Annotated in this window: 43 protein-coding genes and 1 tRNA gene (1 of these 44 running past the window's edge); 34 read left to right on the top strand and 10 right to left on the bottom strand. The window is 49.2% G+C overall.

Annotated elements, in window-relative coordinates; translation table 11 throughout:
* Window positions 1-1,379 carry the 5' portion of a tetratricopeptide repeat protein gene (locus tag DW947_RS12360; protein WP_005830367.1) on the bottom strand. Its footprint begins 472 nt before the window's first position, so 1,379 of the gene's 1,851 nt are visible here — the first part of the coding sequence; its start codon is at window positions 1,377-1,379; its stop codon lies beyond the left edge, outside the window.
* A gap of 46 nt (window positions 1,380-1,425) precedes the next feature.
* Window positions 1,426-1,860 carry a dUTP diphosphatase gene (gene dut, locus DW947_RS12355; RefSeq protein WP_025831605.1) on the bottom strand — a complete coding sequence of 145 codons (435 nt, stop codon included), beginning with the start codon at window positions 1,858-1,860 and terminating at the stop codon, window positions 1,426-1,428.
* 212 nt (window positions 1,861-2,072) lie between these two features.
* On the opposite strand from dut, the gene DW947_RS12350 reads away from it, so the two are divergent.
* Window positions 2,073-3,401 carry a deoxyguanosinetriphosphate triphosphohydrolase gene (locus DW947_RS12350; RefSeq protein WP_016272447.1) on the top strand — a complete coding sequence of 443 codons (1,329 nt, stop codon included), beginning with the start codon at window positions 2,073-2,075 and terminating at the stop codon, window positions 3,399-3,401.
* A gap of 28 nt (window positions 3,402-3,429) precedes the next feature.
* Here DW947_RS12350 and DW947_RS12345 read toward each other — a convergent pair whose 3' ends face one another.
* Window positions 3,430-4,407, bottom strand: a complete 978-nt coding sequence (locus tag DW947_RS12345; RefSeq protein ID WP_008662703.1) for a GNAT family N-acetyltransferase — start codon at window positions 4,405-4,407, stop codon at window positions 3,430-3,432.
* A gap of 43 nt (window positions 4,408-4,450) precedes the next feature.
* Complete coding sequence (locus tag DW947_RS12340) at window positions 4,451-5,269, bottom strand: 1-acyl-sn-glycerol-3-phosphate acyltransferase (RefSeq protein WP_034523012.1); 819 nt, start codon at window positions 5,267-5,269, stop codon at window positions 4,451-4,453.
* Between the two features lie 215 nt (window positions 5,270-5,484).
* Between DW947_RS12340 and DW947_RS12335 the strand changes: the two genes are divergently transcribed.
* The 17 genes from DW947_RS12335 (at window position 5,485) to DW947_RS12250 (ending at window position 25,521) form a co-directional block, all read left to right on the top strand.
* A complete protein-coding gene (locus tag DW947_RS12335; protein WP_008662699.1) occupies window positions 5,485-5,988 on the top strand; it encodes an RNA polymerase sigma factor in 504 nt (167 codons plus the stop codon).
* A gap of 376 nt (window positions 5,989-6,364) precedes the next feature.
* Window positions 6,365-6,868, top strand: a complete 504-nt coding sequence (locus DW947_RS12330) for an RNA polymerase sigma factor (protein WP_005830374.1) — start codon at window positions 6,365-6,367, stop codon at window positions 6,866-6,868.
* A 168-nt stretch (window positions 6,869-7,036) separates the two neighbouring features.
* Entirely contained in the window at window positions 7,037-8,458 is a 1,422-nt protein-coding gene (locus tag DW947_RS12325) for a glycoside hydrolase family 125 protein (RefSeq protein WP_085931532.1), read from the top strand.
* A gap of 520 nt (window positions 8,459-8,978) precedes the next feature.
* Window positions 8,979-9,455: a division/cell wall cluster transcriptional repressor MraZ gene (mraZ, locus tag DW947_RS12315; protein WP_005834563.1), complete on the top strand. Its 477-nt coding sequence runs from the start codon at window positions 8,979-8,981 to the stop codon at window positions 9,453-9,455.
* A gap of 10 nt (window positions 9,456-9,465) precedes the next feature.
* Window positions 9,466-10,386 (top strand): 16S rRNA (cytosine(1402)-N(4))-methyltransferase RsmH, encoded by a 921-nt coding sequence (rsmH, locus tag DW947_RS12310; protein ID WP_008662693.1) that lies wholly within the window; start codon window positions 9,466-9,468, stop codon window positions 10,384-10,386.
* 9 nt (window positions 10,387-10,395) lie between these two features.
* Window positions 10,396-10,746, top strand: a complete 351-nt coding sequence (locus tag DW947_RS12305; RefSeq protein ID WP_005830386.1) for an FtsL-like putative cell division protein — start codon at window positions 10,396-10,398, stop codon at window positions 10,744-10,746.
* An 87-nt stretch (window positions 10,747-10,833) separates the two neighbouring features.
* Window positions 10,834-12,972: a penicillin-binding protein gene (locus DW947_RS12300; RefSeq protein ID WP_016272446.1), complete on the top strand. Its 2,139-nt coding sequence runs from the start codon at window positions 10,834-10,836 to the stop codon at window positions 12,970-12,972.
* Window positions 12,973-13,017: 45 nt separating this feature from the next.
* Entirely contained in the window at window positions 13,018-14,466 is a 1,449-nt protein-coding gene (locus tag DW947_RS12295; protein ID WP_016272445.1) for a UDP-N-acetylmuramoyl-L-alanyl-D-glutamate--2,6-diaminopimelate ligase, read from the top strand.
* A gap of 122 nt (window positions 14,467-14,588) precedes the next feature.
* Window positions 14,589-15,857, top strand: coding sequence for a phospho-N-acetylmuramoyl-pentapeptide-transferase (gene mraY / locus DW947_RS12290; protein ID WP_005830392.1), 1,269 nt, complete (start codon window positions 14,589-14,591; stop codon window positions 15,855-15,857).
* 95 nt (window positions 15,858-15,952) lie between these two features.
* The gene (murD, locus tag DW947_RS12285) at window positions 15,953-17,287 is read left to right on the top strand and encodes a UDP-N-acetylmuramoyl-L-alanine--D-glutamate ligase (RefSeq protein ID WP_035457556.1); all 1,335 of its coding nucleotides are present in this window, start codon (window positions 15,953-15,955) and stop codon (window positions 17,285-17,287) included.
* A 91-nt stretch (window positions 17,288-17,378) separates the two neighbouring features.
* Window positions 17,379-18,695 carry an FtsW/RodA/SpoVE family cell cycle protein gene (locus DW947_RS12280; RefSeq protein ID WP_005834555.1) on the top strand — a complete coding sequence of 439 codons (1,317 nt, stop codon included), beginning with the start codon at window positions 17,379-17,381 and terminating at the stop codon, window positions 18,693-18,695.
* Between the two features lie 98 nt (window positions 18,696-18,793).
* Complete coding sequence (gene murG, locus DW947_RS12275) at window positions 18,794-19,996, top strand: undecaprenyldiphospho-muramoylpentapeptide beta-N-acetylglucosaminyltransferase (protein ID WP_117963391.1); 1,203 nt, start codon at window positions 18,794-18,796, stop codon at window positions 19,994-19,996.
* Window positions 19,997-20,022: 26 nt separating this feature from the next.
* Window positions 20,023-21,408 carry a UDP-N-acetylmuramate--L-alanine ligase gene (gene murC, locus DW947_RS12270; protein WP_117963389.1) on the top strand — a complete coding sequence of 462 codons (1,386 nt, stop codon included), beginning with the start codon at window positions 20,023-20,025 and terminating at the stop codon, window positions 21,406-21,408.
* The gene (locus DW947_RS12265) at window positions 21,401-22,138 is read left to right on the top strand and encodes a cell division protein FtsQ/DivIB (protein WP_005830403.1); all 738 of its coding nucleotides are present in this window, start codon (window positions 21,401-21,403) and stop codon (window positions 22,136-22,138) included. Before murC ends, DW947_RS12265 begins: the two co-directional genes overlap by 8 nt.
* 83 nt (window positions 22,139-22,221) lie before the next feature.
* Window positions 22,222-23,655 carry a cell division protein FtsA gene (gene ftsA / locus DW947_RS12260; RefSeq protein WP_117749206.1) on the top strand — a complete coding sequence of 478 codons (1,434 nt, stop codon included), beginning with the start codon at window positions 22,222-22,224 and terminating at the stop codon, window positions 23,653-23,655.
* Between the two features lie 33 nt (window positions 23,656-23,688).
* Window positions 23,689-25,002, top strand: coding sequence for a cell division protein FtsZ (ftsZ, locus tag DW947_RS12255; protein WP_005830408.1), 1,314 nt, complete (start codon window positions 23,689-23,691; stop codon window positions 25,000-25,002).
* Between the two features lie 69 nt (window positions 25,003-25,071).
* Entirely contained in the window at window positions 25,072-25,521 is a 450-nt protein-coding gene (locus DW947_RS12250; RefSeq protein WP_005830410.1) for a GatB/YqeY domain-containing protein, read from the top strand.
* Between the two features lie 337 nt (window positions 25,522-25,858).
* Here the strand turns inward: DW947_RS12250 and recO are convergent, their stop codons facing one another.
* Complete coding sequence (gene recO / locus DW947_RS12245; protein ID WP_005834546.1) at window positions 25,859-26,587, bottom strand: DNA repair protein RecO; 729 nt, start codon at window positions 26,585-26,587, stop codon at window positions 25,859-25,861.
* Between the two features lie 287 nt (window positions 26,588-26,874).
* On the opposite strand from recO, the gene DW947_RS12240 reads away from it, so the two are divergent.
* The 3 genes from DW947_RS12240 to gyrB all read left to right on the top strand — a co-directional run bounded on the left by DW947_RS12240 (window position 26,875) and on the right by gyrB (window position 29,408).
* Window positions 26,875-26,946, top strand: a tRNA-Glu gene (locus DW947_RS12240).
* 40 nt (window positions 26,947-26,986) lie between these two features.
* Window positions 26,987-27,241: a 30S ribosomal protein S20 gene (gene rpsT, locus DW947_RS12235; protein WP_005830420.1), complete on the top strand. Its 255-nt coding sequence runs from the start codon at window positions 26,987-26,989 to the stop codon at window positions 27,239-27,241.
* Window positions 27,242-27,446: 205 nt separating this feature from the next.
* Window positions 27,447-29,408 carry a DNA topoisomerase (ATP-hydrolyzing) subunit B gene (gene gyrB / locus DW947_RS12230; RefSeq protein WP_005830422.1) on the top strand — a complete coding sequence of 654 codons (1,962 nt, stop codon included), beginning with the start codon at window positions 27,447-27,449 and terminating at the stop codon, window positions 29,406-29,408.
* A gap of 131 nt (window positions 29,409-29,539) precedes the next feature.
* On the opposite strand, the gene DW947_RS12225 is transcribed toward gyrB, so the two are convergent.
* Window positions 29,540-30,121 (bottom strand): DUF3109 family protein, encoded by a 582-nt coding sequence (locus tag DW947_RS12225; RefSeq protein ID WP_008662683.1) that lies wholly within the window; start codon window positions 30,119-30,121, stop codon window positions 29,540-29,542.
* A 112-nt stretch (window positions 30,122-30,233) separates the two neighbouring features.
* Window positions 30,234-31,748, bottom strand: a complete 1,515-nt coding sequence (gene gpmI, locus DW947_RS12220) for a 2,3-bisphosphoglycerate-independent phosphoglycerate mutase (RefSeq protein ID WP_005830427.1) — start codon at window positions 31,746-31,748, stop codon at window positions 30,234-30,236.
* Between the two features lie 266 nt (window positions 31,749-32,014).
* On the opposite strand from gpmI, the gene DW947_RS12215 reads away from it, so the two are divergent.
* Window positions 32,015-32,941: a magnesium transporter CorA family protein gene (locus DW947_RS12215; RefSeq protein WP_005834540.1), complete on the top strand. Its 927-nt coding sequence runs from the start codon at window positions 32,015-32,017 to the stop codon at window positions 32,939-32,941.
* A gap of 6 nt (window positions 32,942-32,947) precedes the next feature.
* On the opposite strand, the gene DW947_RS12210 is transcribed toward DW947_RS12215, so the two are convergent.
* Window positions 32,948-33,556, bottom strand: coding sequence for a ribonuclease HII (locus tag DW947_RS12210; RefSeq protein ID WP_044468435.1), 609 nt, complete (start codon window positions 33,554-33,556; stop codon window positions 32,948-32,950).
* A 97-nt stretch (window positions 33,557-33,653) separates the two neighbouring features.
* On the opposite strand from DW947_RS12210, the gene DW947_RS12205 reads away from it, so the two are divergent.
* The 9 genes from DW947_RS12205 to DW947_RS12165 all read left to right on the top strand — a co-directional run bounded on the left by DW947_RS12205 (window position 33,654) and on the right by DW947_RS12165 (window position 52,540).
* Window positions 33,654-35,276 carry a tetratricopeptide repeat protein gene (locus DW947_RS12205; RefSeq protein WP_117963387.1) on the top strand — a complete coding sequence of 541 codons (1,623 nt, stop codon included), beginning with the start codon at window positions 33,654-33,656 and terminating at the stop codon, window positions 35,274-35,276.
* 1,036 nt (window positions 35,277-36,312) lie between these two features.
* The gene (locus DW947_RS12200) at window positions 36,313-39,390 is read left to right on the top strand and encodes a SusC/RagA family TonB-linked outer membrane protein (RefSeq protein WP_005830477.1); all 3,078 of its coding nucleotides are present in this window, start codon (window positions 36,313-36,315) and stop codon (window positions 39,388-39,390) included.
* A 28-nt stretch (window positions 39,391-39,418) separates the two neighbouring features.
* A complete protein-coding gene (locus tag DW947_RS12195) occupies window positions 39,419-40,954 on the top strand; it encodes a RagB/SusD family nutrient uptake outer membrane protein (protein ID WP_005834532.1) in 1,536 nt (511 codons plus the stop codon).
* A 126-nt stretch (window positions 40,955-41,080) separates the two neighbouring features.
* The gene (locus tag DW947_RS12190; RefSeq protein WP_044467897.1) at window positions 41,081-43,090 is read left to right on the top strand and encodes an MGH1-like glycoside hydrolase domain-containing protein; all 2,010 of its coding nucleotides are present in this window, start codon (window positions 41,081-41,083) and stop codon (window positions 43,088-43,090) included.
* A gap of 69 nt (window positions 43,091-43,159) precedes the next feature.
* Window positions 43,160-46,396, top strand: coding sequence for a glycoside hydrolase family 2 TIM barrel-domain containing protein (locus tag DW947_RS12185; RefSeq protein WP_117704098.1), 3,237 nt, complete (start codon window positions 43,160-43,162; stop codon window positions 46,394-46,396).
* Window positions 46,397-46,497: 101 nt separating this feature from the next.
* Window positions 46,498-46,776 carry a LysO family transporter gene (locus tag DW947_RS12180; RefSeq protein WP_005834527.1) on the top strand — a complete coding sequence of 93 codons (279 nt, stop codon included), beginning with the start codon at window positions 46,498-46,500 and terminating at the stop codon, window positions 46,774-46,776.
* Window positions 46,773-47,375 (top strand): lysine exporter LysO family protein, encoded by a 603-nt coding sequence (locus tag DW947_RS12175; protein ID WP_005830487.1) that lies wholly within the window; start codon window positions 46,773-46,775, stop codon window positions 47,373-47,375. The genes DW947_RS12180 and DW947_RS12175 overlap by 4 nt, the downstream gene beginning before the upstream one ends.
* A gap of 72 nt (window positions 47,376-47,447) precedes the next feature.
* Window positions 47,448-50,591, top strand: a complete 3,144-nt coding sequence (locus DW947_RS12170; protein WP_117963377.1) for a glycoside hydrolase family 2 TIM barrel-domain containing protein — start codon at window positions 47,448-47,450, stop codon at window positions 50,589-50,591.
* 20 nt (window positions 50,592-50,611) lie between these two features.
* Window positions 50,612-52,540 carry an MGH1-like glycoside hydrolase domain-containing protein gene (locus tag DW947_RS12165; protein WP_117963375.1) on the top strand — a complete coding sequence of 643 codons (1,929 nt, stop codon included), beginning with the start codon at window positions 50,612-50,614 and terminating at the stop codon, window positions 52,538-52,540.
* A gap of 154 nt (window positions 52,541-52,694) precedes the next feature.
* Here the strand turns inward: DW947_RS12165 and buk are convergent, their stop codons facing one another.
* Window positions 52,695-53,777 carry a butyrate kinase gene (gene buk / locus DW947_RS12160; protein ID WP_005830498.1) on the bottom strand — a complete coding sequence of 361 codons (1,083 nt, stop codon included), beginning with the start codon at window positions 53,775-53,777 and terminating at the stop codon, window positions 52,695-52,697.
* 44 nt (window positions 53,778-53,821) lie between these two features.
* Window positions 53,822-54,742: a phosphate acyltransferase gene (locus DW947_RS12155; protein ID WP_005834523.1), complete on the bottom strand. Its 921-nt coding sequence runs from the start codon at window positions 54,740-54,742 to the stop codon at window positions 53,822-53,824.
* Between the two features lie 258 nt (window positions 54,743-55,000).
* Here DW947_RS12155 and DW947_RS12150 point away from each other — a divergent pair, with 258 nt between their 5' ends.
* From DW947_RS12150 to DW947_RS12140, 3 genes are read left to right on the top strand one after another with little or no spacing between them, the layout of a single operon-like run.
* On the top strand, window positions 55,001-55,939 hold the full coding sequence (locus tag DW947_RS12150; protein ID WP_087332326.1) for an LD-carboxypeptidase: 939 nt from the start codon (window positions 55,001-55,003) through the stop codon (window positions 55,937-55,939).
* Complete coding sequence (locus DW947_RS12145; protein WP_005830510.1) at window positions 55,936-56,949, top strand: M20 family metallopeptidase; 1,014 nt, start codon at window positions 55,936-55,938, stop codon at window positions 56,947-56,949. The genes DW947_RS12150 and DW947_RS12145 overlap by 4 nt, the downstream gene beginning before the upstream one ends.
* Before the next feature lie 45 nt (window positions 56,950-56,994).
* Window positions 56,995-57,417 (top strand): SufE family protein, encoded by a 423-nt coding sequence (locus DW947_RS12140; protein ID WP_034523308.1) that lies wholly within the window; start codon window positions 56,995-56,997, stop codon window positions 57,415-57,417.
* Window positions 57,418-57,671 lie beyond the last annotated feature (254 nt).

The following is a 57,671-nucleotide window of genomic DNA, read 5'->3' as shown; positions in this document are numbered from 1 at the left end:
AAATCTGATACGACCTCCTTCTTGCTGTCGTCCTTGACGTGCGACAAAGCCTTTTGACAGATGGCAAGGGCATCATCCGTCCGTTCCGCCTGGTTGTAGGCAATGGCCAGATAGAAATAGAACTCCAACATATCGGGATTGGACTCCACACCGGCTTCGCACAAATTCATTATTTCCTTGTAATCCTCCTGGCGCACAGCTTCCCCCAGCAATGTCATACGAGCCGCTGTGTTGGTAGGGTCTATCGCCAGAACCTGGCGCAGAACCGGCCCTGCCTCCTTGTTCATTCCTTTGGAAAGAAGATATTGGGCATACAGCAAAGGTAATTGCGCCTCATCGGGCTCCTGCTCCATGATACGGTTGAAGAGCGTAATGACACGTGTGCTGTCCTTGCCTGCCTGCTCGTTCTGCACGATGAACTGCCGCATCACATTCAGTTTGGTGTCCGAAGCCACTTTCTTGTTCAGCAACAGCGTGTCCAATTGCTGTTCATACAGCTCCTTCTGTCCGGTCTCTTCGTAGTAAGAAGCCAATGAGTACATGGCCATTGCATTGTCCGGCTCTTCGGCCAGCACCTTCTTGTAAATCTCATAAGCTTCCTGCTTTTTCCCGTTCTGCATATAGACATCCCCCAGCACAACCTGATAGCGCATATCGTTGGGATACTCTTCTACCAGACTTTCTATTTCATGAAAGGCGCTCTTGTCGTCCTTCTTTTGCAGATAGATGCGGAACTTCTCCATACTGAGCTGTTCATTCTTGCCCATCCGTTCCTCGAGCTTGTTCAGTATACCGATAACTTTGTCATACTCTTCCTGGCGGTTGTAAATCTCCAGCAAGTTGTATAGCGGGTCCAGCTTATCCGAGAAACGTACCGCCATATTTTCCAACAAGGCAGCGGCTTTCTCCGTTTCGTTTTGCTGCATATACAGATTGGCAAGCCCCTGGGCATACCAGTAATTATCGGGAGCATTCTCCACCGCCTTTTCCAACGCGGCTTGTCCCAACGGCACCTGCTTGAGGTACATATAATACTGGGCCATCTCATACAAAGCCGATGATGCGTTCGGGTTTATCGTCAGGCAATGTTGCAGGACATCGAAAGCCGCATCATAGTCTTTCTGGACTTTCAGACGGGCGGCTTCAAGAAAGAAGTAGTCGTAACGGCGCTGCTGTTCGGGGGTAAGCTCCTTTACGGGCGAAACGTCGGCTTTCTTCGACTTCTTCCGTTTCTTCAATTCCTTCCGTGCCTTTTCAGACCGACCGTACCCGCTCATTTTCTCCTTAGAAGCTTGAACATTGGCAGCCTGCACTCCGTACGTAGTAAAGCAGAAGGTACCTATCAACAACGCAAGTATTATTTTTACTCTGATTCTCATCTATTTAATTATAAATTCTTAACCCGTAAAACGGAACAATATCCATTCATTTTTTACCCGTATGCCCGAAGCCACCGGCACCGCGCTCCGTCTCATCCAGCACTTCCACTTCCTGCCAAAGAGCTTGTTCGTGACGCGCTATCACCATTTGTGCAATCCTCTCCCCATCTTCGATGACGAAGGTTTCTGCAGAAAGGTTGACGAGAATAATACAAACCTCACCACGGTAATCGGCATCAATCGTTCCAGGGGAGTTCAGCACGGTAATCCCCTTCTTAATGGCCAATCCGCTACGCGGACGCACTTGCGCCTCAAATCCTTCAGGAAGAGCGATATAAAGGCCAGTAGGCACCAGACACCGCTGCATCGGAGCCAGCGAAATAGGTTCATTAAGGTTTGCACGGATATCCATTCCTGCAGACAGCTCAGTGGCATAAGCCGGAAGCGGATGCTTTGATTTATTGATGATTTGTACGTTCAACATGATGTTATTTACGATTTGACGATTTACTATTTACGATTGGGGCTACTTCTATTCTTACAATTCGAGTAATTCAAGTTTCGCAATTCATCTTCCTTTTACTATAAACTTGGGCGAAAATACGGCTTTTTATACAAAATAGTGATACATTTGCAGTTAAATAATAGTAACTTCAATCGTAAATAGTAAATCGTCAAATCTCAAATAACATCATGATGAATTGGAATACGCTCATATCTGCCAAACGCTTCGGACTGGAAGAGTTTCACCAGGAACGCCATGAAAACCGCTCGGAATTCCAACGTGACTATGACCGCCTTGTCTTCTCTGCCCCCTTCCGCCGTCTGCAGAACAAAACCCAGGTATTCCCTCTTCCCGGTAGTGTATTCGTCCACAACCGATTGACACACAGCTTGGAAGTATCATGCGTAGGCCGCTCATTAGGCAACGATGTATCGAAAGTTCTCATTGCCCGCCACCCGGAACTGCAAGGCAGCTACCTCACCGAAATAGGCTCCATCGTTTCCGCCGCCTGCCTGGCACACGACTTGGGAAATCCTCCTTTCGGACATTCGGGAGAACGAGCTATTTCCACCTTTTTTTCCGAGGGAAAAGGAATGTCCCTGAAGGGCCAACTGACACCTGCCCAATGGGAGGACCTTACTCACTTTGAAGGGAATGCAAATGCGTTCCGTCTGCTTACCCACCAGTTTGAGGGAAGGCGGCAGGGAGGATTTGTACTCACCTACTCCACCCTGGCAAGCATCGTGAAATATCCCTTTTCATCGAGTCTCGCAGGCAAGAAGTCAAAATTTGGTTTCTTCATTACAGAGGAAGAAAGTTTTCGCCGCATAGCAGAAGAACTGGGTATGGAGAAGCAGAACAATGCCCCGTTGAAATATGCCCGCCACCCGCTGGTCTACCTGGTGGAAGCCGCCGATGACATCTGCTACCAGATGATGGATATCGAGGATGCCCATAAACTGAAAATTCTGACTACACAAGAAACCAAAGAGTTACTTCTCTCTTATTTCTCGAAAGAGCGCCAAGCACACCGACTCAAAACCATGGAGATAGTAAGCGACACCAACGAGCAAATAGCCTATCTGCGTTCCAGCGTTATCGGACTGCTTATCGGCGAGTGCGTGCAAGCCTTTGTAGACAATGAAGAAAAGATTCTGAAAGGAGAATTTGAAGGAAGCCTCATCAACCATATATCCGAAGTACCAGCCAATGCCTACAAGCACTGTGCAGACATCTCCCTGAAGAAGATTTACCGCTCACGCGACGTGCTGGACATTGAACTTGCCGGTTTCCGCATCATCAGTACCCTGCTCGAACTGATGATTGACGCCGTGCGTTCTCCGGAAAAGGCATATTCGCAACTGCTCATCAATCGCGTATCGGGCCAGTACAACATAAAAGCGCCTGCACTCTATGAAAGAATACAGGCGGTATTGGATTACATCTCCGGAATGACGGATGTATTTGCACTTGATTTATACAGGAAAATAAACGGGAATAGCTTGCCAGCGGTATAACAGACGACAAGCATTCTTCCGGATAGTCCTATGACACAACCTTATTTGCTCCCGACGTAAGCTTGCACGACTCCGGTTCGCTCGCTATGAACGACTCGATGTGGCGGATGCGCTTTTCTGCCAGAATCTCGTCCACGGCAATCAGGATACCCGTTTCCTCCACATCTCCGAAACCGTAATTGATGGCTGTACCGAACATACGCATGGTAGGGCTAAGACTCATATAGGCATTCACCAACGGGGGAATATTGTACCCCGCCTTACGGATTTCACAATTCAAAATCTTATAGTCTTCCTTAAAAGAGTCTTTACAGAATAGAGCATCCAATTCATTCTCGTCCGACTCCAGAAGCAACGGTTTCATCGGAGTAATCAGGTTGTCCTTATCCGCAAAATGTTTCCGAAGGAAATAAAGAATCTTATCACGGCTCTGACGATGATAGCTGGGATACATAGTCACCTTTCCGAAGAAATACTTCACATTGGGCATGACTACGGTCAGTGCGCCCAAACCATCCCACAGATTATCCAACGCGAACAGCCCCTTGCTGTCAGCACGCGTAGACTGATACTCCAACGTAACGAACGAACGTCCTAACTCGATGGTCGTAGGAAGATAGTCCTTCAAAAATTTATCCGAAAAGTTAAACATATGGGCAGTTGCCAGAATAGGGGCACCATGTTCATCAAAACGCACATCCGTACCTAAGATATAACGGTATCCACCCAAAATTTCTTCTGCTTCCGGATTCCAGACAATCAACTGCTTGTACGGGTTGTCCATGATGTCATATTCATCAATATCCATAGACTTGCCCGTTCCTCCTCCCGCAGCACGGAATGCAATCTCGCGCAAACGGCCGATCTCCTTCATGGTATTCGGAGAGTCTTGGGCAGTAATGATATATATCTGATTATGACTTCTATTGGTCATGCGCAGACGCTTTTCCTCAGTCAACTCCGCTTTCAACAGCTCCTTGCTTATCGGTGCAATAACATCTTCCATATTTTTCTGTTAGTAGTTCTTCTTTAATATAAATACGGTCTCTCTACAATTTATATACAATATCCTTCACATATTGCGCCCATCCGGCCGGGCTTTTCGATTTGTCGAAAGTTTGCCAGGGGATAGGCTTCCCTATGGTGATGGTAAATGTTTTATGACGATTCTTCAGCATTTCATCTGCCAGGTAAAGCATGGCGATATTGAACTTGATACCCAATATCTTACAAAGATTGGCAAGATTATAAAAGAAGTTGGAATTCCGCCCCTCGAAGTGGATGGGAACTACATCCCGGTGGGCTTCGACACTCTTCACGATAAAGGTCTTTTTCCAATCCAAGTCACGGATGACCCCATTTTGCCTACGCGAACAAAGCCCTGCGGGAAACATGATGAGCTGATTGTCCGAAGCAAATCCCGCCTCCACCATTCTCGGGAAGTCTTTGGCCTGCTTTCCCGTCTTGTTGATGGGGATGCAAAGCGGCGCCAGTCCGTGCAGGTTCATCAGCAGGTCGTTGACCATATATTTCACCTTGCCGCCATAAAAGGAGCCCAGGACATAACCCAACGCCACTCCGTCCTGCCCACCCAGGGGATGGTTGGATACAAAAGTATAAAGCCCTTCTTTAGGCAGATTCTCCTCCCCCTTTACCACAATATTGGCATCAAGGAACTCCAGACAAGCTTTCAGAAAATCCACACCGACTTTATCTTTCGACTCCCGCAAAAAGACATTCAATTCCTCTTGATGAACGATATGCTTCAAATAAGAAACCACGAACTTGGGGATATACTTAGACTGCTTCGGAGCCTTTTCCCGAAGTATCTTGTCTATGTCAATCAAAAATAAAGAGTCGTCAGCCATTCTTCTTTTGATGAAATGAATGCGCAAAATTAACTCATCTTTTTAATTAATCGCAAAAAAATGACAGAAAACTGCACCCGAAATCTATCAAATAGCACCTAAAAACTGTCAATTGATAGTTTTTCCCCTAAAGTGTGTTTGAAATCCGTCTGCCTGAAAGAGAAAACTTCCGTAAACTTGCAATATCAAGATTAACGAAAAAAAACATAGCACATATGAACAATATAACATTTAAAAAAGACCTGCTCGGAGTTCAAGACGATTTATTGCGTTTTGCATACAAACTTACTTCCGACCGTGAAGAAGCCAACGACCTCTTGCAGGAAACATCCCTGAAAGCTCTGGATAACGAAGAGAAGTATACGCCCGATACTAATTTCAAAGGATGGATATACACCATCATGCGCAATATCTTCATCAACAATTACCGCAAAGTGGTGCGTGACCAGACTTTCGTGGATACCACGGACAATCTCTATCACCTGAACCTGCCGCGCGACGCCGCTTTTGAAAGCACAGAAAGCGCATATGACCTGAAAGAGATGCACCGCATTGTCAACGCCCTTCCACGGGAGTACAAGATTCCCTTCTCCATGCATGTCTCCGGCTTCAAATACCGCGAAATTGCAGAGAAGCTAGGGTTGCCCTTAGGCACGGTAAAGAGCCGCATTTACTTCACCCGCCAAAAACTACAACAAGACTTGAAGGATTTTGTTTAAGCACTCAGCATATAAAACCAGTGATTTCCATAAATTAAGAAGAGTACAGATTTTAGTTGTATCAAAAGAGAAAAAGGCAGGCCGGGACAATCCCGCGTCTGCCTTTCATGGTCTCGCCCCTTGTATTTCGTACACAAACTCATTCAAGCCGTTACGCTTTGCGACAATATTATTTACAAAAATCAGGATAGCAATCTCTGGCTACATCCCACTTTTCCACCTATCCGAGGCACTGAAAGCTAACCAAAGCCACCCGAAAACTGCCAATTGTTAGATTTTACCCCAAAGAGAGTTTGATTTCCGTCTATCAAAAAGAGAAATCATCCGTAGCTTTGCATCATCAATAAAACGAACAATAATTTAAAAAACATCCATTATGAATAATAGAACATTTACCCAAGACCTACTCGGAGTTCAAAACGACTTATTACGCTTTGCATATAAATTAACCTCCGACCGCGAAGAGGCCAACGACCTGCTTCAAGAGACATCCCTGAAAGCTCTGGACAATGAAGAGAAGTACACACCTGATACCAACTTTAAAGGATGGATATATACCATCATGCGTAATATTTTCATCAACAATTACCGTAAAGTGGTACGTGACCAGACATTTGTAGATACCACAGACAATCTCTATCATCTGAACACGCCGCACGACCTCACACTCGACAGCACAGAAGGCGCCTACGACCTGAAGGAAATGCACCGCATTGTCAATGCCTTGCCACGTGAGTACAAGATACCTTTCTCCATGCATGTCTCCGGTTTCAAGTACCGTGAAATCGCAGAAAAGCTGAACCTCCCACTTGGAACAGTAAAGAGCCGCATCTTCTTTACCCGCCAGAAACTGCAACAGGAACTGAAAGATTTCAGATAAGAGAATACGGCAACCTAAGAATTGTTTATTAATTGGCCGGATAAAAAAGTAAATATGCTTATCTTTGGGCAATCATGGGACACAAACCAAGATACCTAAAGAAAAACCGAGTAATTAATAAACAACATGAAGAAACAGACAATCATTACAGCCTGCACATTTGCAGCAATGACAATGGCTACTCCTGCCGTTTTTGCCGTACAGCCGGCCATGAGTAACCACGTATGCGCCTCCGACGCTATCAAGAAAGACAACCGACCGGTAGAATCAAAACGACTGTTCCGTTCCAAAGCCGTAGAAGAACAAATTCAACGGATACAGCAGCTGCTGAAAAATCAGAAGCTGTCATGGATGTTCACTAACTGCTTTCCCAACACGCTGGACACCACCGTCCATTTCCGCAAGGACAAGAAAGACGGGAAGCCCGACACATTTGTCTACACCGGAGATATCCATGCCATGTGGCTCCGCGACTCAGGTGCGCAGGTGTGGCCCTACGTACAGCTGGCCAATGAAGACAAGGAACTGAAGACGATGCTTGCAGGAGTCATCAACCGCCAATTCAAGCTGATTAATGTAGACCCGTTTGCCAACGCCTTCAACGACGGCCCCATCCCCGACGGACACTGGAAAACCGACCTTACCGACATGAACGACGAGGTGCACGAGCGTAAATGGGAAATCGATTCACTGTGTTATCCGCTACGCCTTGCCTACCATTACTGGAAAACGACCGGTGATACAAGCATCTTCGATGCCGAGTGGATAAAAGCAATCCAAAACATCCTGACCACCTTCCGCGACCAACAGCGCCGTGACGGACGCGGTTCCTACCATTTCCAGCGGGTAACTGAACGCGCACTGGACACGATGACCAACGACGGCTGGGGCAATCCGGTGAAACCGGTCGGACTGATTGCATCTTCTTTCCGCCCTTCCGATGACGCCACCACCTTCCAATTCCTGATACCCTCCAACTTCTTCGCCGTATCTTCGCTGCGTAAGGCAGCCGAGATTCTGACTGAAGTCAATAACCGCCCGGAGCTTGCAAAAGAATGTACCGACCTGGCCGGAGAAGTAGAAACCGCCCTACGAAAATACGCTACCTACAACCATCCCAAATACGGCACCATCTATGCCTTCGAGGTAGACGGTTTCGGCAACCACCTTCTGATGGACGACGCCAATGTACCGAGCCTTATCGCACTGCCCTATCTGGGCGATGTGGACATCAACGATCCTATTTACCAGAACACCCGTCGTTTCGTATGGAGCGAGGATAACCCATACTTCTTCAAAGGTACGGCAGGCGAAGGCATTGGAGGTCCGCACATCGGCTACGACATGATTTGGCCGATGAGCATCATGATGAAAGCCTTCACAAGCCAGAACGATGAAGAGATTAAAACTTGCGTGAAGATGTTGATGGATACAGAAGCCGGAACCGGCTTTATGCACGAGTCTTTCCACAAAGACAATCCCGCCAAGTTCACCCGCGCCTGGTTTGCATGGCAAAACACATTGTTTGGCGAACTCATTCTAAAACTGGTGAACGAGGGCAAGCTAGACTTGCTGAACAGCATACAGTAAAAAAACATTTATCCCCCTGGATTCTGTGGATGAATGTAATAATCAACCACTCCAGGGGGAATATTATCACTCCTCCCTCCCATCATCTTCCGGTAAGTAGTAACGTTCACAAAATAGACGGGAAGTTAACAAAAAAAGTTTCAGAAGTTAATACTAAAACAAGAAAGAGTTAAGAAAGAGCTTTATCCCAAACTTTGGTTTTTCCAAACCAAGCCTGGGGATAGAGAAACCAAGTCTTGGTTTAGATATCCGCAAAGCTGGGAAAGAAGTTTCCCACCCAAGACACCATTCCACCAACAAGCGACTTTCAAACCAAAGACCGTCATCCTCAACCGAATCTTTTCAAAAGAGACTACACGAATCCCCCACCAGCAAAGCGTTTCAAAAGCAGCTTCATTATCAAATGAATAAGCTATCAACAAGGTGTTGAAAACTTCTTCCTAAGATTTTAGTTAAAAGATTGTGGGGAATTGTGGGGAAATGTGTATTTTTACCGTCGCTTATTATAATAAGGTGAGAAATGATACAATTTTTAGGTAATATCGAGGCTAAGGCGGATGCAAAAGGAAGAGTTTTCATCCCGGCCACCTTCCGGAAACAGCTGCAAGCCGCTTCTGAAGAAAGACTCGTGTTGCGTAAGGACGTGTATCAGGATTGCCTGGTGCTCTACCCGGAAAGTGTATGGTTTGCCACTCAAAACCAACTTCGCTGCCGGCTGAATAAATGGAACGCCAAACAACAAATGATTTTCCGCCAGTTCGTAAGTGACGCGGAAGTCATGACCCCTGACGGGAACGGACGCATCCTGCTCCCAAAACGTTACCTGCAAATGGCGGGTATACAAAGTGATGTCCGCTTCATTGGTGTGGACAACACAATAGAAATCTGGGCTAAGGAACGTGCCGACCAACCATTCATGAACCCCGACGAGTTCAGCGAGGCTCTTGAAGAACTGCTGGGAGACGAAAATATTTGTTGTGACGAAAATAAGCTATAAACAACAGATGATGAAAGAAGAAACAACATATCACATCCCCGTATTGCTGATGCCGAGCGTAGATGCAATGAACATCCGTCCGGACGGCACGTATGTAGACGTAACGTTTGGTGGAGGAGGACATTCGCGCGAGATACTGTCCCGCCTGGAAGACGGCGGCCGGCTGCTGAGCTTCGACCAGGACGAGGATGCGGAACGTAACATTGTGAACAACCCGCATTTTACATTCGTACGCAGCAACTTCCGCTACCTGCACAACTTCCTACGCTATCACGGCATCGAAAAAGTGGATGCCATACTTGCCGACCTCGGCGTATCTTCCCATCACTTTGATGACAGCGAACGGGGATTCTCCTTCCGCTTCGACGGGGCACTGGATATGCGTATGAACAAGCGTGCCGGCCTAACCGCTGCCGACATCGTGAATACCTACGAAGAAGAAAAGCTGGCCGATATTTTTTATCTGTACGGCGAGCTGAAGAACAGCCGGAAACTGGCATCTGTCATCGTTAAGGCACGGGCTACGCAGAGAATTGCCACCATCGGCGAATTTCTGGAAATCGTCAAACCACTCTTCGGCCGCGAACGCGAGAAGAAAGAACTGGCAAAAGTATTCCAGGCATTGCGCATTGAGGTAAACCAGGAAATGGAAGCACTGAAAGAAATGCTGTATGCGGCAACAGAAGCGCTAAAGCCGGGAGGCCGCCTGGTGGTGATAACCTATCACTCCCTGGAAGACCGTATGGTGAAGAATATCATGAAAACCGGCAACGTGGAAGGCAAGGCCGAAAAAGATTTTTTCGGGAACGTATTGACCCCGTTCCGGCTAGTCAACAACAAAGTGATTGTACCGGACGAGGAAGAGATAGAGCGCAATCCGCGTTCGCGCAGCGCCAAGCTGAGAATTGCAGAAAGAGTAATGAATGATTAGTGACTAGCAATGGAAAAGAAGCAAGAAGAAAAGAATACGGAAAAGGTGAAAAAACGCACCTCACTGAAGAACATCATCGGAGGCGACATTCTGGCCACAGACTTCTTCCGCCGCCAAGCCGGATTGTTGTTCCTTATCATGGTGCTTATCATTATTTACATCAACAACCGTTACGAATGCCAACTGCAACTGATAGAGATAGACAATCTTAAAAAAGAGCTGATAGACATCAAGTACGATGCCCTGACACGCAGTTCGGAATTGATGGAGCGGAGCCGCCAATCGCGCATCGAGGAATACATCGCCACCAAAGAAAGCGATTTGCAGACTTCCACTAATCCACCGTACTTACTAAAATAATGGAGAATTGAGGATTAAAGTAATTTCAATAGTACATCGTAAATCGTTAAATCGTAAATAACATTGGCTGTAAATAAAAAAAACATAATGACCCGTTACTTCTTCGTCGTCCTACTCATGGGGTTGGTGGGGATAGCTATTGTTGTGAAAGGCGCCATGATTATGTTTGCCGAGCGACAGTACTGGCACGATGTAGCCGACCGCTTCGTAAAAGAGAATGTAACGGTGAAGCCCAACCGGGGAAATATCCTGTCCTCGGATGGCAAACTGATGGCAAGTTCGCTGCCGGAATATAAAATATATATGGACTTCATGTCCGGCGAAAGGGACGAGAAGCGCCGCAAAAAGGACCAGCAGCGCAAGGATTCTATCTGGAAAGCCAATTTCGATTCCATCTGTATCGGGCTTCATCAGATTTTTCCGGACATCAGTGCCGCCACCTTCAAAAGCCATCTGCGCAAGGGGCGGGAGATGAAGAGCCGGAACTACAACATTCTTCCCAACCGCAACCGGCGCATCTCTTACATTCAGTATAAGGAAGCCAAGCGGTTACCCGTATTCAAGATGAACAAGTACAGAGGCGGGTTCCACGAACAGATATACAACCAGCGTAAAAAGCCGTTCGGTTCTTTGGCAGCCCAAACCCTGGGCCGTCTCTATGCCGATACAGCCATGGGAGCCCGTAACGGCATTGAACTGGCCTTCGACACCCTGCTGAAAGGACGGAACGGTATTACCCACCGTCAGAAGGTGATGAATAAATACCTGAATATCGTAGACCTTCCCCCGGTAGACGGTTGTGACATCATATCCACCCTCGACGTAGGCATGCAGGACATCTGCGAAAAAGCCCTGGTGGACAAGTTGAAGGAAATCAATGCCAACGTCGGGGTAGCCGTACTGATGGAAGTGGCTACCGGAGAAGTAAAGGCCATTGTCAACATGATGAAAGCCGGAGACGGCAATTACTACGAAATGAACAGTAATGCCATCAGCGATATGTTGGAACCGGGCTCCACCTTCAAGACAGCCTCCATTATGGTGGCACTGGAAGATGGCAAGATAACCCCGGATACCGAGGTAGACACGGGCAACGGTATTATGAATATGTACGGCAGCAAGATGAGGGACCACAACTGGCACCGGGGAGGTTACGGAAAGATAGATGTGACACGTATTCTGGAAGTTTCTTCCAATGTGGGTGTCTCCTACCTCATCGACAAGCACTACAAGGATAATCCGCAGAAGTTCGTGGACGGTTTGAAGCGCATGAGCATCGACCAGCCGCTTCATCTGCAAATACCCGGTGAAGGGAAACCCAACATCAAAGGGCCTAAAGAGCGTTATTTTGCCAAAACGACTTTGCCGTGGATGAGTATCGGCTACGAGACTCAGGTACCTCCCATAAACATACTGACCTTCTACAATGCCATAGCCAACAACGGGGTCATGGTACGCCCCAAATTTGTGAAAGCAGCGGTAAAGGACGGTGAGGTAGTGAAAGAATATCCTACGGAAGTAATCAATCCCAAGATATGCTCCGACCATACCCTGACACAAATCCGCGAAATCCTTCGGAAAGTGGTATCGCAAGGATTGGCAAAACCTGCCGGCAGCAAACAGTTCTCCGTATCGGGCAAGACGGGTACGGCACAGATTTCACAAGGAGCCGCCGGATATAAGTCGGGACGGGTGAATTACCTTGTAAGTTTCTGCGGATATTTCCCCTCGGAAGCACCCAAATACAGTTGCATCGTTTCCATTCAGAAGCCTGGGTTACCAGCTTCAGGCGGTCTGATGGCAGGTAGTGTCTTCGGGAAAATAGCAGAAAGAGTTTATGCCAAAGACCTGCGTTTTGACATACGCAGTGCCATAGACAGTACCACCAATGTGATTCCTCCCGTGAAAGCCGGAGAGATGAACGAAGCACTCCTTGTACTGAATGATTTGAAAGTGCCCGTTCAGAAACAGTTCGCCGGACAAAAGAAAAAGGAACAGTGGGGGCATACACAAGCAGCTCCGTCGGCAGTCATCCTGCAAGACCAGGAACCGGCCTCGGGCACCGTGCCCAGCGTGGTAGGTATGGGAGCGAAAGATGCTGTCTACCTTTTAGAGAGTAAAGGACTGAAAGTAAGGCTAAACGGCGTAGGACGGGTGAGGAACCAGTCCATAGCAAGCGGTAGCCGGATAGTGAAAGGACAAACCATAACCCTGACACTACGTTAACATGAGAATAAACAAGATTTGGATATACACTATATATAATAAGGTATGAGATTAAGTGATTTGTTGCAAACAATACAGCCGGTCCGGATTACCGGAAGTACAAGCATGGAGATAACGGGGGTGAATATAGATTCCCGCCTGATAGGAACCGGACATCTGTTCATGGCCATGCGTGGTACGCAGACCGACGGGCATGCCTATATTCCGGCTGCCATCGATAAAGGGGCTGTTGCAGTATTGTGTGAAGAATTGCCGGAAGAGCTTAAGGCCGGCATCACCTACATTCAGGTGAAAGACAGTGAAGATGCCGTAGGGAAAGTGGCTACCACTTTCTATGGCGACCCTACATCCAAGATGGAACTCATCGGCGTGACCGGAACCAACGGAAAAACAACCGTTGCCACCTTATTATATAATACTTTCCGCTATTTCGGCTACAAGGTCGGACTGGTTTCCACTGTATGCAATTACATCGACGACCAGCCCGTACCGACCGAACACACCACCCCGGACCCGATAACCCTGAACCGCCTGCTCGGAGAAATGGCAGATTCCGGCTGCAAGTATGCCTTCATGGAAGTCAGTTCCCATTCCATTGCCCAAAAGCGCATCAGCGGTCTGAAGTTTGCCGGCGGTATTTTCACTAATCTGACCCGCGACCATCTGGATTATCATAAAACGGTGGAGAACTACCTCAAAGCCAAGAAAAAGTTCTTCGACGAACTGCCAAAAGGAGCTTTCAGCCTGACCAACCTGGATGACAAGAACGGACTTGTGATGACGCAGAATACCCGTTCGAAGGTATACACCTACTCTTTGCGTAGTCTTAGCGACTTCAAAGGCAAAGTCTTGGAGTCTCATTTCGAGGGAATGTTGCTCGACTTCAACAATCACGAACTGGCAGTACGTTTCATCGGAAAGTTCAATGCCTACAACCTGCTGGCGGTATTCGGTACTGCCGTATTGCTTGGCAAGAAAGAAGAGGATGTACTGGTTGCCCTCAGCACGCTGCATCCGGTAACCGGCCGCTTCGATGCCATCCGTTCACCGAAAGGCTACACCGCCATTGTGGACTATGCGCATACTCCAGACGCCCTGGTCAATGTATTGAACGCCATTCACGGAGTGCTGGAAGGAAAAGGGAAAGTGATTACCGTTGTGGGCGCCGGCGGCAACCGCGACAAAGGCAAGCGTCCCATCATGGCCAAAGAATCCGCCCGCTTGAGCGACCGGGTCATCATCACCTCCGATAACCCGCGCTTTGAAGAGCCGCAGGACATCATCAACGACATGCTGGCGGGACTGGATAAAGACGACATGCAGAAAACCATCAGCATCACCGACCGCCGCGAAGCCATCAAGACAGCCTGCATGCTGGCACAGCCGGGAGACGTGATTCTCGTTGCAGGCAAGGGGCATGAGAATTATCAGGAGATTAAAGGCGTGAAACACCATTTTGACGACAAAGAGATATTAAATGAGATAATGTGCTGATATGCCAATGTGCTAATTGCCATGCGTCATGTAGGATATTCATTCCTTTACCAGCAGATATACCAGACTATCAATTAGCATATTGGCACATTAGCACATTAAACAATTAAATAATTAACATCATGTTATACTATTTATTTCAATGGTTAGACAAATATGACTTCCCCGGTGCGGGCATGTTTGGCTATACATCCTTCCGTTCGTTGATGGCAATCATTCTGGCATTGCTCATTTCGAGTATCTGGGGAGATAAGTTCATCAATCTACTGAAACGCAAGCAGATTACTGAAACGCAACGTGATGCCAGCATCGACCCGTTCGGCGTAAACAAGGTGGGAGTACCCAGCATGGGCGGTGTCATCATTATTTTTGCCATACTCATTCCTTGCCTACTACTGGGCAAATTGAGCAATATTTATATGATATTGATGCTGATTACCACAATCTGGCTGGGGTCGCTGGGCTTTGCCGACGACTACATCAAGATATTCAAGAAGGACAAGGAAGGCCTGCACGGTAAGTTCAAAATCATCGGTCAGGTAGGCTTGGGACTTATCGTCGGACTGACTCTCTACCTCAGTCCGCAGGTGGTTATCCGCGAGAACATAGAAATAGAGAAACCAGACGGACAGATAGAAGTGGTGCATGCCGCCAAGGAAATCAAGGCAACACAGACCACCATCCCATTCTTCAAGAGCAACAACTTCGACTATGCCGACCTAGTGGGCTTCATGGGTGAACATGCCCAGACAGCAGGTTGGATACTGTTTGTGATTATCACGATTTTCGTAGTTACCGCCGTCAGCAACGGAGCCAACCTGAATGACGGAATGGACGGAATGGCGGCAGGGAACTCTGCCATTATCGGACTGACCTTGGGAATACTCGCCTACGTATCGAGCCACATTGAATATGCCGGCTACCTGAATATCATGTACATTCCCGGCTCGGAAGAACTGGTAATCTTTATCTGTGCCTTCATCGGTGCACTTATCGGCTTCTTGTGGTACAATGCCTATCCGGCCCAGGTATTCATGGGCGATACGGGCAGTCTGACCATTGGAGGAATCATCGCAGTATACGCCATCATTATTCACAAGGAACTGCTGATACCCATCCTTTGCGGTATCTTCCTGGTGGAGAACCTTTCGGTCATCCTGCAACGCCTCTATTACAAGGCAGGCAAGCGGAAAGGCGTGAAACAACGTCTCTTCAAAAGAACACCGATACACGACCACTTCCGCACTTCCATGAGCCTGATAGAGCCGGGATGCAGCGTAGTATTCACCAAACCGGACAAGCTGTTCCACGAATCCAAAATCACCATCCGCTTCTGGATTGTGACGATTGTATTGGCAGCGATAACGATTATAACATTAAAGATTAGATAATAATTATTCAATATGCTAATGTGCCAATGTGCTAATTGCCATGCGGCACGACAGCGCAGCTCATTAGCACATTGGCACATTAATCATATTAGTACATTATGAGAATTGTAGTATTAGGAGCTGGCGAAAGCGGCGCAGGCGCTGCCGTACTGGCCAAAGTGAAAGGATTCGACACGTTCGTCTCCGACATGTCCGCCATCAAAGACAAATACAAGGAACTGCTGGATAAATACGGCATTGCCTGGGAAGAGGGACACCACACAGAAGAGCTGATTCTGAATGCTGACGAAGTAGTGAAAAGCCCCGGTATTCCCAACGACGCTCCGCTCATTATGAAATTAAAGGAAAAAGGTACGCCCATCATCTCTGAGATAGAGTTTGCGGGACGGTACACTGACGCAAAGATGGTCTGTATCACCGGCTCGAACGGAAAGACTACAACCACCTCGCTCATTTATCACATCTTCAAGAGTGCAGGCCTGAACGTCGGCCTCGCCGGCAACATCGGCAACAGCCTGGCCTTGCAGGTAGCCACGGAGCAGCATGATTACTACGTCATTGAGCTGAGTTCCTTCCAGCTGGACAATATGTATAACTTCCGTGCCAACATTGCCGTACTGATGAACATCACACCAGACCACTTGGACCGTTACGACCACTGTATGCAGAAATATGTGGACGCCAAATTCCGCATCACCCAAAACCAGACACCGGAAGACGCTTTTATCTTCTGGAACGACGACCCCATCATCAAGCGCGAGCTGGACAAGCATGGCCTGCGCGCCCATCTCTACCCGTTCGCTGCCGTCAAGGAAGACGGGGCCATCGCATACGTGGAAGACGGTGAAGTGGAAATCAACGAACCGATAGCCTTCAATATGGAGCAAGAGGAGCTGGCGCTGCACGGCACACACAACCTATACAATTCGTTAGCCGCCGGCATCTCGGCCAATTTGGCCGGCATCCGGAAAGAATATATCCGCAAAGCCTTGTCCGACTTCAAGGGAGTGGAACACCGGTTGGAGAAAGTAGCCACCGTACGCGGCGTGAGCTTCATCAACGATTCCAAGGCTACGAACGTAAACTCCTGCTGGTATGCCCTGCAAAGCATGACCGGCAAAACCGTACTTATCCTCGGCGGTAAAGACAAAGGAAACGATTACACGGAAATCGAAGACCTCGTACGCGAAAAGTGCTCTGCCCTGGTCTATTTGGGATTGCACAACGAAAAGCTGCACGCCTTCTTCGACCGTCTGGGACTGCCCGTAGCCGACGTGCAGACCGGCATGCAGGATGCCGTAGAAGCAGCCTTCAAGCTGGCAAAGAAAGGTGAAACCGTGTTGCTCAGTCCTTGCTGTGCCTCCTTCGACCTCTTCAAGAGCTATGAGGACCGCGGCGATCAGTTCAAAGCATGTGTCAGAGCACTATAAGATACAGATGCCGTAACAGTCCTATTACGAATTCCGTAACAAGAACGGCAACTTTTAATTCTTTAATTATTAATTTTTAATTTGCGAAGCATTGGATTTATTAAAGAGCATATTCAAAGGTGACAAAGTGATTTGGATTATTTTCCTTTTCCTTTGCCTCATCTCCATCACAGAGGTATTCAGTGCTGCCAGTACGCTGACCTACAAGAGTGGCGACCACTGGGGACCGATTACGCAGCACAGCATCCTCCTGATGGTAGGCGCCGTCATTGTAGTACTGGTACACAACATCCCCTATAAATGGTTTCAGGTGTTCCCGGTATTCCTGCTTCCGATATCCATCGGACTGCTGGCTTTTGTGATGCTGATGGGATTCATTACCGGCGACCGCGTAAACGGCGCAGCCCGCTGGATGACCTTCATGGGCATTCAGTTCCAGCCGTCGGAAATAGCGAAGATGGCCGTCGTCATCGTTACCGCCTTTATCCTCTCGAAAGGGCAGGATGAAGACGGTGCAAGTCCGAAAGCCTTTAAGCGCATCATGATTATTACCTGCATTGTCTGTGGCCTTATCCTGCCGGAAAACTACTCGACGGGAATGCTGCTCTTCGGAACGGTCTACCTGATGATGTTCATCGGGCGGGTATCTGCCAGGAAACTGCTGATACTGGGAGGAGGAATTGTGGCATTCGTAACAGTCTTTGTCGCCTTCCTGCTGGCCACGCCAGACAAGACATTGGAAAATATACCGATGGGGCACCGCTTCACCACTGTAAAATCCCGTATTGCAGACTTTACCAACAAGGAGGAAGTTCCTGCCGCCAAATTCGACATCGACGGCGACGGGCAAGTGGCACATGCCCGTATTGCCGTAGCTACGAGCAACGTTGTAGGCAAGGGTCCGGGAAACTCCGTACAGCGTGACTTTCTGAGCCAGGCATTCTCCGATTTCATCTATGCCATCATCATCGAGGAACTGGGACTGGTAGGCGGAATAGTCGTTGTGTTCCTTTATGTCTGCCTATTGGTGCGAGTGGGCCGTATCGCCAAAAAATGCGACCGCACTTTCCCCGCTTTCCTCATTACCGGAATAGCCTTGCTGCTCGTCACGCAGGCGCTGTTCAACATGATGGTTGCCGTAGGTCTGGCACCCGTCACGGGACAACCGCTTCCACTCATCAGCAAGGGTGGTACATCCACTTTCATCAACTGTGCCTACATCGGCATGATACTGAGTGTCAGCCGCTATACAGCCAAGCTGGAGGAACAGCGGATGCATGATGCGCAAGTGCCGATGCTGATAGATGCCGGAAATGCCGAGAACCCGGAACAACCGGCCGATAGCGAAGCACAGACAGCCGCTGAGCCGACAGCAAAGGTACTGAACAGTGATGCGGAGTTTGAATAACAGCCTCTCCCCAACCCCTCCCCCGTAGGGAGGGGAGAAAAGAATGATTGAGCAATGGAAAGGATGCCAATAATACAAAAATAAAAAAGAACAAGAATATGAGTAAAGATATGAACAACTATACAACCAAAAGTAACTCTACCCCCCTCCCTACGGGGGAGGGGTCGGGGGTGAGGCTTATCATCAGCGGCGGCGGCACCGGAGGACATATCTTTCCGGCCATCTCCATCGCCAACGCCATAAAAGAGTTGTGTCCCGACGCAGAGATTCTCTTCGTAGGTGCCGAAGGAAGAATGGAAATGCAGCGTGTTCCCGATGCCGGTTACCGGATTATAGGCTTACCCGTTGCCGGATTCGACCGCAAACATCTGTGGAAGAACTTCTCCGTACTGCTGAAACTGATACGGAGTCAGTGGAAAGCACGGAACATCATCAAGGAGTTCCGCCCACAAGTGGCCGTCGGTGTAGGTGGCTATGCCAGTGGTCCTACGCTGAAAATGGCGGGCATGATGGGTATTCCCACACTGATACAGGAACAGAATTCCTACGCCGGTGTCACCAACAAGCTGCTGGCACAGAAGGCATGCAAGATTTGCGTGGCCTACGAAGGCATGGAAAAGTTCTTCCCGGCAGAAAAGATAATCATGACAGGTAATCCGGTGCGCCAGAACCTGCTCGGGCATTCCATCCTGCACGCAGACGCCGTAAAGTACTTCGGATTGAACCCGGAAAAGAAGACTATCCTCATTCTGGGCGGTAGTCTTGGAGCGCGTACCATCAACCAGACACTGACCGCCGGCCTGGATATCATTCGTACCCACCCCGACGTACAGTTTATCTGGCAGACTGGCAAGATATACATTGACCAAGTCAGAGAAGCCATTACAGCCACTACGGGAGAAGCCGTACGTAACCCGCATATCAGTGCCATTCCGAATCTGTATGTGACGGACTTCATTAAGGATATGGCAAACGCCTATGCCGCTGCCGATCTGGTGATTTCACGTGCCGGAGCCGGTTCCATCTCCGAGTTCTGCCTGCTGCACAAGCCGGTCATCCTGGTTCCCTCACCCAATGTGGCCGAGGACCATCAGACCAAGAATGCGCTGGCGCTGGTGGATAAGGATGCAGCTATCTATGTGAAGGATGTGGAAGCGAAAGAGAAGCTGCTGCCGGTGGCGTTGGAGACAATCGCTAACCCCGAGAAGCTGCAAGACTTGAGCAAGAATATCGCCAAGCTAGCGTTGCCGGACTCGGCGACAATTATTGCGAAGGAGGTATTGAAGTTAATTAAGAAATAAATTAGGAGAGTATCTTAATGAAAGATATGAATATAGAAACAATCAAATCCGTTTACTTCATCGGTGCCGGCGGCATCGGCATGAGCGCTCTGATACGCTATTTCCTCTCCAAAGGAAAGACAGTAGCGGGCTACGACCGTACGTCGAGCGAACTGACAGAACGTCTGATTACGGAAGGAGCACAGATACACTACGAAGAGGATATCAACCTTATTCCGGAGGAGTGCAAAGACAAGGCAAGCACGCTCGTGGTCTATACCCCCGCCGTGCCGCAAGGGCATGCAGAACTGACCTATTTCCGTGAAAACGGCTTCAACATACATAAGCGCTCCCAAGTATTGGGCATCATCACCCGCAGCAGTAAAGGCCTGTGCGTGGCAGGTACGCATGGCAAGACTACCACCAGCACCATGGCTGCCCACCTGCTGCACCAGTCACACGTGGGCTGCACCGCCTTCCTCGGAGGTATTTCGAAGAACTACGGTACGAATCTGCTGCTTTCCGCCACCAGCCCTTATACCGTTATCGAAGCGGATGAGTTCGACCGCTCCTTCCACTGGCTATCGCCCTGGATGAGTGTCATTACTGCCACCGACCCCGACCACCTGGATATATACGGCACCAAAGAAGCCTATCTCGAAAGCTTCCGCCACTACACCACGCTTATCCAGCCGGGCGGCGCCCTGATTCTGCACAAAGGACTGGAAATGCAAGCCGACGTACAACCGGGCGTCACCACCTATACCTACTCGCGCAACGAAGGCGACTTCCATGCCGAGAATATCCGCATCGGAAACGGTGAAATCTTCATCGACTTCGTGGCGCCTGACACCCGCATCAACGATATTCAGTTGGGGGTTCCCGTCAGTATCAACATCGAGAATGGTGTTGCCGCCATGGCACTCGCCCATCTCAGCGGTGCCACCGACGAAGAAATCAAGCAAGGCATGGCAAGCTTCCGCGGAGTGGACCGCCGCTTCGACTTCAAGCTAAAGAATGACCGGATTGTATTTCTCAGCGATTACGCCCACCACCCTGCCGAAATAGCCCAAAGCGTGAAGTCCGTCCGCGAGTTGTACCAAGACAAGAAGATAACCGTCATCTTCCAGCCCCACTTGTACACCCGTACTCGCGACTTCTATCGTGACTTTGCAGACAGCCTTTCCCTATCCGACGAGGTGATTCTGACAGAGATATACCCTGCCCGCGAGCAACCGATTCCCGGCGTGACAAGTCAGCTGATTTATGACAACCTCCGCCCCGGCATCGAGAAATGCATCTGTAGGAAAGAAGACGTCCTCAGCCTCCTCGCCCAAAAGCACACCGAAGTATTGGTAGTGCTGGGAGCCGGAGACCTGGACAACTATGCGCCCCAAATCACCCAACTATTATCAGAAAAATATCATGGTTAAAAGGATTCTACTTTCTATCGTTCTGTTGCTTGTCATTGCTTACCTGGTAGTGGCTGTCACAGCTTTCAACCGCAAGCCCACCTCGCAGGTGTGCCAAGACGTGGAACTGGTGATAAAAGACACGGTATATGCCGGCTTCATCACGAAGAAGGAAGTAGCTACCCTGCTGGAAAAGAAAGGCATCAGCCCCATTGGGAAAGACCTGGAACGCGTGCGTACCAAGACCTTGGAGCGCGAACTTGCCAAGCATCCCCTCATCGACCAGGTGGAGTGCTACAAAACCCCGAGCGGCAAGCTCTGCATCGAAGTGACCCAGCGCACCCCCATCCTGCGCGTGATGAGCGCCAACGGCGAAAACTACTATCTGGACAACAAAGGTACCGTGATGCCCCCCGATGCAAAGTGCGTTGCACACCTCGCCGTTGTAACCGGAAATGTAGAAAAGTCGTTTGCCATGAGGGATTTATATAAGTTTGGTGTATTTTTGCAAAAGAATTCTTTTTGGAATGCACAGATAGAGCAAATTCACGTATTGCCCGGCAAGAACATCGAGTTAGTGCCCCGTGTCGGCGACCATCTTATCTATTTAGGCAAGATTGCCGGATTCGAGAAGAAGCTGAAACGTGTAAAGGCATTCTACGAAAGAGGATTGAACCAGGTGGGTTGGAACAAATACTCCCGTATCAGCGTTGAATTTGATAATCAAATCATCTGCACAAAGAGAGAGTAGAGAAAGGGATTTACTAATAGTCCTTCTTTATCAAAGCGCAGCAAATAGTAAATTGTAAATAGTAAAATAGTAAATAAATAGATATGGCAACAACAGATTTCATCGCCGCTATCGAGTTGAGTTCTTCCAAGATTTCCGGTATCGCAGGAAAGAAGAGCAGTGACGGAAGTATCCAGGTGTTGGCTTATGCACGCGAAGATGCATCCCCGTTTATACACAAAGGGGCCATCTACAACATTGACAAGGCCGCACAAGCGCTGACTTCCATCATCAACAAGCTGGAAGGCCAGTTGAACAACTCCATCGCCAAAGTATATGTAGGCATCGGCGGACAATCATTGCGCACGGTGAGGAATGCGGTAAGCCGTACGCTGGAGGAAGAGAGCATCATTTCGCAAGAACTGGTAGACGAGATTTGCGACGAGAACCGTGATGTACCCTTGGTAGACATGAGTGTGCTGGATGTAGCCCCGCAAGAATACAAGATAGACAACACGCTGCATGTGGAGCCCGTAGGAGTTGCCGGAAGATACATCACCGGGCAGTTCCTCAACATCGTGGCGCGTGCCTCGCTGAAGAAGAACCTCGAACACAGTTTCGAGCAAGCCAAAGTGGAAATTGCCGACGACCTGCTCGTGGCTCCCACTGCGTTGGCCAAAGCCGTGCTGACCGAAAACGAGATGCGTTCGGGCTGTGCACTGGTGGACTTCGGTGCCGACACCACCACCGTGCTGGTCTATAAGAACAATATCCTGCGCTACCTCAGCGTACTGCCGCTGGGTGGAAACAACATTACCCACGACATCACTTCCCTGCAAATGGAAGAGGAAGATGCCGAGAAGCTGAAACTGCAATACGGTGATGCCCTCTACGAGGAGGAAGAAGACGCCGAGACCCCTGCCGTATGCACGTCGGAAGACGGCCGTACCTTTGAACTGGCCCTGCTGAACAATATTATCGGAGCACGTGCAGAAGAAATTCTTGCCAACGTATGGAACCAGTTGCAACTTTCCGGCTACGAGGACAAACTTTTCTCCGGTGTTGTATTCACCGGTGGAGGAGCCAATCTGAAGAATCTTGAGAAAGCCTTCCATAGAGTGAGCAAGATTGAAAAGGTAAAGACCGCCAAGTTCGTACAGACCACCGTCCACACACGCAGCGACGAGCCCAAGAAGGACGGCATGCACAACACACTGCTGGGCCTGCTGGCTGCCGGCAACGAGAATTGCTGCCTGCAAGAGGTGAAGCCGGTGCAGCAGCCTGCCTCCCATGTTCCTCCCAAACCGGTCGACATATTCGTTGACGACGAAGCGCTGAAAGAGCAGGAAGCCGCCGCACGCGCCGCCAAGGCACAGCGCGAGAAGGAAGAGAAAGAACGCAAGGAGCGTGAGCGCAAAGAAAGGGAGCTGCGCGAAAAGGAAGAAAAGAAGAAGAAAAAGAAAGAAGGCCCCAGCTGGTTCGAAAAGACTTTCAACAAGCTTTCCAACGAAATCTTCTCGGACGACGATATGAAGTAATAATGTGATAATGTGCCAGAAAATTAAGTTATTATGGAAGATATAGTACAATTCGATTTCCCGACCGATTCACCGAAAATCATTAAAGTAATCGGTGTAGGTGGAGGTGGCGGCAATGCCGTGAACCATATGTACCGGGAAGGTATACACGACGTGACGTTCGTACTGTGCAACACAGACAACCAAGCGTTGAAGGACTCTCCCGTGCCCGTGAAGTTACAGCTTGGAAAAGAAGGCCTGGGAGCCGGAAACCGCCCTGCCCGTGCCCGCAAGGCAGCAGAAGAGAGCATCGAAGACATCAAGAATATGCTGAACGACGGCACCAAGATGGTATTCATCACTGCCGGAATGGGCGGTGGTACCGGTACGGGTGCCGCACCCATCATTGCACAAACCGCCAAGGAAATGGACATCCTGACCATCGGCATCGTCACCATCCCTTTCCGCTGGGAGGGCGACAAGAAGATAGACCAGGCACTGGATGGCGTAGAGGAAATCAGCAAGCACGTAGATGCCCTGCTGGTCATCAACAATGAAAAGCTGAGCGAGATATACAGCGAGCTATCCGTAGACGACGCGTTTGACAAGGCCGACGACACCCTTTCGGTAGCCGCCAAGAGTATTGCCGAAATCATCACCCTGCATGGAAAGGTGAACCTCGACTTCAACGACGTGAAAACAGTGCTGAAGGACGGCGGCGTAGCCATCATGAGTACCGGCTACGGCGAAGGTGACAACCGTGTCAGCGAAGCCATCAAGAACGCGCAGCACTCGCCGTTGCTGAACAACAACGACATCTTCAACTCCAAGAAAGTACTCCTCAACATCTCTTACAGTGCACAATACAAGCTGATGATGAGCGAGATGGACGAGGTGAAGGAGTTCATGAACCGTTTCAGCCGCGACTTCGAAACCAAATTCGGTATGGCCATTGACGACAAGCTGGAACAGAAAGTGAAAATCACCCTGCTTGCCACCGGTTTCGGTATCCAGGACATCCACATGAAGGAAATGGACGACCGCATCACCCAGCGCACCGCCGAAGAACAGCAACGCCTTGCCGAGCTGGAGGAGGAAGAGGAACAGAGACGCAACCGCCGCGAAGTGTACTATGGCAAGGATGCCAATGCCCGTTCCCAGCGCAGCCGCCGTCGCCATATCTATCTCTTCAATCCCGAAGACATGGACAACGCCGACATCATCAGCATGGTAGAGAATTCTCCGACCTATCTGCGTGACAAAAGCACGCTGAACAGCATCAAGATGAAGGCAGAGCAGGAAGGGCAGCTCGCCACCGAAGCCGCGCAAGAGGCAGAAGGCGGTGCAGGGGGAGTCATCACCTTCTGATTTTTCCGTTCCCGATATGTAAAACCATCCTCCTCCCCTTCGGGGGAACAGGAGTAAACCTATAACAATATGGATTTATTTGAAAAAGTCAGCGAAGACATTAAAACAGCCATGAAAGCCAAAGACAAAGTGGCTCTCGAAACATTGAGAAACGTAAAGAAAGTATTCCTTGAAGCCAAAACCGCTCCCGGAGCCAACGATACCCTGAGCGATGCAGATGCTTTGAAGATTATCCAAAAACTGACCAAGCAAGGCAAAGACGCCGCTGAAATCTATGTACAGCAAGGTCGCCAGGACTTGGCAGACGATGAGCTGGCACAAGTAAAGGTGCTTGAAACCTATCTGCCCAAGCAGATGAGCGCCGAAGAACTGGAGGCAGCCTTGAAGGAAATCATAGCCGAAGTCGGCGCCACCAGCGGCAAGGACATGGGCAAGGTGATGGGTGTAGCCAGCAAGAAACTTGCCGGACTTGCCGAAGGCCGCGCCATCTCAGCCAAAGTAAAAGAGTTGCTGGGATAAAGAAATACACTTCCCCTATCATATAAGCCGTGCTTCAACAGAGGGACTCTGCGTCCAAAGTCTGTTGAACACGGCTTTTTACATACCAATCCATATCCTCCCCCACAAGAGATTATACGCTATCTATCAACGCATTATATTTACCGACCGTTTACCATAAGATGTAAAAGCCGTTACCTAATGATGTAACGACGGTTACCCTATATTGAAACGGTCGTTACCCTATATTGTAACGACCGTTACAGCTTATCGTAACGACCCTTACAGCAGTAAGTAAAACTCCCTACTCCTATAATAAAGGCAGCGCACACTTATTGGGCCGTTACATCGACGATAATCAATCAAAAAGCTCCTTCAATACCTCAAGTGATTTCAATACCGGGAAATCCGGCAGATGCAGACGATAATATTCATTCATAATGTTCAGGCAGCGGGTACGCTCCAACCGGTTCATGGTGAAAAGATGCATCGTTTCATAATTCATGCGCATCAGCTGTGTCAGGCGGGCCGCCTCCTCGGGAGCGATGTAATTGGAGTGGAGCTGCGGACGCAAGGGAGTGAAACAAGCATTCTGCAAATCGAAGTAATCTCCGGCATGATAATCCTCCAGGTTGGGATACAAACCGAGAAAACGGGAAAGGCGCATCAGGAAGACCAGATGGAAATTGGCAAACCCCTCCCTGCATTCATCCAGCCAGATGACGGAATGATACAGATAAGCAAACAGCGGACGGTTCTCTGCCTCCTCCCGGACGGCGCGATAAAGGAATTCCGAAAGAAACAAAGCGATGGCAGATTTGTAGGGATCGTAGGGAAGCGTGGCGAAAGGATAAAGAGACTTCGCCTCCTTCACCTTATATATAGTGGCATTAGGACGGAAATCGGCTTCAAGTTCCACCAATGCCAGCGGCTGGAAGAGTACCGGCTTCACCGCCGCCTTGCGCGAACGGGGTATGGACACCATGAAGGAAGCCCTGCCAGCCACCTCCGTATAGATGTCTGCAATGAGAGATGTATCCTTATATTTCAAGGTATGCAGCACAATTCCCAGTGTTTTCTGTAACATTCCCGATTTCTTTATCTGGTTTCAATCTGATAACAAAGCTACAAAAAAAGCCCGAAAGAAGAGAAACAAAAGGAGAAGAATAAAAAAACAAGGTAAGGAGTGCAAAAAGCAAAAGCACGTATTACACTGATTTTCAACAAACAAGACGCTAACCTATGACAAAAAGCAACAAAAAGCTATATTTTTTTCTTGCGAATGTTTTGGTAATTCAAAAATAGTTTCTACCTTTGCATCCGCAAACGAGAAATAAAGGCTCTTTGCAAGAGCGGAAACGCTCATCAAAGGATGGCCCGTTCGTCTATCGGTTAGGACGCAAGATTTTCATTCTTGAAAGGGGGGTTCGATTCCCCCACGGGCTACAAAATAAAAAAATAAACGAATTAAAAAAGATTAGTCGAGATGGCAAATCATAAATCATCACTGAAGAGAATCAGACAAGAAGAAACAAGAAGACTTCACAACAGATATTATGGCAAGACCATGAGAAACGCTGTTCGTAAGCTTCGTGCTACTACAGACAAAGCTGCAGCAACAGCAATGTATCCGGGTATCACAAAACTGTTGGATAAATTGGCTAAGACTAATGTAATCCACAAGAACAAGGCTAATAACCTGAAGTCAAAATTGGCTATCTATATCAACAAGCTGGCTTAAGTTGACTGTTACACAAAAGATATTACAAGGCTGGACTTTTTAGTCCGGCCTTTCTCATTTATACCTCTCTATTTACCTGCTTCCACACAAGTTTCTTTTCTGTGCTAAAAAGCTGTAAACTACCCGAATTTATCCGTTTGTTTAGCACCATATCCCGAGGATTTTCACTATATTTGCTCTGTTATTACAATAAGGAAAAAAGATTATGACTGAAGAACAGATTCACTCCAATAACGGGAGCTATTCTGCCGAAAACATCCAGGTACTGGAAGGTTTGGAAGCAGTGAGAAAGCGTCCCGCGATGTATATTGGCGACATTAGCAGCAAAGGACTTCACCACCTGGTGTACGAGGTTGTGGACAACTCCATCGACGAGGCACTTGCCGGCTATTGCGACCACATCGAAGTCACCATTAACGAGGACAACTCCATCACCGTACAAGACAACGGACGTGGTATCCCGGTAGACTATCACGAAAAGGAAAAGAAATCCGCACTGGAAGTTGTAATGACCGTACTGCATGCCGGAGGTAAGTTCGACAAAGGTTCCTACAAGGTATCGGGAGGTCTGCATGGTGTAGGTGTATCTTGCGTAAACGCCTTGTCTACACACATGACTACCCAGGTTTTCCGTAACGGAAAAATCTATCAGCAGGAATATTCCTGCGGACATCCGCTCTACTCCGTCAAGGAAGTGGGCACAACAGACATTACCGGTACACGCCAGCAGTTCTGGCCGGACGATACCATCTTTACGGAAACAGTCTACAACTATGATATTCTTGCCACCCGCATGCGCGAGTTGGCTTACCTGAACGCAGGCATCAAGATTTCACTGACCGACCTTCGCGTAAAGGACGAAGAGGGAAATGCCAAGAAGGAAATCTTCTACTCGGAAGAAGGCCTGAAGGAATTTGTGCGCTACGTGGACTCCTCACGCGAACACTTCATGAACGATGTAATCTACATCAACACCGAGAAGCAAGGCACACCGGTGGAAGTAGCCATCATGTACAACACTTCTTATAACGAAAATGTACACTCTTACGTAAACAACATCAATACCATTGAAGGGGGTACCCACTTGGCAGGTTTCCGCCGTGCACTGACCCGTACATTGAAAAAATACGCCGAAGACAACAAGATGCTGGAGAAAGCCAAGGTAGAGATTGCAGGCGACGACTTCCGCGAAGGATTAACTGCCGTTATCTCCATCAAGGTGGCAGAGCCTCAGTTCGAAGGACAGACCAAGACAAAGCTGGGTAACAACGAAGTGATGGGTGCCGTAGACCAGGCTGTGGGCGAGGCCCTCACCTACTACTTGGAGGAACACCCGAAAGAAGCCAAGCTGATTGTAGACAAGGTGATTCTTGCCGCCCAGGCACGTATCGCCGCACGTAAGGCACGCGAATCCGTACAACGCAAATCGCCGATGTCCGGCGGTGGCATGCCCGGTAAGTTGGCCGACTGCTCCAGCAAGGACCCGGAAGAATGCGAATTGTTCCTCGTCGAGGGTGACTCGGCAGGCGGTTCAGCAAAGCAAGGCCGTAACCGTGCGTTCCAAGCTATCCTGCCGCTTCGCGGTAAGATTCTGAATGTGGAAAAGGCCATGTGGCACAAGGCATTCGAGAGCGACGAAGTAAACAATATCATCCAGGCGCTGGGCATCCGTTTCGGCGTGGACGGTGAAGACAGCAAAGAAGCGAACATTGACAAGCTGCGCTACAAGAAGATTATCATCATGACCGATGCCGACGTCGATGGTTCTCACATTGACACGCTGATTATGACGCTTTTCTTCCGCTACTTCCCGCAAGTTATCCAGCAGGGTTGCTTGTACATCGCCACTCCTCCCCTTTACCTTTGCACCAAAGGCAAGGCGAAAGAGTATTGCTGGACAGACCAGCAGCGCCAGAAGTTCATCGACACTTACGGCGGCGGTTCGGAAAACGCAGTACACACCCAACGCTACAAAGGTTTGGGTGAAATGAACCCGGAACAGTTGTGGGAAACCACCATGAATCCGGAAAACCGCATGCTGAAGCAGGTGCATCTTGAAAATGCAGCCGAAGCCGACTATATCTTCTCCATGCTGATGGGTGAAGACGTGGGCCCGCGCCGCGATTTCATCGAAAAGAATGCAACGTATGCAAATATTGACGCTTAATAAATAATAAATAACCAACCTCACATCTTACAACGAGGAAGCCCCGGACGGGCAGGATAATCCTGCTGACCGGGGCTTTTCCTTTATCCCTCTTCTCCTCCAAAGAAGAGGCCCGTCTCCGCACGGAAGAACTATAGGATTCCTTGTTTTTTCATCTCTTCCACTACCAATTCCAGCTCTGCATACCAGTCCTCACCAAACTTACGGATAAGCGGCTCTTTCAGAAACTTGTACACGGGCAGATTTTCCTTTTGTCCCAACAGCATAGCGGCTTTGCAGACATCCCAACGATGATAGTTCACTGCCTTATAGAGTCCGTAGTTCCCCACCCTTATCGGATAGAGATGGCAGGATATAGGTTTGTAGAAGTTGGTCCTACCCTCACGGTAAGCCTTTTCGATGGCACAATAGCAACAGCCTTTATCATCATAGCAGGTAAAGACGCAATCCTTGTTGTTCACAATAGAAGTCACCAGGTCACCTTCACAATCGGTATAGACCACACCTTGCTCCTCTATCACGGTGCGGGCTTCGGGAGAAAGCTCGTCCCAAATCAGCGGAAGCACCTCTTCCAGTTTCTCCACCTCGTCCAGCTCTACGGGAGCACCGGCATCGCCCTCAATGCAGCAAATCCCCTGGCAGGCACCCAAGTCACACAAGAACTTCTCGCGCAAGACATCGAAAGAAACCACAACATCACCAATCTGTATCATAATCGTTCTATTGAAAAAAGACGCGGATTATCCGGATTGCACAGACTCAACTTTAAGAGCATCCGTGGAATCCGTATAATCCGCGTCTAAATATTGTTACGGCTTTGACGCCTTACTTAATCAAATCCTTACCAGTCATTTCGGCCGGCTGCTCCATACCCAAGATATGCAGGATAGAAGGAGCTACGTCAGCCAATACACCGTTCTCAACCTTGGCGTCCTTGTTTGCAGTAACGTAAACGAAAGGAACGGGGTTCAGAGAGTGGGCAGTATTCGGAGTACCATCCTCATTCAGAGCATGGTCGGCATTACCGTGGTCAGCGATGATGATTACTTCATAATCGTTTGCCTTGGCAGCCTCAACGGTGTCTTTCACACATTCGTCGATGGCTTTCACTGCCTTCTCGATAGCTTCGTAGATACCGGTATGTCCCACCATATCACCATTGGCGTAGTTCACCACGATGAAATCGAACTTCTGGGTCTTGATAGCTTCAACCAACTTGTCCTTCACCTCGTACGCACTCATTTCAGGCTTCAAGTCGTAAGTGGCAACCTTCGGAGAAGGAACCAGGATGCGCTCTTCAGCATCGTAGGGAGTCTCGCGGCCACCGTTGAAGAAGAAAGTCACGTGTGCATACTTCTCTGTTTCGGCAATGTGCAGCTGGGTCTTGCCATTGGCAGCAAGATATTCGCCCAATGTGTTCTGTACATTCTCCTTATCAAAAAGGATATGTACACCCTTGAAGCTGGCGTCATACGGAGTCATGCAGTAGAACTGCAGGCCCGGAATGGTTTGCATGCCTTGTTCGGGCATATCTTGCTGGGTGAGGACAACGGTCAATTCCTTGGCACGGTCGTTACGGTAGTTGAAGAAGATTACAACATCACCTTCCTTGATGGTACCGTCGAAGCCACCGTTCACAATCGGCTTGATGAATTCATCCGTAACGCCTTCGTCGTAGGACTCCTGCATAGCCTGGACCATATCCGTAGCAACCTTGCCTTCACCGTTTACCAACAAATCGTAGGCAACCTTCACACGCTCCCAACGTTTGTCACGGTCCATGGCATAGAAACGTCCCACGATGGAAGCAATCTTGCCGGCAGACTTCTCACAATGGGCAGTCAGCTGCTCAATGAAGCCTTTACCGCTCTTCGGGTCGGTATCACGACCGTCCATAAAGCAGTGGATGAAGGTATTCTCGATGCCGTATTCCTTGGAAATATCGCAGAGTTTGAACAAATGGTCAAAAGAGCTGTGCACGCCACCGTTGCTGGTCAGTCCCATAAAGTGGATATTCTTGCCGTTTTCCTTTGCATATGAGAAAGCAGAAACAATTTCCTTGTTCTTCAGGATGCTGCCATCGGCACAAGCACGGTTAATCTTCACCAAATCCTGGTAAACGATGCGTCCGGCACCGATATTGAGGTGACCTACTTCAGAGTTACCCATCTGTCCGTCGGGCAAACCAACGTTTTCACCGCTTGCCTGAAGCTCGGAATGCGGATAAGCTGCCAACAGACTGTCCCAATACGGAGTAGGTGTATTGAAAATCACATCATCTTTACCTTGATCGCCGATGCCCCAGCCATCAAGAATCATTAAAAGGGCTTTCTTACTCATAATATTAATCGAATTTAATTGTATAATCTTTTTGTATGATACAAACGTTCTTTATAGTAGGAACCTGTTTTTGCGCTGCAAAGGTACAAAAAACAGCTGTTAAAGCGTACTGTTTCAAATGATTTATGTACTTTTGCCACGCTTAAAAAATAAAAAACAAGAAATATGGACGATTCAAACCCACGAACGTGCAATAGTATTCACCAATAAAACGAACGGAGACGTTGACTGCAATGCCTCTGTTCCAACTAGAAAGGAGGCAAACAATGAGAAAGTATCTCTACAGTGAAAACGGCTTCACTGAAAAGGCCGAATGGCAACCCAACTGCTGGGTCAACGTAGAATGCCCGGACAACGATGATTTCAAATTCCTTACCGAAGAGCTGAAAGTTCCCGAATCATTCTTGGAAGACATAGCCGACGTGGACGAGCGCCCGCGTACGGAAACAGAAGACAACTGGCTGCTGACCATCCTCCGCATCCCGATGCAGAGCAACCAACGCGGCGTGCCGTTCATCACCGTGCCCATCGGCATTATCACCAATGACGGAATCATCGTTTCTGTCTGCTATCACCACACGGAGCTGATACCGGACTTCATCCAGCACACACGCCGGAAGAACATAGTCGTCAACAATAAACTGGATTTGATTCTGCGAATCATCTACTCTTCCGCCGTCTGGTTCCTGAAGTATCTGAAACAGATAAACAACGACGTGGCCACCGCCGAAAAAGAGCTGGAGAAAAGCATCCGCAACGAAGACCTCCTGCAACTGATGAAGCTGCAGAAGACGCTGGTCTACTTCAACACTTCCATCCGTGGCAATGAAGTGATGATAGGACGGCTGAAAAACATCTTTCAGGACACCAATTATCTGGATTTGGAATTATTGGAAGACGTGGTCATCGAGTTGAAGCAGGCATACAATACCGTGAACATCTACAGTGATATTCTGACGGGAACCATGGACGCCTTCGCCTCCATCATCTCCAACAATGTGAATGCCATCATGAAACGTATGACAAGCCTCAGCATTACACTGATGATTCCCACGTTGATAGCCAGTTTCTACGGCATGAATGTGGACATCCACCTGGAGAGTTTTCCGCACGCGTTTATTTTCATCATACTTTTGTCGGCAATATTATCAGCAGTGACATTCGTATGGTTCAGAAGGATTAAGTGGTTCTAAACAGCATCATTGTCCGAAGTTCAGCGACAACTGCCCATCCCCCAAGAGATTAAACGTCAAGCGATGATAGGGTGTAGTACCCCGCTCAGCAATGGCGGCACGATGTTTCTTGGTGGGATACCCCTTGTTACGATTCCAGTCATAATACGGATATTCCTCGTGAAGGCGGTTCATGTAGTCATCACGATAGGTCTTTGCCAAAATGGAGGCGGCAGCGATGGAAAGGTACTTCCCGTCTCCTTTCACTACGGTAGTATGCGGCAAGTCCCGATATTTTTTAAAGCGGTTGCCGTCTATCAGCAGATGTTGCGGACGGACATTCAGTTGGTCAACAGCACGGTGCATGGCAAGAAAGGAGGCATTAAGAATATTGATTTTGTCAATTTCTTCGGGAGAGACGACGCCCACCGCCCATGCCAGAGCCTCTTTCTCAATCACTTCACGCAAGGCATAGCGTTGTTTTTCCGTCAGCTGCTTGGAGTCGTTCAAAAGTTCATTCTTAAAGTCCGTTGGCAGAATAACGGCAGCGGCATAGACCGCACCGGCCAGACAGCCGCGACCGGCCTCATCGCATCCCGCCTCTATCAAGTCTTCATTCAAATAAGGTAATAACATATATATCGCTATCTTTGAGGCACAAAGATAAATCTTTTTGGAGGGAAACCGGACTTCTAAGAAGAATTAATTAAATTTGCAGAAACAAGACGATGCCATGAAGAAAAACCTATGTCTACTACTCGTATGTCTTCTGTCAGCAGCTGCCCCACTGCAAGCTCAAGACATGCAGCAAGCACAGAAATTGATTGACCAAGCACAGAAATACCTGTACAACAACCCCAAACAAGCTTCCTACTATGCAGCTCAGGCTTCTGCCTTGTTTCCCGAAGATGAGCCCAGTGAGGTCCGCGCACAAGCCATGATTCTCTACTGTCAAGCCGAACAATTGTTGGGGAACTTCGACCTAAGTATCAAGAATCTTTATGACACCCAAAAATATATCCATCCCACCAACAAAAAACAAATGGCACAACTCTGCTCCTTGATGGGGCGTGTATACAGCAAACTAGGCGATTACAACAAAGCCATTGAACTGAACGACAAAGCAACCTCCATCTTCAAATCCATCGGCGATTCCACCTCTGTGGCCGGATGCTATAACGAACGTGGAGTAATGCACCACTTCATGAGTGAATTTACCGTTGCCGAGCGTTTCTTCCAGCGTGCGCTGGCCATCAACCGTGCCCAACGAAACCTGAAAGAGATTGCAACCAACCTGAACAACCTCTGTCTGTACCGGGGAAATACGGAAGAGAAACTTTCTTTCATCCAGGAAGCCATCACCATCAACAAGAATCTGGATGCCCAATGGTCTCTTGGCGAAAACTACAACAACATGGGGAAACAGTATTACTATGACAAGCAATACTCCAAAGCCTTGGAAGCCTTGCATAAAGCCTACGAGTATGCCCACAACATCGGAGCCCGCGAACTGATTTGCGACAATTACGAATATTCGTCCATGGTATATGCAGCTATAGGTGACTATGCCCAAGCCTATAAGTATCTGAACAAGAGGTACCACCTGGGCAAGGAACTGCAAAGTAGCAACAAGCTACGCAACATCGAGCAGGAAATTTCCTATAAAAGATACCAAGACCAAAAATATGCTACTGAAATGCAGGAACAAACCTACAAGATAGAGCTACTGAAACGCAATTTGTGGCTTTTGGGCAGCGTACTTATTCTGGGAATAGCTTTCAGCATCTTTCTATATAAATGGTATAAACGCCGAAAAGATTTGCAACTGATAGAAGCACGCTACCAATTGCAACTGTCCGAAAAAGAAGTGGCCGAACTGAAGATGCATCAGCAAGAGCTGGAACTTCAAAATGTACACAATGAACTGGCTACCAGTCGGCAGGAGGCAACCAGCTTCGCCGTATTCCTGAAAAGCCGCAATGAACTGCTGGACAAAATACGCGGAATGGTGAAAGAAGGATATAAGATGGACGCGCAAGCCATCACGCCCCACCTGAAGAAAATCAACGCATTCATCAGCCAGAGCCAAAGCGGAGACAAAACCAACAGTGCCCTATTGACAAACATCGATGATAAAAGCAATGAATTCCTCCAAAGACTGGTAGCGATTCATCCCAAACTGACACAAGGCGAGAAATATCTTGCCACCCTGCTAAGGGTAAATTTGTCTACCAAAGAAATATCCATGTTGACCGGTACTACCCCTAAAACCATCAACATGAACCGTTACCGCCTGCGCAAATCCCTCAACCTTTCTTCCGAAGAAGACTTGACCGACTATCTACAGAACATATAACCCAGTTCAAGGCTGAAAATATTTATTTTGCATTTCTGCCCTCACCGCCACCACTGCTTATCTAAAATCCTTTGTTCATCGGATTTTCAGAGGTGAGTGAGAACAATTTTAAAAGGTGAGAGTAAAGTTTGCCCTCACTTTGTCTCAATAAAAACAAGACACCGAACAAGTAAGCATAGGCTCGCAAGTCCGGAAGAAGGGACTACTGTATCAGTATGCAAATGAAAGAACCGTCTACTAATGGCGTTTATAAAGAAAAAAAGTGTCTAGTGAAATCAGGAAAAGACAGGAAAAGACAGCTTTCTTTTTGTTTCCCCCAATATAACCGCTTGTTTCAACACACAGAACGGTTTGTTTCGACGTGTAGAACAATGTGTTTCATTAGGGCGAACACTTTGTTCCATTATAGTGAACACTTTGTTTCATACTATATAAACACCTTGTTTTATGTTGTGCAAACAAAACGTTTTATACTACATGAACGAAGTGTTTTGTACTGCAGAAACAAAGTGTTCATCACTATGAACTAATAAGTTATCCGTATTTTGCAAGAGATAAGATATGAATGTCATCCGTCTTATACTCGACTTCCTCTTTTACAGATGGCTTGCAGATAAAACATCTGCAAACCATCTGCAAGGGACATCATTGATAAACAGTAGTATCTCAACTCTCCTCCGGGGAGGAGAGTTGAGATACTACTGTTTATCAATGATTATAAAAGACCTGCGAAACTTGAGTTGCTTGATATTTCTAAAAGAGTTGGTTTCCTTCTTCATCTAATCACCGTTTACTTGCGCAACTCAATAATTAATGTAAATCGGAAAAAGTTTATGTGGATATAGTTTTGTAGATATAGAATATCTCATTTACTCCTATTTATCAAATACTTACAAAACTATTTGTAGATAATAAAACAAAGAATATCCCTCTCTTGTAGTCTGCTTGTAGATAACATTCATTAGCAATTCCTGTTTATGAAGCTTAATTTAGCATTGTGAAAAACCAATAGTATTAACCTTAAAAACTTATTCAAATGAGTAAAAGTAACTACTACAAAGAAAGAGTCATTCAGCTACTTCTCTTCTTTGCTTTTATGCTGCCTATGGGCGCATTGGCACAGAACATTCAGCTGAACGGTACCGTAACCGATGTTTCCGGTGAATCTGTCATCGGAGCCAGTGTATTAGAGAAAGGAACAACAAATGGAGTAATCACTGACATCGACGGTAACTTTACCCTCAGCGTTTCCCCAAAAGCCACTATTATTATCTCTTACGTGGGCTATGCTCCACAAGAAATCGCCCTCAATGGTCGCAAGGAATTGAAAGTGGTGCTGAAAGAAGACACCGAACTACTGGACGAAGTAGTCGTTATCGGTTATGGCACACAAAAGAAATCGGATGTTTCCGGTTCGGTAAGTTCCGTATCGGGCGATAAACTAAACAACATACCTACCGCTAATGCCGAAACTGCCCTGCAGGGTATGGCTCCCGGTTTGATAGTTAACTTTGGTAGCGGTGCCGCCGGCTCCACTCCCAGCCTGCAGGTGCGCGGTGTAACCACTTATGGAACAGACAACTCTCCGTTGGTAATTATCGATGGCGTTCCGGGTGATATGAGTTTTCTGAACCCCGAAGACATCAAGTCAATGTCTGTATTGAAAGACGCTGCCACCGCCGCTATTTACGGAGCACGCGCCGCCGCAGGCGTTATCCTGATTGAGACTTACCGTGGTACCAAATCCAAACCCAAAATCACGTTCTCAGCTTATTGGGGAGTGGATCAGATAGCCAAGAAACTGGATGTCTGCAATGCCGAAGAATTTATCCACATGGCAAAGATGGCCCGTACAAACGCCGGTCAAAACCCCAAAAACTGGCCTGCTTACATTGCGGCTTATGAGCAAGACCCCACACAGTTTGGCGACACCGATTGGCAGGACGAATACTACCGCAACGGCTTCACACAGAAATACAATGTGGGGTACACTAGTGGCAGTGAGAATGCCAACGTAGCTTTGTCCGTATTCTATTCAAAAAACGAAGCCATCGTGACCGGCACGGGTGACGAGAAATATGGCTTCCGCTTAAACTCAGACATGAAACGCGGCAAGTTCAAAGTGGGCGAATCAGTAAACTACAGCCGTTGGGAATCGGAAATGGAAGCCAACTCAGGTTTTCCCGGCATATACCAAGTGACCAACATGGAACCTATCGCACGTCTGTATGACGAGAATTGTGACGGCGGATACGGTGGTGCCATCCCCGGCATGAACATGAGCGATGCTGCCAACATGGTAGGTTATAATAACCTGATTGAGAACACCCGCGCCACAGATTACATCAAAGGATCGGGCTATCTGCAATATGAGCCCATCAAGGGACTGGTAATCAAGGCACAAGCAAGCCGTAGCCTCCTTTTCCGCGAAACCCGCGTATTCAAACCTACTTACGAACTGGGTGCCATGAAGTGGAACGAAAGCGCCTCACTATCACAGACCCGCACCAGAAGCGTCAACGACCTGCTGGAACTGACTGCCAACTACAACTTCACCATCAAAGACAGTCACGACTTCGCCTTCCTGCTGGGAGCTTCACAAGAAGAAAGCACTTACGACCTATTGGGTGCATCGGGTTCCGAATTCGAGAACAACGACATGGGCATTCTGGGCCAGGCACGCAAAGACTATGGTGTGCAAGGTGAAAAGACCCGTAGCGGCTTGCGTTCCGTATTTGGCCGTGTGAACTATAGTTGGAAAATGCGCTACATGTTAATGGCCTCGTTCCGCTATGACGGTTCTTCACGTTTTGCCGACGGTAACCAGTGGGGGTTCTTCCCCTCTGTATCAGTAGGCTGGAACATTGCCAACGAACCTTTCTGGGAAGATATGAAAGAAACAGTCAGCTCCTTCAAATTGCGTATGAGCTACGGCGCCCTCGGTAACCAATCGGTACCTCTCTATCTCTACATTCCCAAATTGGACTCCAACGCCGACAACATCAACTACCCCTTCGACGGCAAAGTCGTAAACCAGGGATATGCAGTACGTAGCCTCCCCTCAAGGAACATCAAGTGGGAAACTACCTTCTACAAAAACATCGGTGTGGACATGAGCCTATGGAACAACAAACTGGAATTCTCGATTGAAGGTTACATCAAGGACACCAAGGACATGCTTTCCGAAAAGAACATCAGTCTGTCTACCGGTTACGGTGCACTGACGGTGAACGACGGTGAACTGCGCACCACCGGTATGGAAATGCAACTGATTTACCACGGTAATGCAGGTAAGGACTTCAAGTATGACCTTGACTTCAACCTGAGCCACTTCAAGAGTAAACTGAAATCAATGGCAGACCCCAACTATATGTACGAATATGGTGCTTCACGTACCTACGTGGGTGGTTACTTCGGTGAATTCTGGGCTTACGAAACCGCAGGCATCATCCAAAATGAAGCAGAAGCCAAACTTTGGAAAGAATCACACGGACGCAAGGACAGCAAAGGCAACTGGATTCCCATGCAGCCCAACGCAGAACCCGGTGACCTCCGCTTCGTAGACCAAAACGGTGACGGCATGCTGGACAGCGATGACAAGAAGCTTCTGGGCAACGGTTGCCCCAAGGCCTCTATCGGCTTCAACGTAACACTGAATTACAAAAACTTCGATTTGGTAGCCAACTTCTACGGTGACCTCGGTGTAGACCGTTACAACTATACCAAATATCAATTGGAACGTATGGATACCAAGTTCAACTATGGCAGAAACGCACTGAAAGCATGGACTCCGGAGAACCCCAACACCAACATTCCACGTGCCGTATACGGCGACCCGAACAAGAATGCTCGCACTTCCGACCGTTTCATCGAACGAGGCGACTTCTTCCGCCTGAACAACTTGCAATTGGGCTACAACCTGCCTGCTACAGTTTGTGGTAAGTTGGGCATCAGCAACCTCCGTTTCTATGTAGGTGGTACACGCATCTTTACCATCACCGGTTACAGTGGCTATGACCCCTCTACCAACGGTGGTATTGACCGCATGGGTTACGACTATGCTTCATCACCTCTATGCCGCACTTTCATGGCCGGTATTAAATTCGGATTTTAATTGAACCAAAACTTTAAAAAAGATGATTATGAAATTAAAGAATATATTATTGTGCGCCTCAGTCTTAGGAGGCCTGGCACTCTCTTCATGTACCGGAAATTTCCTGGATGAAGACAGAAACCCCAACTCACTGGACCCCGAAAACTTCTGGAAGAGCGAATCCGACATCCTCAAAGGACTTACCGCAGCCTACGCTGGACTACAGCCTACCATCGAATGGGCGCAACCTTTCGAACGCTACATTGTGATAGACAACTACCGCAGCGACGAGCTGGACTACCGCCCCGACGTGACCGCCTGGATGGAACTGGCCATGTACAACAACGAATCGACCAACTACGTGCCCAACGATGAATGGACCAACCTCTATACCAGCATCAACTATTGCAACCAGTGTCTGGACAACATTCCCAATGTGCCCGACAACGATGACGAAGGCATCAAGCAGACCAAAGCGACCAGTATTGCCGAGGCACGTTTTCTGAGAGCTTTCTACTACTACCGTCTCTTCATCAACTTCGGTGAAAGACTACCAATGTTCGAGCACGAACTCGAAGGTACCGAAGAGGAATTCTATCCTCCTCAGGTAGAAGCCGGCAGACTGAAGACTTTCATCGAGACAGAACTGAGTGAATGTCAAGCCAACCTTCCCGAAAAATGGAATACAAACATGGCCGGACGCGTCACTAAATATACTGCCGCAGCACTCTTAGGCAAATACTATATGTTCATCGGCGAAAAGGCCAAAGCCAAAACAGAATTCTGGAAAGTCATTGACAGTCACAGATATGAACTGATGGAGAACTATGGCGACAACTTCAACGGACTACACGAGAACAATAAGGAATCCATCCTTGAAGTACAGTTCACCGGAAGTCTGGAAGGCGGGCACTACGAATACAATCTCTTTACCTTGCACTTGGGTCCCGACAGTGGCTGTGGCGCATACGAGGAAGCATATCCGTCCAAATGGTTATTCAATACACTGAAGAAAGACCTCACCGAAGATGGGGAATACAGCGACCGATTGTATGAGACTATCATTTTCGACGATCCCAAATCCCGTCCGTTCTATTACGAAGACGGCAAAGGATTCAGTGATTACCACCAAGAAGACAATATCTACTGGCGCAAATATGTGACTTACGACAAGTCATTGGGTGATTACTGGGATTATTCCGGTTTCAACATCCCCCTCATCCGCTATGCGGACATCCTGTTGCTCTATGCCGAGTGTCTGAACGATGAAGGAAACTCTAAAGAAGCCATCAAATACATCAACAAAGTACGTGACCGTGTACACGTAACGCCACTGTCCGACACCCTAAGTAAAGAACAAGTGCTGAAGCACCTGCAGGATGTGGAACGTCCTTGCGAACTGGCCCTCGAAGGCTCACGCTGGTATGATCTCATCCGTTGGGGCATTGTGGAAGACGCACTTAAGAGTCATGAAAAGCCTTTCGCAAGCAATTTCATATCGACCAAGCATATCAGACTCGCTATCCCTCACAAAGAATTCCTGATGAATCCTGATTGGGTGCAAAACGAAGGTTACACAAAATAACCGATAACCCTACAACTCAGTCTCTATCGGAAGCGAAATGCCGGAAACGGGATCCCATCCGATAGAGATTGCTTTTAATAGAACTCTCTGTTTCAAGACTTCATTTCATCATATACTTAATTTACCATGAGACATCCAAATAAAAACATCGCTTTGACTGGCATCGTTGCCTGCATACTGACCTCGTGCGTCAAAGCTCCCACTTCTTCAGAACCGCTTTTATCCAAGCAAGCGGACTTCTGTAATCTTATCAACATAAAGAACACTCCCGCCGGAGCCGTAGACTGGGATGCCTACGTCTTTGCCGACAAAGGTGCTTGGATGGCATACTCACTGCCCGACAACGAAAACCGTCGCCATGCCGGTGCTTTCATGGGACCTATGGTCATGACCGGACGCGGATGGATAGCTGCCGGACTCGCCGAACCTACGCTGTGGGTGAACGGCGAACAGTATAGGATGGTGTACAATGTACAGACCACCCGATACCTCCCCGGCAAACTGATACAGGAATACAACGATGAGAACTTAAACTTCACTACCGAATTGTGCTACCTCACCTCACGTTCCGTAGCCATACGTTCAATCGTGAAGAATATGAGCCAAAAACCGGTAAAGGTCAGCTTCGACTGGAACGGAGGCGTATACGAGCCTACCTCTGTCGTAAGCAGCATAGATAAAGGTCTCTCTTTCATCCGCCCCAAAGATTCCACGAACACGGTAATCCGATTCCTCACAGCAGACAAGATTCAGGCTGTGGGGAGCGATAGCCTGCACGTCACAGAAAAAAGTGAAATGACCCTGGAACCCGGCAAGACTTATCAGTCGGAGATGACTCAAACCCTGACGCTGCGCGGTGAAGACACAGCCAAAGAACTGGCTGCCATAGCAACGCTGAATATAGACAATTGCTTTGAACTAAACGAACAGCAATGGAACGCACAAATCGCTTCGTTGCTGAGCGGAAACAGCAAGTACCTCAAGGACAACAAATACCGCAAGGTACTCGTAAAAGCAATGATGACCCTGAACAGCAACTACCGCACCCCTGCCGGTGACATCCTGCATGGCGGCAGCAACCCGTCGTACAACGGATTCATCAACGGCATCTGGTCGTGGGACTCCTGGAAGATTGCTTCGGGCAACGTACATTTCAACGAGGAGATAGCCAAAAGCGAAATGATTACCCTCTTCGACTATCAAGCCGACAACGGCATGGTACCCGACTTCATCAGCTACAACAAGAAATACAATAACTGGCGCGATGCCAAACCGCCCGTAGCCGCCTGGGGAGCCATGAACGTGTATAAAGCTACCGGCGACAAGAAATTCCTCGAAACAATGTTCGACAAGCTCTATAAGTTCCATCAGTGGTGGTATGCCGAGCGTGACCACAATCACAACGGCATCTGCGAATACGGTTCCACCGACGGCACTCTCATTGCTGCCTGTTGGGAAAGCGGCATGGACAACGGCGTACGCTTTGACGATGCCGTGATGCAGAAAAACAGCGAGAAGGCATGGTCCATGAACCAGGAGAACATCTGCCTGAACTCGTTCCTCTACGTAGACAAGACCATCCTCGCCGAAATGGCAACCCTCCTGAACAAGCCCGAACTGGCGGCACAGCTTAATGCCGAAGCCAAAGTCATCAAGGAGTTCGTACAGACAAAGATGTGGGACAAGGAAACCGGATTCTTCTACGACACCCGTATCGATACCGGCGAGCACATCAAAGTGATGGGTGCCGAATGCTGGCTGCCACTCTGGGCAGGCATCGCCACTCCCGAACAGGCCAAACAGGTGATGCAGAAGATGATGGACCCGCAGAAGTTCAACTCCACCCTTCCATTGGGTACCTTGGACATCAGCCATCCTCGCCTGCGTCCCGTGCGCGGCTACTGGCGCGGCCCGGTCTGGGTAGACCAAGTGTACTTCGGTATCACCGGCCTGCGCAACTATGGTTTCGACCGGGAAGCCGACATACTGACTGAGAAGTTCATCAACAACGCCCAAGGACTCACCACCGACGGCCCTATCCACGAGAACTACAACCCGCTGACCGGCGAAGCGCTCAATTCGCCTAACTTCGGCTGGAGTTCGGCATGTATCATCAAGATGCTGCTCGATGAGTAACTCTCACGCAAAACAACTCTCAAAAGTCTGAAAAGACAAACGATTATACATCATTAAAAGCATACGAATATGAATAAGATACATTCAATCTGCACCCTCGCACTGATGCTACCGTTATGCGCATTTGCACAGTACGACGGTACACCCATGAACAAGACGGGCGACACCAAGAAAGCGGAAACCGCCGTAAGAACCGACAAATATCCTCACTCGGACAACGATTGGGAAAACTTTGATGTGTTGCACATCAACCGACTGCCTTCTGCCGCCACCTTCATGGCCTACACCACCAAAGAGAAAGCAGTGAAGAACGACAAGAGTCAATCGGAATATTTTCAGTCGTTGAACGGTACCTGGAAGTTTCAGTTTGTTCCCCGTTCGGACCAGCGCCCGATGGACTTCTTTGAAAAAGGCCACGATGTAAGCGGATGGGGCAACATCAAAGTGCCCGCCAACTGGGAAATGGAAGGCTATGGCCATCCTTTCTATGTAGGTGCCGGCTACGGCATCAAGCGCAACCCGCCACTCATTGCCGTGGAAAACAGTCCCGTAGGTTCCTACAAACGCACATTCAACGTCCCTGCCAACTGGAAAGGCAAGCAAATCGTCCTCCACTTCGGAGGCGTGGCCTCAGCTTTCTATGTGTGGGTCAACGGTGAAAAGGTGGGTTACTCGCAAGATTCCAAGACCCCCAGTGAGTTCGATATCACCCCCTATGCAGTAACCGGACAGAACGAGATTGCCGTGCAGGTATTCAAGTTCAGCGACGGCTACTACTTAGAAGATCAAGATTACTGGCGCTTTGCCGGTATACAACGTGATGTGTACCTTTATGCCCGTCCCAACATCCACGTGCGCGACTTTGAAGTAGTGACCGACCTCGACAACGAGTACAAGGACGCCGACTTCCACCTCTATGTGGAACTGGACAATGCCCAAAACTCCCAACGTACTCAAACGCCCAAGGTAAAAGGTGCCGAAGTGGAAGTGAGCCTGACGGACAAAGAGGGAAAAGTCATCTACACCGAACGCCAACGCGCCAAAGACAACAAGCTGCACTTCCTGAAACACATCGAAGCGCCCCTGCTGTGGAGTGCTGAAAAGCCCAACCTATACCAGATGATGATTACACTGCGTGCCAACGGCCAGACACAGTACATCTGCCGCAACATCGGATTCCGCAAATCGGAAATCAAACATGCACAGTTACTCGTCAACGGGCAACCCGTCTACATCAAGGGCGTAAACCGCCACGAACACGACCCTTACCACGGCCATGTAGTGGACGAAGCCTCCATGATACGCGACCTGGAACTGATGAAACAAAACAACATCAACAGCGTGCGCACCTCCCACTACCCCAACGACCCGCGCTGGTATGAACTGTGCGACATCTACGGCATGTATGTAGTGGACGAGGCCAACATCGAAAGCCACGGCATGGGCTACAAACCCGACCAATGCCTCGCCAACCAACCCGAATGGCAGAAGGCTTTCATCGACCGTACAGAACGTATGTTTGAACGCGACAAGAACCACCCCTGCGTCATCATCTGGTCATTGGGCAACGAAACCGGCTCAGGCTGTAACTTCCAAGCCACCTATGCTTGGATTCATGCCCACGACCGTTCCCAACGCCCCGTACACTCCGAGGACTCTGGCAAAAACCGTCCTTTCACCGACATCTTCTGCCCCATGTACAAGAAGATAGACGTGTTGATAAACCATGCTCTCTATCTGCCCACCATGCCCCTCATCCTCTGCGAATACGCTCATGCTATGGGTAATAGTGTGGGCAATCTGCAAGACTACTGGGACATCATCGAGAAGTACCCTTCTCTACAAGGCGGTCACATCTGGGACTGGGTGGACCAGGGTCTTTACAACAAGACCGACGACGGTAAGTTCTACTGGGCCTACGGCGGCGACCTTGCCCCCGAAGGCACTCCAAGCTCGGCCAACTTCTGCATGAACGGCCTGATTGCCGCAGACCGCACATTGAAGCCCCACATACATGAAGTGAAACGGGTGTACCAGAATATGGCTTTCAGATTGCTCGATTATCACGAAGGATTGGTAGAGCTTAGAAACAAGTTCTTTTTCACCAACCTGAATGACTTTGACTTCACTTGGCGTTTGGAAGGCAACGGCGAAGTATTGGCACAAGGACGCATAGATAATGTAGATTTGCCCGCCCAACAGACAGGCGTATTCCGGACACAGTTCCCCACCATCCATTCCTCCGAAGGAGTAGAATATTACCTGAATTTCTATGCCAGCCAGAAGCGCGACGAGGGTCTGCTGAAGGCCGGTACACAATTGGCTGCCGAACAAGTGAAGCTTCCCTTCTATAAGGCTGTTACCCCCAAAGCTGCCTCAGGCAACGTGACGGCAACCGACAGCGAAGCCCTGCTTGTCCTCACTGCCGGAAATGTCAGTGTAGGATTCGACAAAGCCACCGGAGCACTCTGCTCGTTCAAGGAAGGCAAGGAAGAGATGATTAAGGAAGCACTGCGTCCCAACTTCTGGCGTCCGGTGACGGACAATGACATGGGCAACGACATGAACAAGACCCTGCGCCCGTGGCGTGAAGCCGGACGTGGCGCCAAACTCACCTCATTGGAGAAAACAGCGCTCGACAAAGATGGCTATGAAGTAGTGTCACACTACCGTCTGCCCGAAGAAGTTGCCGGTTCGGAATTCATTGTCCGCTACCGCTTCTCACCGAGAGGCAGCCTCGATGTGAACTGTACTTTCATTCCTGCCAACGACACTTTACCTTTGATGCCCCGCATGGGTGTGAGCATCACCCTGAACAAGCAATACGACCAAATGGCATGGCTAGGTCGAGGTCCGCACGAGAACTATTGCGACCGCAACGGTTCTTCCTTCGTGGGTCTGTACAAAGGTAGCGTAGCCGAACAGTACTTCGCCTACGACCGTCCACAAGAAAACGGCAACAAGACCGATGTACGTTGGATGAGCCTCACCGATCTGAAAGGCAATGGCCTGATGGTTATCGGTGCACCCACAATCAGCGGCAGTGCCTACCTCTTCCCGACAGAAGATTTGGATGAACCCGGCACACGCAAGTCACAACGCCATATCTCAGACATCCAACCCAAAGATATGGTGACTTGGAACATAGACTTCAAGCAGATGGGTGTGGGTGGAGATACCAGTTGGGGAGCCTACCCGCATCAACCATACCTGATTCCTGCCCGTAAGATGGAATTCTCATTCCGCTTATGCCCTGCACAAGAAAAAGGAGTGAAAGAGAACCAAAGATATTTGGAAATGAAGTAATTTTGCAATTGTCAAACCTCAGAAGCGCCTCCCCCTCTTTGAACAGGAGGTGCTTTTGAGGGTAAGACAGCTTTCCATCTATTCACAAAACCATACAGACAATGTTTACAATCATCGGACTAATGCTCACAGGAATGCTGCTGGGCTACCTCTTACGGAAACGGGACTTAAAGAAGATTCATCCAATCATCACCCTGCTTATCTGGCTGCTACTGTTTATCCTCGGTATTGAGGTAGGAAGTAACGAAGAGATTATCAGAGGACTCCATACCATCGGATATGAAGCCGTTGTCCTCACCTTGGGAGGGACCTTGGGAAGTGTTATCGCTGCTTGGGCACTCTGGAGAGCTTTGTATAAAAGGAAAGGAGGCAGGGCATGAAAGGAAGTCTTATCATTGTGGGCTTTTTTGTATTGGGTACGATTTGTGGTGTGTGCCATCTGTTGCCTTTTGATATTGCAGAAACCAATATCAGCTATTACGCGCTTTGCGCGCTGATGTTCAGTGTAGGGTTGAGCGTAGGCAACGACCCGCAGACCCTGAAGAACTTCCGTTCACTCAATCCGCGGCTGGTATTCCTGCCCATCATGACGATACTGGGAACACTGGCAGGTTCGGCAGCCGTCAGTCTGATTCTGACACACCGTTCTATAACGGACTGTCTGGCCGTAGGCTCGGGATTCGGCTATTACTCGCTCTCCAGCATCTTCATTACCGAATACAAGGGAGCCGAGCTGGGCACCATCGCCCTGCTTGCCAATATCAGCCGGGAGATTCTGACACTGCTGGCCGCCCCGTTGCTGGTACGATGGTTCGGAAACCTTGCCCCCATCTCTGCCGGAGGAGCCACGACGATGGACACCACACTACCCATCATCACACGGACAGCCGGACAGCAGTTTGTCGTAGTTTCCATCTTCCACGGGTTTGTGGTCGATTTCAGCGTTCCGTTCCTGGTGACATTGTTCTGCTCGATATAGGGCTTTTACCCTCTTTTGACAGACACCGGTCTCTGACAAGAGCCATTTTTATATCACTAAATCCTATTAATAATGAAAACCAAACTTTATACCTTTCTCCTTTCTTCGCTGCTTTGCACCGGTGCCCTGGCCGACAACGAGCCGTGGCAGAACCCGCAAGTCAACGAAATGAACAGAGAACCGATGCACGCCCACTTCACTCCGTTTACGAATGAAGCCAACGCATTGAAACAACGTGCCTTGCCCGCCAACGTACGGTTCGACGTTAATCCTGCAACGGAACGCCGTATCACTCTGGACGGCACCTGGAAATTTCTTTTTTCAAAGAACAATGACCTCTGCCCCAAAGACTTTCACAAGCCCGGATTCAGTACCCGCAAGTGGAGTAAAATTGAAGTTCCGGGAAGCTGGGAACTGCAAGGCTTCGATGCACCTATCTATACAGATACCCGTTATCCGTTCCCCCCCAATCCGCCCTACGTGCCTACCGACTACAATCCCGTAGGTGCTTATATCCGCGAGTTCACCGTCCCGGCTAGCTGGGAAGGCATGGACATCTTCCTTAATTTCGAAGGGGTGGAGTCTGCCTACTATGTATGGGTAAACGGCGAATTGGCGGGTTATGCCGAGGACAGCCGCCTGCCGTCGCACTTCAACATCACCCACCTGCTGAAGAAGGGCAACAACAGACTGGCTGTAAAAGTATTCCGTTATAGCGACGGTTCCTACCTGGAAGGCCAGGACTACTGGAAATACAGCGGCATCGAACGGAGTGTTTATCTCTACGCCCGCCCCCAGAGCCGCGTCAAGGACTTCCGGATGACAGCGGAACTGATAAACAACTACAAGGATGGCGAACTAAAGCTGGACGTATTCCTCCATCGGCCTAAAGCCGGAGAAACGGTGGAAGTCAAGGTAATGGACAAGGACAAGGTTATCTATGACCGGAAAAAGTCCATAACCTCTGCCACAGACACTTTGTTTACCCAGCAGCAAGTGTTCCCGAATGCACGAGCCTGGAATGCCGAAACACCGAACACCTACACGCTGGTAGTCAGCACCTTTGATGCACAAGGGAAACCGCAGGAATCCTTTACGCACCTTTTTGGCTTCCGTACCGTGGAAATGATGAACGGCATGCAGATGATTAACGGCCAGGCCGTCCTCTTCAAGGGGGTGAACCGTCACGAGCACGACCCGCACAAGGGACGTACCATCACCGTGGGGTCCATGATACACGACATCCAGCTGATGAAGCAGTTCAACCTGAACGGTGTACGCAACTGCCACTACCCGAACAACTATGCGTGGTACGAGCTTTGCACAGAATTCGGACTTTATATGGTAGACGAAGCCAACATCGAGAGCCATGGCATGATGTTCCACAAGGATGAGACCCTTACCAACTATCCCGACTGGGAGGTGCCTTTCATGCAGCGCATGAGCCGCATGATTGCACGCGACCGCAACTACTCCGCCATCGTGACTTGGTCCATGGGCAACGAGTCGGGCTACGGCAAGCACTTCGAAACTCTGTATGACTATACCAAGAAGATAGACCCCACCCGTCCCGTACAATACGAAGGGGGTGGTTACAACTCAAAGAGCGACATCTACTGCCCCATGTACGCACGCATCTGGAGGCTGCGCCAGCACGTGAACCAGCGTGATGCCCGCCCCATGATTCTCTGCGAATATGCCCATGCCATGGGCAACAGTGTAGGAAACTTCCAGGACTACTGGGACTTGATTTACAAGTACGACCAACTGCAAGGCGGTTTCATTTGGGACTGGGTGGACCAGACGTTTGCCATCAAGGACGAGAACCAGCGCGACATCTGGGCTTTTGGCGGCGACATGGGATTTGTAGGCGTCGTCAACGACTCCAACTTCTGTGCCAACGGCCTGATTGCTGCCGACCGCACCCCGCACCCGCACATCTACGAAGTGAAGAAGGTATTGCAATATATCCATTTCGAACCACTCGCCTTCACCCCGAACAAGATAAAGGTCACCAACTGGCACGATTTCATCGGATTGGAAGGATATACCCTCCGCTGGGCAGTGGAATGCGACGGCAAGACCGTTCAGAACGGTGAGATGGATTTCCCCAAGATTGCTCCCAGAAACTCTGCCAACATAGAATTGCCACTGAAAGCGCTGCCTGCCGACGGCAAGGAGTATTTCCTCACACTGCGTGCATTCACCAAGCACGAAGCGCCATTAGTACCGAAAGGACACGAGGTTGCCATCGAACAATGGGAATTGTCTTCTGCACCGTCAGCCAAAACTGTTCAGCCGGTGGAAGGAACGCTGACCGTAGACCGCAACAACGAAACACTGACCGTGAAAGGCAACAACTTCCAGGTAGCTTTCTCTACCCGAAACGGTGAAATGACAGAGTTGAACTACACCGGAAAGAATCTGATTAAAGAAGGGCTACAACCCAACTTCTGGCGCCCGTTGACCGATAATGATATTCCAAATGGGCACCTGATACGCTGCGGCACCTGGAGAAACGCCGGACGCGATGCCAAACTGCAGAACATCGAAGTTGCAGAAGCCGGACAAACGGCTACTGTCACTGCGACCTACCGCATGGAAGAACAAGATGCTGATTTGCAGACTCTCTACAAAATCACTCCCGACGGCAAGGTTCAGGTAACCATGCACTTCACCCCCGGCAAGAAGCCATTGAGCGAGATGCCTCGTCTGGGCATGCGCATGATACTCCCTGCCGAATATGAAATGATGACCTGGCTGGGCCGTGGTCCGCAAGAGACGTACGCCGACCGCAAGACGGGAGCATTGATAGGCCTCTACAACGCCACGGTGTGGGAACAATTCCATCCGTATGTACGTGCCCAAGAGACGGCCAATCATTGTGACGTACGCTGGGTGGCCCTGCGCAATGCTGCCGGTGAAGGTCTGCTGGTAGTGGGCGAGGAACCGTTGAGCGTAAGCGCCTGGAACTTCCCGATGGAGGACATTGAATACCGTCCCTCACAGATGGAGCGCCGCCACGGTGGAAGCATCCAGAAGAAAGATATGATATGGCTCAACATCGACCACAAGCAGATGGGCGTAGGCGGTGACAATACCTGGGGAGCACAAGTTCATCCCGAGTACACCATCACTCCGCACGAATGGAAATACAGCTTCACGCTCGCCCCTCTCGCACCGGAGGATGATGCGGCGGAACAAGCGCACAAATAACCGTTAAATACCTCATTCATATGAAATACAAATTTATACGCATACTCTGCTTCACATTGTTGGCTGCAGGCATCGCAGCCTGCACCCCCGGCATGAAAAGCACTACGGAGAAACGGTATGCCTTCGCCGACATACTGGACATCTCCTACACTCCCGACACTCTGCACCGCTGCTACGGTTGGTTCACCGACGCCGGCTCGTGGATGGGCTTCACGCCGCCCGAACGGCAACAATGGGTCAACGGCTTCTGCGGCCCCTTCAGCCTCGATATGTTCCGCCGCCAGTGGATGGCACAGTCAGCCGCCGTCGTAGGCTTTGCCAAAGATACACAAAACATTTTTGTTCCGGATTCCACTTGCTATTACCCCGGCGAGCTCTATATGTCGGCACATTCCACCCACGGGAGCATCACGCAACGGCTCAACTTCACAAGTGCCTCGACCGCCTTGCTGCGCATCGAAGCCGACACGGCTGAAGACCTGCTGTTCTCCGGTAGCCAATGGGGCAAAGACATTACCGTCAGCGTAGAACAGAACTCCGTCATCGCCCGTCATCCCAGTGGCGAAACCGTAACCGTGACCTTCACTCCTAATGTAGAGCTGGCCAAGACCGACAATAACTATACAGCCCTCGTCCGCTCTCCGCGCTACCCTGTCAACGTAGCCATCTCTTTCTTCACTTCCGAAAAAGAGATGACTGCCAACCTGCAAAACCTGCCGGGCCTGCTCAACAATCCCGCCCCCGCCCTGCAAGCCAACGCCGAACGTTGGGAAGGTTACCTCACCAAGATACTGCGCAAGGATATGAAGCCCGAATATGACCGTATCGCCGTGAAAGCCGTCACCACGCTCATCTCCAATTGGCGGACACACCGCGGTGGATTGCTTCACGAAGGTATCATCCCGAGCCATGCCGTAGGCTATTTCGTCGGCTTTTGGGCATGGGATAGCTGGCGCTTCAGTGCCGGAACCGCCAAATTCGACCCCGAACTGGCCAAGAACAACATCCGAGCCATGTTCGACTACCAGCAACCGGACGGCATGATTATCGACTGTATCTACACCGACCCCTCCGAGAACAATGCCCGTGACAGCAAGCCTCCCTTGGTATGCTGGGCTGTCGATGAAATATTTACCCATACGGGTGACACCGCCTTCGTTGCCGAGATGTATCCGCAACTGCTCTCCTATTATAGATGGTGGTACGAGAAGCGCGACCACAACCGCAATGGCATGTGCGAGTACGGTGCTACCGACGGAACACTGGAAGCTGCGGCCTGGGAAAGCGGCATGGACAACGCCATCCGTTTTGACGGCGCCGTGATGCTGAAAAACGAAGGCTACGAGGATGCCTGGAGTATGGATCAGGAGAGTGTGGACTTGAACGCTTATCTGGCACTGGAATGCAAACTGCTGAAGAAATTCTCCAGCCTGCTGAAGATACCTTTCGACGCACCGGACTACAGTAGCCAGGTAGCCGACTATTTCTTTGACAAGAACATCAACTTCTTCTGCGATCGCCGCCTGAAGGACGGTTCATTCATCGAAGAGCCGGGCTGCGAAGCCTACACTCCGTTGTGGACCCGGATTGCCACACAAGCGCAAGTGGACAGCATGCTGCCCATGCTTCAAGATACGGCAAAGTTCTCCACGTATATCCCCTTCCCGACCATTGCCGCCGACAATCCCAAATACAATCCGCGCGGCTACTGGCGTGGCCCCATCTGGCTGGACCAGACCTACTTTGCCATCCGCGGACTGCGCAACTACGGCTACAACCGGCTGGCAGATGAATATACGCTGCAAGTCTTCGACCGCCTGAGTGGGCTGAAAGAGGGTGCTCCCATCCACGAGAACTACGGAACCCATACCGGCGAACGCCTGAAAGCTCCCCATTTCAGCTGGAGCTCCTCACATCTGTTGATGATGTACGACGATTACGGTAAGTAAACCGGGATTCCATATATGTCATAACTCACCACAGATTACACAGATTCACGCAGATTTTTTTAGTTTATTGATATCTGACATATTTATCTGTGTGAATCTGTGTAATCTGTGGTGAGTTATGACACTTTCATGAAGAACAAAAGCGATATGATTATTATCGGTAAACCTGCACCGGAAGCTCTCCACGCAAAGCTCCCAGCGCATTCATTACCAATGCTTCCAATTCGTCTTCTCCGGGATAGACGTGGACGGGAGCAAGGAAAGACACGCGCTCCTGCAACCGCGAAGTGATGTACTCGGAATGTGCCATACCTCCCGTAAGCAGAATGGCGTCCACCTTGCCATAAAGCACAACAGCAGCACCGCCTATCTCCTTGGCAATGCGGTAAATCATGGCATCAAGCACCAAAGCGGCATGGGTGTCTCCCTCAGCGATGCGCCTCTCTATGGCGGGAATGTCGGTAGTACCCAAATGGGCGGCAAGTCCCGCCTTGCCGGAAATACGTTTCTTCAGTTCTTCGGTAGTGTAACGCCCCGAGTGACAAAGGTCTATCAGTTGCCCGGCGGGCAGGGTGCCTGCACGTTCGGGCGAGAAAGGGCCGAAACCGTCGAGGGCATTGGGCACGTCCACCGCACGGCCGTGGCGATGGACTCCTACGGAAACGCCTCCACCCAAGTGACAGACAATCAGATTGAGGTCTTCGTAATGCACGGGAGCTTCGGGCTGCAGGGCACTACGCTCGGCAGCATAGCGCCGGGCGATGGCTCGCTGGTTCAAGGCGTGCCAGATGGTGATGCTGGGCATCAGAGGCGAACCGGTGATGCGTGCCACATCGTCCAGCTCGTCCACCACGCCGGGATCGGCTATGAAAGAGGGGCAGCCGGGCAGCATGGCGGCAAGTTCGTGGGCTATCAGACAACCTAAGTTGCAGGCGTGGGTACGCATGGCGTGGAGCATATCGTCCAACATGGCATCGTTCACGGCATACACACCGCCAGGAATGGGTTTCAACAATCCCCCACGGCCGACGATGGCATCGAACTTAAAGGGAATGTCATTGGCCTCCAGCGCTTCCAGCACCAAGTGCTTGCGGAATTCGAACTGGTCGATGATGCGGGGAAATTGGGAAAGCTCCTCCACCGAATGCCGGATGTTGAGTACCAGACGGGGAGTTTCATCCTCATAGACAGCAATTTTTGTCGAGGTGGAACCGGGATTTACTGCCAGTATTTTCATTGATTACGATTTACAAATTACGAACTACAAATTACTAATTACAATCAAGGTTCTTTCACCCCGCTGGTCAGGCAAGCCATGGCAATGCTGTAATATTTGGACAAACCGGAATCGCTACGCGACGGTAATACCACCGGACATGAGGGTCCTTGCAGCAACCCGGCCATATCGGCATGAGAAAACAGAGATACAGCCTTATAAAAAGCATTGCCCGATTCGATGTTTGGGAATATCAACACATCCGCCTCCCCGTCAATCGGTGATACAATGCCTTTGATGTTACCGCTCGTCTTCTCACAAGAGGTCTTCACATCCAGCGGGCCGTCGATGATGACATTGCCGAACTCTCCGGCTTCCGCCAGTTCCACAATATTCACATAGTCCAATGAATGGGGGAATTTGGCGCTTACCTTCTCCGTGCAATGAATCAGCGCGATACGTGGCTGCTCTATCCCGAAATGGCGGCAAGTATGGATGGCATACCAAATCATTTCAATGCGCTGTTGCAGCGTCGGGCGGGGAATGACCGCAGCATCGGAGAAAAAGAGCAGTTTATCGTAAGTAGGTATTTGCATCACGGCCAGATGGGTCAGAATCTTTCCTTTAGGCAACAAACCATGTTCCTTGTCCAGAATGGCACGTAGCAAATTGTCGGTATTGATGATGCCTTTCATCAGGATGTCCGCTCCACCCTCGCGTACGATACGCACCGCCTCACGTGCAGCCTCATCGGAATCTTCTATATGCAAGGTACTGACATATTGAGGATATTTCTTCAAGGTGGGATATTTTTCCAATATGGCAGAATCGCCAATCATCAGAAATTCCGCAATCCCCTCCTCCAAGGCACGGGATATGGCATATTCTGTATTAGGGTCATTGGCACAGACTACCGCAATACGTTTCCTCTTATTCAAGGTTTTCAGGTGGGCTGTTAACTGGGCAAAGTTCCGTATCGGTTCCATAACGTTAGATTTTTAGCAAATATCTAAAAAAATGTCGAGAAATACGGCATTTGCCCCATTGAAATTTTATATGTTTAATATCATTTTGATATGTTCACCACAGATTACACAGATTAACACGGATTTGAACAGAATTTGAATTACTCTGTTGATTATATATCATATATAACCTCCCTCTCTTCTGTTAAAAATCCGTGTTAATCTGTGATATCTGTGGTGAATTGTGTACTTTTGCCCAAAATAGATTGATAATATAATATGGGTAGTCTTATTTTCCCTCCGTATCTGCAGGAAGGTGATCGTGTCATTGTTCTCTCCCCTTCCAGCAAGATTGACAAATCTTTCCTGAAAGGCGCCTACAAACGTTTGAAGTCCTGGGGGCTGGAAGTCGTATTCGCAAAGCACGCGGGGAGTTCCAACGGAACGTATGCAGGAAATATCCGGCAACGCCTCGAGGACCTGCAGGAAGCCATGGACGATGAAGAAGCCAAAGTCATATTCTGTAGTCGGGGCGGTTACGGAGCCGCGCATCTGATAGGCAAACTGGATTTTACCAAGTTCAGGCAGCATCCCAAATGGCTCATCGGATTCAGTGACATCACCGCCCTCCATAATCTGTTCCAGCAGAATGGCTTCGCGTCGTTGCACGCCCCCATGGCGCGCCATCTCACAGTAGAACCGGAAGACGACTTCTGCACACAAGCACTGAAGGATATACTGTTCGGGCAGGCATTGGGAGGAACCGAAGCATTCAGTTATGTCTGCCCGGGGCACAAACTAAATCATAAGGGAGAGGGAAAAGGCGTGTTGCGCGGCGGCAATTTGTCTGTGTTCTACGGGCTGCGTGGTACTCCTTACGATATTCCCGCCGAAGGCACCATCCTCTTCATCGAAGATGTGGGAGAACGCCCGCATGCGGTGGAACGCATGATGTACAATCTCAAACTGGGCGGTGTCCTCGACAAGCTTTCCGGCCTCATCATCGGACAATTCACCGAATACGAGGAGAACAAGTCCTTGGGAAAAGACCTATATGGCGCATTGGCCGATTTGGTGAAAGAATACGATTACCCGATATGTTTCGATTTTCCCGTCGGACATGTCAGCATGAATGTACCGCTGATAAACGGTGCTGCGGTAACATTGGAAGTTGGAAAGAAAGAAGTGAAACTAAGTTTTAATACAGAAAGAGAATGAAACGGAATTATACATTCATCCCGTTGCTGCTGTTGCTGATTGTAGCGATAGTGGCATGCAGCAACAACAGCAGCAAGTCTGCAGCCGATAATGACAGTGAGGGCGATGCGACCAAAGCGACTGTCCAAGTGCCCCAGTTCAGTGCAGACAGTGCATACCAATACATACAGACCCAAGCGGATTTTGGTCCGCGCGTGCCCAACACCGCCGCCCACAAAGCCTGCGGAGAATTCCTTGCCAAGAAGCTGGAGGAATTCGGCGCCAAGGTATACAACCAGCATGCCGACTTGGTGGCTTACGACAACACCATCCTGAAAGCGCGCAATGTTATCGGCGCCTATAATCCGGAAAGTAAAAGGCGTGTACTGCTCTGTGCCCATTGGGACAGCCGTCCTTATGCCGACCAGGATGCCGACAAGACGAAGCATCACAGCCCCATCCTGGGTGTGAACGATGGAGCCAGCGGTGTAGGCGTATTGCTCGAAGTGGCCCGCCAACTGCAACAGCAGGCTCCAGCCATCGGCATCGACATCATCTTCTTTGACGCTGAAGACTATGGCATCCCCTACTTCTATCAAGGTGCATACAAGAACGACACTTGGTGCCTGGGCTCGCAATATTGGGGACGAGTACCCCATGTAGACGGCTATAATGCCCGCTACGGCATCCTGCTCGACATGGTGGGCGGAAAGAACGCCACCTTCTACAAGGAACAGTTCTCTCAAAGAACCGCCGGTAAGTACGTGAACAAGATATGGAACACAGCCCACCGCCTGGGCTTCGGCAACTTCTTCCCCAAAGAAAAAGGCACCGAAGTGACAGACGACCATATGTATGTATACAACCTGCGGCAGATTCCCTGCGTAGACATCATCAACTATGACCCGAACTGCGACACCGGCTTCGGTGACTTCTGGCACACGATAGACGACACCATGGACATCATCGACAAGGGCACTCTCAACGCAGTGGGACAGACCTTGCTGGAAGTCATCTACAATGAGAAATAGACCATCAAATAGTAAATCGTAAATAGTAAAATAGTAAATCCCATGATAAGTATCAACGAAGTACAAGATGAAGTAATTGCCGAATTCAATGATTTCGACGATTGGATGGACCGGTACCAACTTCTTATTGATTTAGGAAACGAGCAGGAACCGCTCGACGAAAAATACAAGACGGAACAAAACCTGATTGAAGGTTGCCAGAGCCGCGTATGGCTGCAGGCAGACGAAGTGGACGGAAAAATTATTTTCCAGGCCGAAAGCGACGCACTGATTGTGAAAGGAATCATTTCACTGCTTATCAAAGTACTCTCCGGGCACACACCGGATGAGATACTGAACGCCGACCTCTATTTCATTGATAAAATAGGACTGAAGGAACACTTGTCGCCCACCCGTAGCAACGGACTGCTGTCCATGGTAAAGCAGATGCGAATGTATGCGTTGGCCTTCAAAGCGAAAGGCATCTAAAGGTTACGACCGACAATATATAAGCTAATAATCAGCAGATTATATTTACCGGATGTTTACCCTATAATGTAAAAGCCGTTACTCCAGAATGTAACGGTTTTTACATTATGAAGTAACGACGTTTACCATAGTATGTAAAGGCGTTTACCGTAGTATGTAAAGGTGTTTACTGTAGTACGTAAACGGAGTTTCTTAAGGCGGTATGTCTTTTCCTGATTTAGCTAGACGCTTTTTCTTTTTATAACCGATATCAG

The organism is Bacteroides sp. AM44-19 (genome assembly GCF_003603395.1).
Taxonomy (GTDB): Bacteria; Bacteroidota; Bacteroidia; order Bacteroidales; family Bacteroidaceae; genus Bacteroides; species Bacteroides uniformis.
This window is presented reverse-complemented; position numbering and strand designations above follow the sequence as displayed.

Bases quoted from the DNA above. Each gene is read 5' to 3' on its own strand.
- DW947_RS12180 (WP_005834527.1), top strand. From the start codon at position 46,498: ATGTTTACAATCATCGGACTAATGCTCACAGGAATGCTGCTGGGCTAC.
- DW947_RS12205 (WP_117963387.1), top strand. From the start codon at position 33,654: ATGAAGAAAAACCTATGTCTACTACTCGTATGTCTTCTGTCAGCAGCT.
- mraZ (WP_005834563.1), top strand. From the start codon at position 8,979: ATGATACAATTTTTAGGTAATATCGAGGCTAAGGCGGATGCAAAAGGA.
- DW947_RS12200 (WP_005830477.1), top strand. From the start codon at position 36,313: ATGAGTAAAAGTAACTACTACAAAGAAAGAGTCATTCAGCTACTTCTC.
- rpsT (WP_005830420.1), top strand. From the start codon at position 26,987: ATGGCAAATCATAAATCATCACTGAAGAGAATCAGACAAGAAGAAACA.
- gyrB (WP_005830422.1), top strand. From the start codon at position 27,447: ATGACTGAAGAACAGATTCACTCCAATAACGGGAGCTATTCTGCCGAA.
- DW947_RS12175 (WP_005830487.1), top strand. From the start codon at position 46,773: ATGAAAGGAAGTCTTATCATTGTGGGCTTTTTTGTATTGGGTACGATT.
- DW947_RS12350 (WP_016272447.1), top strand. From the start codon at position 2,073: ATGATGAATTGGAATACGCTCATATCTGCCAAACGCTTCGGACTGGAA.
- DW947_RS12170 (WP_117963377.1), top strand. From the start codon at position 47,448: ATGAAAACCAAACTTTATACCTTTCTCCTTTCTTCGCTGCTTTGCACC.
- mraY (WP_005830392.1), top strand. From the start codon at position 14,589: ATGTTATACTATTTATTTCAATGGTTAGACAAATATGACTTCCCCGGT.
- DW947_RS12265 (WP_005830403.1), top strand. From the start codon at position 21,401: ATGGTTAAAAGGATTCTACTTTCTATCGTTCTGTTGCTTGTCATTGCT.
- DW947_RS12155 (WP_005834523.1), bottom strand. From the start codon at position 54,742: ATGGAACCGATACGGAACTTTGCCCAGTTAACAGCCCACCTGAAAACC.
- DW947_RS12165 (WP_117963375.1), top strand. From the start codon at position 50,612: ATGAAATACAAATTTATACGCATACTCTGCTTCACATTGTTGGCTGCA.
- recO (WP_005834546.1), bottom strand. From the start codon at position 26,587: ATGTTACAGAAAACACTGGGAATTGTGCTGCATACCTTGAAATATAAG.
- DW947_RS12345 (WP_008662703.1), bottom strand. From the start codon at position 4,407: ATGGAAGATGTTATTGCACCGATAAGCAAGGAGCTGTTGAAAGCGGAG.
- gpmI (WP_005830427.1), bottom strand. From the start codon at position 31,748: ATGAGTAAGAAAGCCCTTTTAATGATTCTTGATGGCTGGGGCATCGGC.
- DW947_RS12325 (WP_085931532.1), top strand. From the start codon at position 7,037: ATGACAATGGCTACTCCTGCCGTTTTTGCCGTACAGCCGGCCATGAGT.
- murC (WP_117963389.1), top strand. From the start codon at position 20,023: ATGAATATAGAAACAATCAAATCCGTTTACTTCATCGGTGCCGGCGGC.
- ftsZ (WP_005830408.1), top strand. From the start codon at position 23,689: ATGGAAGATATAGTACAATTCGATTTCCCGACCGATTCACCGAAAATC.
- buk (WP_005830498.1), bottom strand. From the start codon at position 53,777: ATGAAAATACTGGCAGTAAATCCCGGTTCCACCTCGACAAAAATTGCT.
- DW947_RS12305 (WP_005830386.1), top strand. From the start codon at position 10,396: ATGGAAAAGAAGCAAGAAGAAAAGAATACGGAAAAGGTGAAAAAACGC.
- DW947_RS12145 (WP_005830510.1), top strand. From the start codon at position 55,936: ATGAAACGGAATTATACATTCATCCCGTTGCTGCTGTTGCTGATTGTA.
- DW947_RS12185 (WP_117704098.1), top strand. From the start codon at position 43,160: ATGAATAAGATACATTCAATCTGCACCCTCGCACTGATGCTACCGTTA.
- DW947_RS12330 (WP_005830374.1), top strand. From the start codon at position 6,365: ATGAATAATAGAACATTTACCCAAGACCTACTCGGAGTTCAAAACGAC.
- DW947_RS12250 (WP_005830410.1), top strand. From the start codon at position 25,072: ATGGATTTATTTGAAAAAGTCAGCGAAGACATTAAAACAGCCATGAAA.
- DW947_RS12335 (WP_008662699.1), top strand. From the start codon at position 5,485: ATGAACAATATAACATTTAAAAAAGACCTGCTCGGAGTTCAAGACGAT.
- DW947_RS12300 (WP_016272446.1), top strand. From the start codon at position 10,834: ATGACCCGTTACTTCTTCGTCGTCCTACTCATGGGGTTGGTGGGGATA.
- DW947_RS12190 (WP_044467897.1), top strand. From the start codon at position 41,081: ATGAGACATCCAAATAAAAACATCGCTTTGACTGGCATCGTTGCCTGC.
- DW947_RS12225 (WP_008662683.1), bottom strand. From the start codon at position 30,121: ATGATACAGATTGGTGATGTTGTGGTTTCTTTCGATGTCTTGCGCGAG.
- DW947_RS12295 (WP_016272445.1), top strand. From the start codon at position 13,018: ATGAGATTAAGTGATTTGTTGCAAACAATACAGCCGGTCCGGATTACC.
- DW947_RS12195 (WP_005834532.1), top strand. From the start codon at position 39,419: ATGAAATTAAAGAATATATTATTGTGCGCCTCAGTCTTAGGAGGCCTG.
- DW947_RS12340 (WP_034523012.1), bottom strand. From the start codon at position 5,269: ATGGCTGACGACTCTTTATTTTTGATTGACATAGACAAGATACTTCGG.
- murG (WP_117963391.1), top strand. From the start codon at position 18,794: ATGAGTAAAGATATGAACAACTATACAACCAAAAGTAACTCTACCCCC.
- DW947_RS12150 (WP_087332326.1), top strand. From the start codon at position 55,001: ATGGGTAGTCTTATTTTCCCTCCGTATCTGCAGGAAGGTGATCGTGTC.
- DW947_RS12210 (WP_044468435.1), bottom strand. From the start codon at position 33,556: ATGTTATTACCTTATTTGAATGAAGACTTGATAGAGGCGGGATGCGAT.
- ftsA (WP_117749206.1), top strand. From the start codon at position 22,222: ATGGCAACAACAGATTTCATCGCCGCTATCGAGTTGAGTTCTTCCAAG.
- DW947_RS12215 (WP_005834540.1), top strand. From the start codon at position 32,015: ATGAGAAAGTATCTCTACAGTGAAAACGGCTTCACTGAAAAGGCCGAA.
- rsmH (WP_008662693.1), top strand. From the start codon at position 9,466: ATGAAAGAAGAAACAACATATCACATCCCCGTATTGCTGATGCCGAGC.